Annotated in this window: 60 protein-coding genes (1 of these 60 cut by a window edge); 44 read left to right on the top strand and 16 right to left on the bottom strand. The window is 59.6% G+C overall.

Features of this window, described 5'->3' with window-relative positions:
• The first annotated feature begins 15 nt into the window (after positions 1-15).
• Positions 16-450 (top strand): hypothetical protein, encoded by a 435-nt coding sequence (locus tag ACR0AI_RS12685; protein ID WP_480674432.1) that lies wholly within the window; start codon positions 16-18, stop codon positions 448-450.
• Positions 451-551: 101 nt separating this feature from the next.
• Here ACR0AI_RS12685 and ACR0AI_RS12690 read toward each other — a convergent pair whose 3' ends face one another.
• The 4 genes from ACR0AI_RS12690 to glmU are packed head-to-tail and all read right to left on the bottom strand — an operon-like array spanning position 552 to position 4,959.
• On the bottom strand, positions 552-1,229 hold the full coding sequence (locus tag ACR0AI_RS12690) for a DNA alkylation repair protein (RefSeq protein WP_480674430.1): 678 nt from the start codon (positions 1,227-1,229) through the stop codon (positions 552-554).
• Between the two features lie 3 nt (positions 1,230-1,232).
• Positions 1,233-1,775, bottom strand: a complete 543-nt coding sequence (locus tag ACR0AI_RS12695) for a pyridoxamine 5'-phosphate oxidase family protein (protein ID WP_480674428.1) — start codon at positions 1,773-1,775, stop codon at positions 1,233-1,235.
• 3 nt (positions 1,776-1,778) lie between these two features.
• Positions 1,779-3,602: a glutamine--fructose-6-phosphate transaminase (isomerizing) gene (gene glmS / locus ACR0AI_RS12700; protein ID WP_480674426.1), complete on the bottom strand. Its 1,824-nt coding sequence runs from the start codon at positions 3,600-3,602 to the stop codon at positions 1,779-1,781.
• A gap of 4 nt (positions 3,603-3,606) precedes the next feature.
• Positions 3,607-4,959 (bottom strand): bifunctional UDP-N-acetylglucosamine diphosphorylase/glucosamine-1-phosphate N-acetyltransferase GlmU, encoded by a 1,353-nt coding sequence (glmU, locus tag ACR0AI_RS12705; RefSeq protein WP_480674424.1) that lies wholly within the window; start codon positions 4,957-4,959, stop codon positions 3,607-3,609.
• A 134-nt stretch (positions 4,960-5,093) separates the two neighbouring features.
• On the opposite strand from glmU, the gene ACR0AI_RS12710 reads away from it, so the two are divergent.
• From ACR0AI_RS12710 to ACR0AI_RS12720, 3 genes are all read left to right on the top strand, one after another.
• Positions 5,094-5,765 carry an HAD-IA family hydrolase gene (locus ACR0AI_RS12710; protein WP_480674422.1) on the top strand — a complete coding sequence of 224 codons (672 nt, stop codon included), beginning with the start codon at positions 5,094-5,096 and terminating at the stop codon, positions 5,763-5,765.
• Positions 5,766-5,804: 39 nt separating this feature from the next.
• Positions 5,805-6,995: a DegT/DnrJ/EryC1/StrS family aminotransferase gene (locus ACR0AI_RS12715; RefSeq protein WP_480674420.1), complete on the top strand. Its 1,191-nt coding sequence runs from the start codon at positions 5,805-5,807 to the stop codon at positions 6,993-6,995.
• A 169-nt stretch (positions 6,996-7,164) separates the two neighbouring features.
• On the top strand, positions 7,165-8,331 hold the full coding sequence (locus tag ACR0AI_RS12720; RefSeq protein WP_170375107.1) for an isovaleryl-CoA dehydrogenase: 1,167 nt from the start codon (positions 7,165-7,167) through the stop codon (positions 8,329-8,331).
• 48 nt (positions 8,332-8,379) lie between these two features.
• On the opposite strand, the gene ACR0AI_RS12725 is transcribed toward ACR0AI_RS12720, so the two are convergent.
• Positions 8,380-8,985: an OmpW/AlkL family protein gene (locus ACR0AI_RS12725; protein WP_170375109.1), complete on the bottom strand. Its 606-nt coding sequence runs from the start codon at positions 8,983-8,985 to the stop codon at positions 8,380-8,382.
• Between the two features lie 137 nt (positions 8,986-9,122).
• On the opposite strand from ACR0AI_RS12725, the gene ACR0AI_RS12730 reads away from it, so the two are divergent.
• The 31 genes from ACR0AI_RS12730 (at position 9,123) to ACR0AI_RS12880 (ending at position 37,718) form a co-directional block, all read left to right on the top strand.
• On the top strand, positions 9,123-10,730 hold the full coding sequence (locus ACR0AI_RS12730) for an AMP-binding protein (protein ID WP_480674418.1): 1,608 nt from the start codon (positions 9,123-9,125) through the stop codon (positions 10,728-10,730).
• Complete coding sequence (locus ACR0AI_RS12735; protein ID WP_480674416.1) at positions 10,727-11,254, top strand: lysozyme inhibitor LprI family protein; 528 nt, start codon at positions 10,727-10,729, stop codon at positions 11,252-11,254. The genes ACR0AI_RS12730 and ACR0AI_RS12735 overlap by 4 nt, the downstream gene beginning before the upstream one ends.
• 86 nt (positions 11,255-11,340) lie before the next feature.
• Complete coding sequence (locus ACR0AI_RS12740) at positions 11,341-12,945, top strand: carboxyl transferase domain-containing protein (protein WP_480674414.1); 1,605 nt, start codon at positions 11,341-11,343, stop codon at positions 12,943-12,945.
• 7 nt (positions 12,946-12,952) lie between these two features.
• Positions 12,953-13,411 carry a hypothetical protein gene (locus tag ACR0AI_RS12745; protein WP_480674412.1) on the top strand — a complete coding sequence of 153 codons (459 nt, stop codon included), beginning with the start codon at positions 12,953-12,955 and terminating at the stop codon, positions 13,409-13,411.
• Entirely contained in the window at positions 13,401-15,329 is a 1,929-nt protein-coding gene (locus ACR0AI_RS12750) for an acetyl/propionyl/methylcrotonyl-CoA carboxylase subunit alpha (RefSeq protein WP_480674410.1), read from the top strand. Before ACR0AI_RS12745 ends, ACR0AI_RS12750 begins: the two co-directional genes overlap by 11 nt.
• A gap of 79 nt (positions 15,330-15,408) precedes the next feature.
• Positions 15,409-16,260, top strand: coding sequence for a hydroxymethylglutaryl-CoA lyase (locus ACR0AI_RS12755; protein WP_480674408.1), 852 nt, complete (start codon positions 15,409-15,411; stop codon positions 16,258-16,260).
• Position 16,261: 1 nt separating this feature from the next.
• Entirely contained in the window at positions 16,262-17,050 is a 789-nt protein-coding gene (locus ACR0AI_RS12760) for a crotonase/enoyl-CoA hydratase family protein (protein ID WP_480674406.1), read from the top strand.
• A 186-nt stretch (positions 17,051-17,236) separates the two neighbouring features.
• Positions 17,237-17,602 (top strand): NADH-quinone oxidoreductase subunit A, encoded by a 366-nt coding sequence (locus tag ACR0AI_RS12765; protein ID WP_170375125.1) that lies wholly within the window; start codon positions 17,237-17,239, stop codon positions 17,600-17,602.
• Positions 17,593-18,126, top strand: coding sequence for a NuoB/complex I 20 kDa subunit family protein (locus ACR0AI_RS12770; protein ID WP_037307875.1), 534 nt, complete (start codon positions 17,593-17,595; stop codon positions 18,124-18,126). Before ACR0AI_RS12765 ends, ACR0AI_RS12770 begins: the two co-directional genes overlap by 10 nt.
• A 12-nt stretch (positions 18,127-18,138) precedes the next feature.
• Positions 18,139-18,741, top strand: coding sequence for an NADH-quinone oxidoreductase subunit C (locus tag ACR0AI_RS12775; RefSeq protein ID WP_170375126.1), 603 nt, complete (start codon positions 18,139-18,141; stop codon positions 18,739-18,741).
• 3 nt (positions 18,742-18,744) lie between these two features.
• A complete protein-coding gene (locus tag ACR0AI_RS12780; protein WP_170461080.1) occupies positions 18,745-18,918 on the top strand; it encodes a hypothetical protein in 174 nt (57 codons plus the stop codon).
• Between the two features lies 1 nt (position 18,919).
• On the top strand, positions 18,920-19,042 hold the full coding sequence (locus ACR0AI_RS12785) for a hypothetical protein (RefSeq protein WP_419738290.1): 123 nt from the start codon (positions 18,920-18,922) through the stop codon (positions 19,040-19,042).
• Positions 19,042-20,265, top strand: a complete 1,224-nt coding sequence (locus ACR0AI_RS12790) for an NADH-quinone oxidoreductase subunit D (protein WP_170375130.1) — start codon at positions 19,042-19,044, stop codon at positions 20,263-20,265. The genes ACR0AI_RS12785 and ACR0AI_RS12790 overlap by 1 nt, the downstream gene beginning before the upstream one ends.
• On the top strand, positions 20,265-21,371 hold the full coding sequence (gene nuoE, locus ACR0AI_RS12795) for an NADH-quinone oxidoreductase subunit NuoE (RefSeq protein ID WP_480674403.1): 1,107 nt from the start codon (positions 20,265-20,267) through the stop codon (positions 21,369-21,371). The genes ACR0AI_RS12790 and nuoE overlap by 1 nt, the downstream gene beginning before the upstream one ends.
• Before the next feature lie 27 nt (positions 21,372-21,398).
• Positions 21,399-21,620 (top strand): DUF5337 domain-containing protein, encoded by a 222-nt coding sequence (locus tag ACR0AI_RS12800; protein WP_170467891.1) that lies wholly within the window; start codon positions 21,399-21,401, stop codon positions 21,618-21,620.
• Between the two features lie 12 nt (positions 21,621-21,632).
• The gene (gene nuoF / locus ACR0AI_RS12805) at positions 21,633-22,931 is read left to right on the top strand and encodes an NADH-quinone oxidoreductase subunit NuoF (protein ID WP_480674401.1); all 1,299 of its coding nucleotides are present in this window, start codon (positions 21,633-21,635) and stop codon (positions 22,929-22,931) included.
• Positions 22,928-23,434 carry a DUF3291 domain-containing protein gene (locus ACR0AI_RS12810; protein ID WP_170467887.1) on the top strand — a complete coding sequence of 169 codons (507 nt, stop codon included), beginning with the start codon at positions 22,928-22,930 and terminating at the stop codon, positions 23,432-23,434. Before nuoF ends, ACR0AI_RS12810 begins: the two co-directional genes overlap by 4 nt.
• 80 nt (positions 23,435-23,514) lie before the next feature.
• Complete coding sequence (locus ACR0AI_RS12815; RefSeq protein ID WP_170719119.1) at positions 23,515-23,859, top strand: hypothetical protein; 345 nt, start codon at positions 23,515-23,517, stop codon at positions 23,857-23,859.
• Positions 23,860-23,957: 98 nt separating this feature from the next.
• Positions 23,958-24,362, top strand: coding sequence for a DUF5333 domain-containing protein (locus ACR0AI_RS12820; RefSeq protein WP_480674397.1), 405 nt, complete (start codon positions 23,958-23,960; stop codon positions 24,360-24,362).
• A 2-nt stretch (positions 24,363-24,364) separates the two neighbouring features.
• On the top strand, positions 24,365-26,380 hold the full coding sequence (gene nuoG, locus ACR0AI_RS12825) for an NADH-quinone oxidoreductase subunit NuoG (RefSeq protein WP_480674395.1): 2,016 nt from the start codon (positions 24,365-24,367) through the stop codon (positions 26,378-26,380).
• A 45-nt stretch (positions 26,381-26,425) separates the two neighbouring features.
• On the top strand, positions 26,426-27,463 hold the full coding sequence (gene nuoH, locus ACR0AI_RS12830) for an NADH-quinone oxidoreductase subunit NuoH (RefSeq protein WP_170467881.1): 1,038 nt from the start codon (positions 26,426-26,428) through the stop codon (positions 27,461-27,463).
• Between the two features lies 1 nt (position 27,464).
• A complete protein-coding gene (gene nuoI, locus ACR0AI_RS12835) occupies positions 27,465-27,959 on the top strand; it encodes an NADH-quinone oxidoreductase subunit NuoI (RefSeq protein ID WP_039524264.1) in 495 nt (164 codons plus the stop codon).
• The gene (locus ACR0AI_RS12840) at positions 27,956-28,366 is read left to right on the top strand and encodes a carboxymuconolactone decarboxylase family protein (protein WP_170642992.1); all 411 of its coding nucleotides are present in this window, start codon (positions 27,956-27,958) and stop codon (positions 28,364-28,366) included. The genes nuoI and ACR0AI_RS12840 overlap by 4 nt, the downstream gene beginning before the upstream one ends.
• Positions 28,363-28,965 carry an NADH-quinone oxidoreductase subunit J gene (locus ACR0AI_RS12845; protein WP_480674392.1) on the top strand — a complete coding sequence of 201 codons (603 nt, stop codon included), beginning with the start codon at positions 28,363-28,365 and terminating at the stop codon, positions 28,963-28,965. Before ACR0AI_RS12840 ends, ACR0AI_RS12845 begins: the two co-directional genes overlap by 4 nt.
• A 4-nt stretch (positions 28,966-28,969) precedes the next feature.
• Complete coding sequence (gene nuoK, locus ACR0AI_RS12850) at positions 28,970-29,275, top strand: NADH-quinone oxidoreductase subunit NuoK (protein WP_005984024.1); 306 nt, start codon at positions 28,970-28,972, stop codon at positions 29,273-29,275.
• 7 nt (positions 29,276-29,282) lie between these two features.
• Positions 29,283-31,457 carry an NADH-quinone oxidoreductase subunit L gene (gene nuoL / locus ACR0AI_RS12855; RefSeq protein WP_480674390.1) on the top strand — a complete coding sequence of 725 codons (2,175 nt, stop codon included), beginning with the start codon at positions 29,283-29,285 and terminating at the stop codon, positions 31,455-31,457.
• The gene (locus tag ACR0AI_RS12860; RefSeq protein WP_480674388.1) at positions 31,457-33,001 is read left to right on the top strand and encodes an NADH-quinone oxidoreductase subunit M; all 1,545 of its coding nucleotides are present in this window, start codon (positions 31,457-31,459) and stop codon (positions 32,999-33,001) included. The genes nuoL and ACR0AI_RS12860 overlap by 1 nt, the downstream gene beginning before the upstream one ends.
• Before the next feature lie 15 nt (positions 33,002-33,016).
• Complete coding sequence (gene nuoN / locus ACR0AI_RS12865) at positions 33,017-34,459, top strand: NADH-quinone oxidoreductase subunit NuoN (RefSeq protein WP_480674386.1); 1,443 nt, start codon at positions 33,017-33,019, stop codon at positions 34,457-34,459.
• A gap of 54 nt (positions 34,460-34,513) precedes the next feature.
• The gene (locus ACR0AI_RS12870; protein ID WP_480674384.1) at positions 34,514-35,263 is read left to right on the top strand and encodes a biotin--[acetyl-CoA-carboxylase] ligase; all 750 of its coding nucleotides are present in this window, start codon (positions 34,514-34,516) and stop codon (positions 35,261-35,263) included.
• Positions 35,264-35,274: 11 nt separating this feature from the next.
• The gene (locus ACR0AI_RS12875; RefSeq protein ID WP_170691965.1) at positions 35,275-36,054 is read left to right on the top strand and encodes a type III pantothenate kinase; all 780 of its coding nucleotides are present in this window, start codon (positions 35,275-35,277) and stop codon (positions 36,052-36,054) included.
• A complete protein-coding gene (locus ACR0AI_RS12880) occupies positions 36,051-37,718 on the top strand; it encodes a ribonuclease J (protein ID WP_480674382.1) in 1,668 nt (555 codons plus the stop codon). The genes ACR0AI_RS12875 and ACR0AI_RS12880 overlap by 4 nt, the downstream gene beginning before the upstream one ends.
• Positions 37,719-37,726: 8 nt before the next feature.
• On the opposite strand, the gene ACR0AI_RS12885 is transcribed toward ACR0AI_RS12880, so the two are convergent.
• Positions 37,727-38,428, bottom strand: a complete 702-nt coding sequence (locus ACR0AI_RS12885) for an NUDIX hydrolase (protein WP_480674380.1) — start codon at positions 38,426-38,428, stop codon at positions 37,727-37,729.
• A 17-nt stretch (positions 38,429-38,445) separates the two neighbouring features.
• Positions 38,446-38,841, bottom strand: coding sequence for a DUF983 domain-containing protein (locus ACR0AI_RS12890; protein WP_170375165.1), 396 nt, complete (start codon positions 38,839-38,841; stop codon positions 38,446-38,448).
• Between the two features lie 213 nt (positions 38,842-39,054).
• Here ACR0AI_RS12890 and ACR0AI_RS12895 point away from each other — a divergent pair, with 213 nt between their 5' ends.
• Genes ACR0AI_RS12895 through ACR0AI_RS12910 form a run of 4 tightly spaced genes read left to right on the top strand, consistent with a single transcriptional unit; the run spans position 39,055 to position 40,959 of the window.
• Positions 39,055-39,522 carry an EF-hand domain-containing protein gene (locus ACR0AI_RS12895; RefSeq protein WP_480674377.1) on the top strand — a complete coding sequence of 156 codons (468 nt, stop codon included), beginning with the start codon at positions 39,055-39,057 and terminating at the stop codon, positions 39,520-39,522.
• A 6-nt stretch (positions 39,523-39,528) separates the two neighbouring features.
• A complete protein-coding gene (locus ACR0AI_RS12900) occupies positions 39,529-40,143 on the top strand; it encodes an RNA polymerase sigma factor (RefSeq protein ID WP_480674375.1) in 615 nt (204 codons plus the stop codon).
• Positions 40,136-40,489 carry a hypothetical protein gene (locus tag ACR0AI_RS12905; RefSeq protein WP_480674373.1) on the top strand — a complete coding sequence of 118 codons (354 nt, stop codon included), beginning with the start codon at positions 40,136-40,138 and terminating at the stop codon, positions 40,487-40,489. Before ACR0AI_RS12900 ends, ACR0AI_RS12905 begins: the two co-directional genes overlap by 8 nt.
• Positions 40,486-40,959 (top strand): periplasmic heavy metal sensor, encoded by a 474-nt coding sequence (locus ACR0AI_RS12910; protein ID WP_480674371.1) that lies wholly within the window; start codon positions 40,486-40,488, stop codon positions 40,957-40,959. Before ACR0AI_RS12905 ends, ACR0AI_RS12910 begins: the two co-directional genes overlap by 4 nt.
• 5 nt (positions 40,960-40,964) lie before the next feature.
• Here the strand turns inward: ACR0AI_RS12910 and ACR0AI_RS12915 are convergent, their stop codons facing one another.
• Positions 40,965-42,362: a diguanylate cyclase gene (locus ACR0AI_RS12915; protein WP_480674369.1), complete on the bottom strand. Its 1,398-nt coding sequence runs from the start codon at positions 42,360-42,362 to the stop codon at positions 40,965-40,967.
• A gap of 89 nt (positions 42,363-42,451) precedes the next feature.
• Here ACR0AI_RS12915 and ACR0AI_RS12920 point away from each other — a divergent pair, with 89 nt between their 5' ends.
• The 5 genes from ACR0AI_RS12920 to ACR0AI_RS12940 all read left to right on the top strand — a co-directional run bounded on the left by ACR0AI_RS12920 (position 42,452) and on the right by ACR0AI_RS12940 (position 46,811).
• Positions 42,452-42,736, top strand: a complete 285-nt coding sequence (locus ACR0AI_RS12920; protein ID WP_480674367.1) for a DUF3572 domain-containing protein — start codon at positions 42,452-42,454, stop codon at positions 42,734-42,736.
• A gap of 17 nt (positions 42,737-42,753) precedes the next feature.
• Positions 42,754-43,446, top strand: coding sequence for an HAD family hydrolase (locus ACR0AI_RS12925; RefSeq protein WP_480674365.1), 693 nt, complete (start codon positions 42,754-42,756; stop codon positions 43,444-43,446).
• 122 nt (positions 43,447-43,568) lie between these two features.
• On the top strand, positions 43,569-45,128 hold the full coding sequence (locus ACR0AI_RS12930) for a trimethylamine methyltransferase family protein (RefSeq protein WP_170691982.1): 1,560 nt from the start codon (positions 43,569-43,571) through the stop codon (positions 45,126-45,128).
• A 106-nt stretch (positions 45,129-45,234) separates the two neighbouring features.
• Positions 45,235-45,822 carry a heme NO-binding domain-containing protein gene (locus ACR0AI_RS12935; RefSeq protein WP_480674363.1) on the top strand — a complete coding sequence of 196 codons (588 nt, stop codon included), beginning with the start codon at positions 45,235-45,237 and terminating at the stop codon, positions 45,820-45,822.
• Positions 45,819-46,811, top strand: a complete 993-nt coding sequence (locus ACR0AI_RS12940; protein WP_480674361.1) for a diguanylate cyclase domain-containing protein — start codon at positions 45,819-45,821, stop codon at positions 46,809-46,811. The genes ACR0AI_RS12935 and ACR0AI_RS12940 overlap by 4 nt, the downstream gene beginning before the upstream one ends.
• A gap of 2 nt (positions 46,812-46,813) precedes the next feature.
• On the opposite strand, the gene ACR0AI_RS12945 is transcribed toward ACR0AI_RS12940, so the two are convergent.
• The 8 genes in view from ACR0AI_RS12945 to ACR0AI_RS12980 are tightly spaced (at most 59 nt apart) and all read right to left on the bottom strand, a layout consistent with a single transcriptional unit that may run on beyond the window.
• Positions 46,814-47,512 (bottom strand): CbiX/SirB N-terminal domain-containing protein, encoded by a 699-nt coding sequence (locus tag ACR0AI_RS12945; RefSeq protein WP_480674359.1) that lies wholly within the window; start codon positions 47,510-47,512, stop codon positions 46,814-46,816.
• A gap of 59 nt (positions 47,513-47,571) precedes the next feature.
• Positions 47,572-48,504, bottom strand: coding sequence for an AEC family transporter (locus ACR0AI_RS12950; protein ID WP_170467836.1), 933 nt, complete (start codon positions 48,502-48,504; stop codon positions 47,572-47,574).
• Positions 48,505-48,549: 45 nt separating this feature from the next.
• Complete coding sequence (locus ACR0AI_RS12955) at positions 48,550-49,347, bottom strand: MBL fold metallo-hydrolase (RefSeq protein WP_480674356.1); 798 nt, start codon at positions 49,345-49,347, stop codon at positions 48,550-48,552.
• A complete protein-coding gene (locus ACR0AI_RS12960) occupies positions 49,344-50,150 on the bottom strand; it encodes a TatD family hydrolase (protein WP_480674354.1) in 807 nt (268 codons plus the stop codon). Before ACR0AI_RS12960 ends, ACR0AI_RS12955 begins: the two co-directional genes overlap by 4 nt.
• A complete protein-coding gene (locus tag ACR0AI_RS12965) occupies positions 50,147-51,268 on the bottom strand; it encodes a DNA polymerase III subunit delta' (protein ID WP_480674352.1) in 1,122 nt (373 codons plus the stop codon). Before ACR0AI_RS12965 ends, ACR0AI_RS12960 begins: the two co-directional genes overlap by 4 nt.
• Before the next feature lie 3 nt (positions 51,269-51,271).
• Positions 51,272-51,898: a dTMP kinase gene (gene tmk, locus ACR0AI_RS12970; protein ID WP_480674350.1), complete on the bottom strand. Its 627-nt coding sequence runs from the start codon at positions 51,896-51,898 to the stop codon at positions 51,272-51,274.
• The gene (locus tag ACR0AI_RS12975; RefSeq protein WP_480674348.1) at positions 51,895-53,061 is read right to left on the bottom strand and encodes a D-alanyl-D-alanine carboxypeptidase family protein; all 1,167 of its coding nucleotides are present in this window, start codon (positions 53,059-53,061) and stop codon (positions 51,895-51,897) included. The genes tmk and ACR0AI_RS12975 overlap by 4 nt, the downstream gene beginning before the upstream one ends.
• A gap of 16 nt (positions 53,062-53,077) precedes the next feature.
• Positions 53,078-54,318 carry the 3' portion of an SPOR domain-containing protein gene (locus ACR0AI_RS12980; RefSeq protein WP_480674346.1) on the bottom strand. It continues 79 nt past the right edge of the window, so only the last 1,241 of its 1,320 coding nucleotides appear in the window; its start codon lies beyond the right edge, outside the window; the stop codon is at positions 53,078-53,080.

The raw sequence follows: 54,318 nt of genomic DNA on the forward strand, positions 1-54,318 counted from the left end.
TAGTAGGTTCGGAGTATGAGAGAACTGCTTGTGATATCCTGCGTTTTGCTGGTCGGGTGCGATACCGTGCGTTCGACGACGGATCGTTTGTTGGGGCGCGATGAAGCGGCGGCAGAGGTAACGCCTGCTGCAGTGGAGACCGCACCTGCGGAGGTGGAAAGCTCAGCCTATATCCAGCCTGCAACCGCGACAGCGAACTGGACGGGTGCCAAGACGACCATTGCCGGGTTGGGCGATCCATCGACTCCGGGTCGCTGGATGCAGACGCCCTTGGTCGATTCCGAGGTGACCGCGCGGGTGGTTGTGCCGAAAACCGGGGCGCAGGCCTATATCACGCTGGTTCCGGCCTCGGGGCCCGAGACGGGTGGCAGCCGTTTGTCACTGGATGCCATGCGGGCGTTGCTGGTGCCGTTCGATCAGTTGGTCGAAGTCGAGGTCTACGCGAACTAAGGCGTTCTCGGGTTTTACCTGGATGATCAAGTGACACGAATGTCCCGAGAACGCTGAAAGCGTGGCAGGGTATTTGTGTCACAAGGCTAACCCGAAACGCTCTAACTCTTCAGGTATTTTCCGGCCTCGCGCCGGGCAAAGGGTTTCATCGCGTCGCCATGTGCGTCCAGAAAAGCCACGACCCGTTCGGGATCATGTTTGGAGAGTTCCCGTAGCCACCAAGCGATGGACTTCTGGATGAACCAGTTCCGATCGGGCACATAGCCTGCGGCCCAACCGAGGATTCGATCGCGGCGCGCCAGATCTTCGGGTTTGGGGTGGTTCTGTTTGGTCCAGGGCAGGGTCGAAACCAGAGCAGCGCGGCGGGTCCACATGTGGTCTGATCCCGTCCATGTTTCGACCTGATCCAGCCGCGCGGGATCGGAACTCAGGCGTTTCTGGATGGCGGTACAGGCGTGATCGGCGATGGCCCATGCGTCGAAATCGGGCACCCAGCTTTGCAACAAGGTCCAGACATCCTCATCCGGGCGAATCCGCGCTTGTGTCAGCAGTTTGGAGGCCGCGACACGCGCCTCGTGGATGTTGGTCTGCCAGAGCGCATCCGCGAGGGTGCCGCGCTCAGCAACCGACAAGTCCTTGCGCCAGGCTTTGGTCAGATCGTTGAGAACGGGGACGGCGACACCCAGATAGGCACGCTCGGCCTTGTGATAGGCTGCGACCTGTTCGGCGCGCTCGGCATCGGCATGTGCCTTGATCTGATCCAGATAGGGGGCAAGCATGGTCTAGACCGGAACACCGGTGGGTTTGCCATCAATCGTTTGCTGGTTCTTCTCGACCCAATAGGCGCGGATATCATCTTCCGATTTGCCGTCGACCCATTTTTGCATCGTGTCGCGATCCGACTGGAACTCCATGAACGGAACCGCATAGCCGCAGGAGGTCTGCACCAGATCAATGCTGAGGTCATAGATCTGCCGCGCGCTGCGGTGGTTGGGGAAGTGGCCGGCCAGCTTGTCCCAGCCGTCATCCCCTGCATGTAGCGTCTTCGCGGCGCCATAGGTGCGCAGGATCAGCGGGCGGGTGGTGAAGGAACACCACATCAGGGTCATTCGGTTGACCTCAAGCAGATGCCCGGCGGTCTCATTCCCGCTGCCGGTCAGGTTCATCCAAGCAATCCGGTTTGGTCCCAGAATGCGCAGTGAATCCATGCCTTTGGGTGAGATATTGACCCGCCCCTCAACCCCAGCGCTGCCCACGAAAAACATGTGCTGGTCGGCGATGAATTTCTGATGCGCATCGTCCAGATGAGGGAATTGCTTGGCCATGTCTTACTCCACAGTCACAGATTTCGCGAGGTTGCGCGGCTGATCCACATCCGTCCCCTTTGCGACAGCCGTGTGATAGGCCAGCAACTGTGCCGGAACCGAGTAGAGGATTGGGGTCAGGTTCGTGTGGATGTGGGGCATGCGTATCGTGCTCCAGACATCATCGCCAGCCTCAACGATGCCATCATCGTCCGACACAAGGATGACCTTACCTTTGCGGGCCATGACCTCTTGCATGTTCGAAACGGTCTTGTCGAAAACGGCGTCGCGCGGGGCCATTACCACCACCGGCATATGCTTGTCGATCAACGCGATGGGGCCGTGTTTCAATTCACCCGACGCGTAACCTTCGGCATGGATATAGCTGATTTCCTTCAGTTTCAGCGCGCCTTCCATCGCCAGCGGATACATCAGGCCACGGCCCAGGAACAGCACGTCGCGCGCCTCGGACAGGCGCTGGGCGGATTTGCGTATGGCGCGGTTCTGATCCAAAGCAGCGTTCAGGACCGAGGGTAAGCCGCGCAGAGCGGCGGCGTGATCGGTCAGTTCCTCATCGCTCAGTGTGCCTCGATCAGCGGCGGCCTTGAGCGCAAGCATAAGCAAAACGCTCAGCTGGCAGGTGAAGGCCTTGGTCGAAGCAACGCCGATCTCGACGCCTGCGTAGATGGGCAGGGCTATGTCGCTTTCTCGTGCAATCGAGCTTTCGGGGACATTAACAACCGAAACGATCTTGTCGGCCTTACCCTCGCAATAGCGCAGCGCGGCCAGCGTATCGGCGGTTTCGCCCGACTGGCTAACAAACAAGGCCAGCGTGCGGTCAGTGATCGGAGGTTCGCGATAGCGGAATTCGCTGGCGATATCGACCTCGACCGGCATTTTCGCCAGCTGCTCGAACCAGTACTTCGCCGTCAGGCAGGCATAGAAGGCCGTGCCACAGGCGACCATGGTCAGGCGGTCCAGCTTGGTGAAATCCAGATCGGTCTCAGGCAGAACCACGCGGTCTCCGCCGGTGGGCAGGTAGGAGCGGATCGCCTCGGCCACGACCACCGGTTGCTCGGCGATTTCCTTGGCCATGAAGTGCTTGTGTTCACCCTTGTCGGCGCGGGCCGTATCCAGCTTGATCTTGCGGATCTCACGATTGGCGAGTTCACCGGCCTCGGTGCGAATTTCCAGCGAGGTGCGGGTCAAAACGGCGCGGTCGCCTTCTTCAAGATAGGTGATCTTGTTGGTCAGCGGCGCCAAGGCAATCGCGTCCGACCCCACATACATCTCTCCTTCTCCATGGCCGATCGCCAGAGGAGAGCCCTTGCGCGCGGCCACGATTAGGTCGTCCTGACCGTCGAACAGGAAGGCCAGCGCAAATGCGCCTTCAAGCTGGTCGATGGTCTTGTAGGCCGCTTCGACTGGGGACAGGCCGGTATCTAGGTAATGTGCGGCCATCAGGGCCACGGTTTCGGTGTCGGTCTCGGTCACGAAATCCACACCATGTTCGGCCAGTTCGGCGCGCAGCTCGCGGTAATTCTCGACAATGCCGTTATGGACGACAGCCACAGGCCCCGCTTTGTGCGGATGCGCGTTGGTGACCGAGGGCGCGCCGTGCGTGGCCCAGCGGGTGTGCCCGATCCCGGATTTGCCGGGCAGGGGATCGTGAACCAGAAGGTCGCTCAAGTTCACCAGCTTGCCGACGGCCCGTCGGCGCCCCAAAACGCCATCGTTGACGGTCGCAATCCCGGCGCTGTCATAGCCGCGATATTCCAGCCGTTTCAGGGCTTCGACCAAAATGGGGGCGGCTTCATGCTGTCCCAGAACACCAACAATTCCACACATAAAATCAGGCCTCTTTATCGCGGCGAGCCTTTTTCGCCTTCAACATATCAAACAATTTGCGCGCATAGCCGGGCTTGTTTTCCTGCTTGGCCCGCGCGACGGCCAGCGCCTCGGCTTCTACGTTTTTCGTCACGACCGTGCCGGTCGCCGTCATCGCGCCATCGGCTACGCTGACGGGGGCCACCAGCATCGTGTTGGAGCCGATGAAGACGTTCTCACCAATCGTGGTCTTGTGCTTCATCACGCCGTCATAGTTACAGGTGATCGTGCCCGCCCCGATATTCGAACCCGCCCCGACCGAGGCATCCCCGATATAGCTGAGGTGATTGACCTTTGCGCCCTCGGCGATCTCGGCATTCTTGATCTCGACGAAATTGCCAATGCGCGCGTTTTCCGCCAGTTCCGCGCCGGGGCGCAGGCGGGCATAGGGGCCGATGATGGCCCCTCGGCTGACATGGCAGCCTTCCAGATGGGAAAACGCCCGGATCGCTGCGCCGCTTTCGACGGTCACGCCGGGACCGAAGACCACATTTGGTTCGATCACCGTATCGCGCCCGATCACTGTATCGGCGGCAAGATAGACGGTTTCCGGGGCCATCAGCGTGACGCCCAAATCCAGCAGCTCGGCCCGCGCCTGCGCCTGAAACACCGCATCCGCCGCGGCCAGATCTGCGCGCGAGTTCACGCCCAGCGTCTGCGCCTCATCGCAGGCAACCGCTGTCACGCTCAGATCGCGGGAGCGGGCGATTTCGACCACATCCGTCAGGTAGTATTCGCCCGAAGCGTTGTCGTTGCCGACCGCGTCAATCAGGGACATCAGCGTCGCCGCGTTGCAGGCCAGCAGGCCGGAATTGCAGAATGTGATCGCGCGTTCTTTGTCCGAGGCGTCTTTGAACTCGACGATCCGCTCCAACGTGTCGCCGTTCATCACAAGGCGGCCATAACGGGCCGGGTCGGCGGCTTCAAAGCCAAGAATCACTAGATCATTCTGCGCGCGCGCTTCGATCATCCGCTCGAGTGTGTCTGGCTGAAGGAACGGCGTGTCACCGTAAAGGACCACGACATCGCCATCGAATCCCTCTAGCGCTTTACGGGCCTGCGCGACGGCATGGGCGGTGCCCAGTTGTTCCTCTTGCACGGCGATCTGCGTGGTTTCGTCCTCGGCCTGTGCGACCTTGGCGACGGCCTCGGCCCCGTGGCCCGTGACGATCACGGTGCGCTCGGGCGACAGCACCGATCCAGCGCGCATGGCGTGAACCAGCATCGGAACTTGAGCGATCGGGTGCAGGACTTTGGGGATATCCGAATTCATCCTGGTGCCTTTCCCGGCGGCAAGGATGACAAGGGCGGTGGTCATGAAATCGTTTTCTCTTTGTGTTTTGTTGCCGTCCGTTTTATCCGCTGCGGGCAAAGGCGCAAGCCGTTCGGCCATCAAACTAGATTGCCGATTGCAACAGGACATGGCGGAAACCTGCCGAGCAAGGAGGCGCAATGCGCACGGTCATCTTTGATCTGGACGGGACTTTGGCGGATACTTCGGGCGATTTGCTGGCCGCTGCAAACCATTGTTTTCGCGAGATGGGGCATGGGGATGTACTGGTTCACGGTCAGGATGCGGGCATCGCTGTACGTGGCGGTCGCATGATGCTGACGCACGGCTTGAAGCGTGTCGGGGCCTATCACGAAGACACGGTGGATGCATACTATCCCGTGCTGCTTGAGGCCTATTCCAAAGATATCGACAGCCACACGCAATTCTATCCCGGCGCGCTTGAGGCGGTCGAGGCCCTGAAAACCGCAGGCTATGGCGTTGGCATCTGCACCAACAAGCCGGAACGGCTTGCGCATCAATTGCTCAGTCAGATGGGGGTGCGGGAGCAGTTCGCCTCACTGGTCGGTGCGGATACTCTGCACGTGCGCAAACCCGATCCCGCACCCTTGCGCGAAGCGGCACGGCGGGCGGGGGGGCATCCTGACCTGTGCGTGCTGATCGGCGACTCTGACACCGACCGCAACACGGCCAGGGCCGCCGGGGTGCCCTCGGTGCTGGTCACGTTCGGCCCGTCGGGCGATGATATGGCGGCCTTGGAGCCCGAAGCCCTGCTGCATCACTTTGATGACTTGCCCGAGGTCGTCGAAGGCTTGATCGGTGCGGCGGCATGATCTCTTGACCCGAACAGGATAGAGCCCCAGAACAAAGCCATGACAGAGATATTCACCGGCAGCTTCACGCAGCAGGAACCGATCCCGGACGAGGCAATTGACGCGGCGATGGCCGTTTTGCGTCATGGGCGTTTGCATCGCTACAATGTAGTCCCCGGAGAGTTGGGCGAGACCGCCCTGCTGGAACAGGAATTTGCCGCTCAGATGGGGGCCAAATATTGCCTGGCCGTGTCGTCGGGCGGGTATGCGCTGGCCACGTCGCTCAGGGCCGTTGGGGTGCAGCCCGGCGATCGGGTTCTGACCAATGCGTTCACGCTGGCCCCTGTGCCGGGATCGATTGCCTCGGTCGGGGCCAAGCCGGTTTTTGTGGGCGTGACCGAAAACCTGACCATCGATCTGGACGATCTGGAGGCCAAGCTGGATCAGGCGCGGTTTCTGATGCTCAGCCATATGCGGGGTCATCTGTGCGACATGGATCGGCTGATGCAGATATGTGATGCCGCCGGTGTCATTGTGATCGAGGACTGCGCCCATACGATGGGGGCCGCGTGGCGCGGGCAGCTATCGGGCCGGCAGGGGGCGATCGGGTGCTATTCCTGCCAGACCTACAAGCATGTCAACTCGGGCGAGGGTGGTCTGCTGATCACCGATGATGAAGAGCTTGCGGCCAAGGCCACGATGCTCTCGGGGTCTTACATGCTGTACGAACGCCATCTGGCCGCGCCTGGGCCAGAGGTGTTCGAGCGGATCAAATACACTACGCCGAACGTTTCGGGCCGTATGGATAACTTGCGCGCTGCGATTTTACGCCCTCAGCTACGGGATCTGGATCGGCAGGTTGGCCGGTGGAACGAACGGTATCAGGCCATTGAAGACGGCCTGCGGGGAACGCCTGGCCTGACGATGGTCGAGCGTCCCGAAGCAGAGACCTATGTGGGATCGTCGATCCAGTTCCTGTTGCTCGACTGGCTGCCGGAACGGATCGCCGAGGTGATCAGCCGCTGCGCTAGCCGCGGCGTGGAGTTAAAATGGTTCGGCGGTGCCGAGCCCACCGGGTTTACTTCACGCTATGACAGTTGGCGCTATGCCGAGAGTGAGCGGATGCCTGCCTCGGACCGGGTTTTGGCGGGGATCATGGACATGCGCGTGCCCCTGACCTTTTCGCTGGAAGACTGCCAGCTGATCGCCCGCATCATCCGGGCCGAAATCGGAGCCGTCTACCAATCGTGATCCAATTGAGTGCGCCTGCAGCGCGCGCTTGATTTTTGGGAAACGCCGCCCCGGTTCGGGCGGCGTTTTGCGTGTTGGAACCGGGGCGCCCGGAATGATTGACCCGCCGCAGATTCGCTGGTATCCAGTTATTGAACACTTGTTCATTAATGCTGAGAGGAGAGCGTCAATGTTCATGGCGAGTATGCAATTCGATCTGGGCGAGGACGTGAACGCGCTGCGCGAGATGGTGCATCGCTGGGCGCAGGAGCGGGTCAAGCCGATGGCGGCCGAGGTCGATGCGTCGAACGCATTCCCCAATGAGCTTTGGACCGAGATGGGCGCGCTGGGCCTTCTGGGCGTGACCGTGCCTGAGGAATATGGTGGCGCTGGCATGTCCTATTTGGCGCACACGATCGCGATTGAGGAGATCGCGCGAGCCTCTGCCTCGGTTTCGCTGTCCTATGGCGCGCATTCGAACCTCTGCGTGAACCAAATCAAGCTGAACGGCACGGAAGAGCAAAAACAAAAATACCTCCCACGCCTGATCTCGGGCGAACATGTGGGCGCGCTTGCGATGTCCGAACCCTCGGCTGGATCGGATGTGGTTTCGATGAAGCTGCGCGCCGAGAAGCGCAATGATCATTACCGCCTGAACGGGAACAAGTATTGGATCACCAATGGGCCGGATGCGGATACTCTGGTCGTCTATGCCAAGACCGACCCGGATGCGGGATCCAAAGGGATCACCGCGTTTCTGATCGAGAAAGAGATGACGGGATTCTCGACCTCACCCCATTTCGACAAGCTTGGGATGCGTGGGTCCAACACCGCAGAACTGATCTTTGAAGACGTAGAAGTACCGTTTGAGAATGTTCTGGGCGAAGAGGGCAAGGGTGTTGCCGTTCTGATGTCCGGGCTCGACTATGAACGTGTTGTGCTGGCCGGGATCGGAACCGGCATCATGGCCGCCTGTCTGGATGAAATCATGCCCTATCTGGCCGAGCGCAAGCAGTTCGGCAAACCCATCGGCATGTTCCAACTGATGCAGGGCAAGATCGCGGATATGTACACCGCGATGAACTCGGCCCGTGCTTACGTTTATGAGGTCGCCAAGGCGTGCGACCGTGGGGATGTGACTCGTCAAGACGCTGCGGCGTGCTGCCTCTATGCCTCTGAGGCGGCGATGACGCAGGCGCATCAGGCCGTACAGGCGATGGGAGGGGCGGGGTTCTTGTCAGACGCTCCGGTCAGTCGGATCTTCCGAGATGCCAAGCTGATGGAGATCGGGGCCGGGACCAGCGAAATCCGCCGCATGCTGATTGGTCGCGAATTGATGGGCGAAATGTTGGGGTAAGAGGTCGCCCCGCAGCTGAGGGAACTGCGGGGCGTTTCGATCAAAGGATCAGAAGCGATGGACGTAGGATACGCCGACCAGCCAAGGATCGATTTCCGCGGTACCGATATCGGCACCGTTCAGTTTGACGTCCGAGTCGATATCGAACCAACGCACGTTCAAACGGACAGCGCCTTGTTCAGTGATCTGATAGTCCAAACCAGCCTGAAGCGACAAACCGAACGAGTTGTCCAGTTCCAGGTCGCCCAGAGGAGAGCTTTCTTCAAAGAAGATAGTGTAGTTGAGGCCTGCGCCGACATAGGGCTTCCACGCGCTGTTGGTCGGGAAGTGGTAGTTCAGCGACAAGGTGGGGGGCAGGTGCTTGGTGCTGCCGGCGTCGGTGCTGCCACCCAAGGTGATATCGTGTTCGAATGGCGTGGAGGCCAGCAATTCGATACCCAAGTTGTCCCGAATGAAGTATTCGACGGTAAAGATCGGACGGGTGTCGTCGTCGACCTCGGCGTCAAATCCGGCCAGCGTTCCATTGTCGGATTTCGGGTCCAGGTAGCCGACACCGAAACCAACGGTCCAGTCACCTTGCGATTGGGCGAGTGCGGGGCCAGCCAGCGCGACCAGCGCGGTGGAGAGTGTCAAAGCGGCGAGTTTATTGGTCATTGTTCTGCCTTTGGTTCAGTTGATGACCGCTGTTTTGCACGGGCGCTGCCTGCGCTCTCTGATCTGAGTCAAATTTGCGTGAGCGCACCCGGCAAGTGTGACATGTCTGCAGGCCCCGAAAATAAAGGAAAATTTTGATGTCAGGCGATCTGCGCATACCGGGTTTGCGCTCGGCGGGTGGCTGGGATGTCCCCGATCGGCTGAACATGGCGCGCCAGTGTCTGAACCATCCGCCCGAACAGGTCGCTTTGGTCGATCTGACCGAGGGCGAGGAGCGGCCGGTAACTTATGGTCAGCTGCACGAGATGGCCGATGGGCTTGCGCGGGCGCTCTTGCCCAAGGTTCAGGCCGGTGACCGGGTTGGTGTTTTGCTCAGCCAGTCTCCGTGGTGCGCCGCAGCGCATCTGGCGATTTGGAAGATCGGCGCGATCTCGGTGCCTCTGTTCAAGCTGTTCAAACAGGACGCGCTGCGCTCCCGCGTGGCGGATGCCGGGGCAGGGATCGTTCTGACGGATGCTGAGGGCGCAGGGCTGCTGGGTGATCTGGCCGAGCCGATGATCGCCGCTGAGGTTGCCCATCCCGGCCCAGAGCTGCCCTTTGCGGATACCGGCCCCGAAGACGCCGCCGTGCTGATCTATACGTCGGGCACAACCGGCAGACCCAAGGGGGCCTTGCACGGGCACCGCGTGCTGACCGGCCATCTCCCCGGCGTTTCGATCAGCCACAATCACCTGCGCGCGGGGGATTGCCTTTGGACCCCGGCGGATTGGGCCTGGATCGGAGGGCTGTTCGATGTTCTGATGCCGGGTCTTGCTCTGGGCATTCCCGTGGTGGCCTCGCGGCTGGACAAATTCACCCCCGAGGCCTGTGCCGATGTGATCGCGCGTGGCGGCGTACGCAACGTGTTCTTCCCTCCGACCGCGCTGCGGATGCTGAAGGCAGCGGATCAGAGCATCCCCGGCCTGCGTTCGGTCGCATCTGGGGGTGAGCCTCTGGGCGCCGAGATGCTGGCGTGGGGTCAACAGGCCTTTGGCCTGACGATCAACGAGTTCTACGGCCAGACCGAATGCAACATGGTCGTCTCGTCCTGTGCCGAGGATTTCCCGGTGCGTCCCGGCTGTATCGGCAAACCGGTTCCGGGCCACGAGGTTGCGGTGATTGATGAGGACGGCACACCCACGAGGGACGAGGGTGATGTGGCCATCCGGCGCGGCTCGGCCTCGATGTTGCTGGAATACTGGAACCGGCCTGATGCCACGGCTGAGAAGTTCCGGGGCGATTGGCTGATCACCGGAGACCGAGGCGTTTGGGAAGGTGACTATCTGCGCTTCGTCGGGCGCGATGATGACGTGATAACCTCTGCCGGATACCGCATCGGCCCGGCTGAGATCGAGGATTGCCTGCTGACCCACCCGGCGGTGGCAACGGTCGGCGTGGTCGGCAAGCCCGACCCGCTGCGGACCGAGATCGTGAAGGCCTATGTGGTTTTGAAACCGGGGGCCGAGGCCTCAGGGCCGGAGTTGCAGGACTGGGTCAAGGACCGTCTGGCGCAGTATTCCTATCCGCGCGAGGTGGCGTTTCTGGACGAGTTGCCGATGACGGTCACGGGGAAGCTGATCCGGCGTGAACTGAAGGCGAGGGCTGCGAGGGAAACTAGCATTTCAACTCAAGATAGAATTGATGCCTTCGGTCAAGCAACGTATCCCTCTGCTACGTACCATTCCAATAAGGATAGAAGAATATGAGATTCCTTATCTCGTCCATTGCGTTCAGTGTCTTCGGCCTCATTTCTGCTGCAGCTTTTGCTCAGCCGTTAGAAACGATTGATGATTTCGACTCTCCAACACATCTGAACATGGCTGAGTGTTTCGACTGGGAGTATTCGGACCAACTCACTTGTTTTGAGCAAGCCATGAGCCGCTGCTACCGATTTACTCAAAACCTAGGTACAGCTGGTGGTGCTTACTATTGTAGCTACATTGCTTTTGAGGAAATCGACGCAAGGCTCAATGAAGTCTATCCAGCCTATCTGGCCGCTGCGAGAAACAATGCCCACGGTGTCGAATGGCTTGAAGAGAGCAAAGAGATGCTGCGGGAAGCTCAAAGAGCGTGGGTCAAATATCGAGATTCGATGTGCGAGATTGAGGCGAGTTGGAACGCTATCAACTCTGGCTACGGTGCTGTAGTCGATGACTGCAGATCAAGACTTACGCTCATGCAAATGCAAACACTGCACTCTGAATTGGGCGGCTTTATCCACGAGCAATAAAGACATTGCCCACGGGCCGGATCGGGTTGATCCGGCCTGTGAACAAGGCCTTGAGCTTTTCGAAACGAGAATGGGATCGTATAAATATGAAACTTACATCCAAGGCCATCCCAAGCTCTGAGGGCTTCAAGGCCAACCGCGCAGCCCATCTCGACGCGCTGGCTCAAATCTCAAGCGCGGCCGAAGCAGCCCGTATGGGAGGTGGAGAAAAATCCCGTGCGCGGCACGTCTCTCGGGGCAAGATGCTTCCCAGACGTAGGGTTGCAAACCTGCTCGATCCGGGGTCTCCGTTTCTCGAAATTGGCGCAACTGCGGCTCATGGGATGTATGGCGATGCCGCGCCTTGTGCCGGGGTGATCGCTGGGATTGGCCGAGTACAGGGGCGCGAGGTCATGGTGGTGTGCAACGACGCCACCGTGAAGGGCGGCACATACTATCCGATGACCGTCAAAAAACACCTTCGCGCGCAGGAGATTGCCGAGGAGAACCATCTGCCCTGTATCTATCTGGTGGATAGCGGCGGCGCGAACCTGCCCAATCAGGATGAGGTTTTCCCCGACCGCGACCACTTTGGCCGTATCTTCTATAACCAAGCGCGGATGAGCGCGAAGGGGATTGCTCAGATTGCTGTGGTGATGGGGTCCTGTACGGCGGGTGGGGCCTATGTGCCCGCAATGTCGGACGTGACCATAATTGTGAAAGAACAGGGTACGATCTTTCTGGCCGGGCCGCCTCTGGTCAAGGCCGCGACTGGTGAGGTTGTGAGTTCCGAAGACTTGGGCGGCGGTGATGTCCATACCCGCCTGTCCGGCGTGGCGGATTATCTGGCCGAGGATGACGCCCACGCACTGGCTTTGGCGCGTCGGGCTGTCGGCTCGTTGAACCTGCGCAAACCGCAGACGGTCGATTGGGCAAGCCCGGAAGATCCTGCTTACGACCCTGAGGAAATCCTCGGCGTTGTTCCGGCTGACCTGCGCACGCCTTATGACATCCGCGAGGTGATTGCGCGTCTGGTTGATGGCTCTCGGTTCGATGAGTTCAAGCCGCGCTTTGGCGAGACACTGGTAACTGGCTTTGCCCATGTCAAAGGCTGCCCTGTGGGCATCATCGCCAACAATGGCGTGCTGTTTTCCGAGGCCGCGCAGAAGGGCGCGCATTTTGTTGAGCTATGTTCTCAGCGTCGCATCCCGCTGGTGTTCCTGCAGAATATCACCGGCTTTATGGTCGGACGCAAATACGAGAACGAAGGCATCGCGCGGCATGGGGCCAAGATGGTGACGGCGGTGGCGACAACCTCGGTGCCGAAAATCACGATGCTGGTCGGAGGGTCTTTTGGAGCTGGAAACTATGGCATGGCCGGTCGGGCCTATCAGCCGCGGTTCCTGTGGACCTGGCCGAACTCGCGGATTTCTGTAATGGGAGGCGAACAGGCCGCGGGCGTTCTGGCCACCGTCAAGCGCGATGGGATCGAGCGGCAGGGCGGGACGTGGTCGGTTGAGGAAGAGGCCGAATTTAAACGCCCGACCTTGGACATGTTCGAGGAGCAGTCTCATCCGCTCTATGCCTCGGCTCGGTTGTGGGATGACGGCATCATCGACCCGCGCAAATCGCGCGATGTGCTGGCCCTGTCGCTAAGCGCCGCTTTGAACGCTCCGATCGAGGAAACGCGTTTCGGCGTGTTCAGGATGTGATTGCCCAATGGACACACATTTCACGAAATTGAACAAGGATTGGAACGCGGATCCGAATGCGCCGATGCCGGTAGCTGCAAGAGCAGGTGGCGATCTCTGGTTGCGGTTTTGCCCAAATGAGTGGTTGAACCCATCGCATCTGGCGCGAGGGCATCTGTTTATCCGGTTTGCTGGTTGCCAGCGATTTCGTTTCACGTCGATTAATGATCACGGGTGGTTCGGTGGGCAGTGCAGATTCAGCAAAGTGGCGCCAGCTTGGGGAGAGTTTTACGAGGTGGATGGCGACTTTATAGAAAGTCTCGACGAAACACCTTGGACCATAATTTCGGCCAGGTCTGACCTTGCGAGAAACTTTCTGTTCTATTTCCGCGATGAAGCTTTCGAATGCACTGCATCCTCTTGGAGCCTAAGCACCGAATGCTCGTCTGGTTCTATCTTCGAAGAGGCGGTTTGTCATGTTCAGTAAAATCCTAATCGCAAACCGTGGCGAGATCGCCTGTCGCGTTATCGAAACCGCTCAGAAAATGGGTGTGTCCTGTGTGGCAGTTTATTCGCATGCGGATGCTTCGGCCAAACATGTGCAGATGGCGGATGAGGCGGTGCATATTGGCGGGGCGGCACCCGCCGAAAGCTATCTGAAGGGTGATGTGATTATTCAGGCGGCGCTTGATACGGGCGCGCAGGCGATCCATCCCGGCTATGGGTTTCTGTCCGAGAACCCGGATTTTGTGGATGCAGTTGACGCCGCAGGGCTGACCTTTATCGGACCATCGGCGGATGCGATCCGTAAGATGGGTCTCAAGGATGCGGCCAAGGCGTTGATGGAGGACGCAGGCGTTCCCGTTGTGCCCGGATATCATGGTGACAATCAGGACCCCGCTCATCTGGCCGAGGCAGCCGCGGCCATCGGCTACCCCGTTCTGATCAAGGCGGTTGCGGGCGGCGGCGGCAAAGGAATGCGGTTGGTCGAGACGCCCGAAGCTTTCTCAGACGCTCTGGACAGCGCGCGCGGTGAGGCAAAAACCGCCTTTGGCAATGATGCGGTTCTGGTCGAGAAATTCGTCTCCAAGCCTCGGCATATCGAAGTTCAGGTCTTTGGCGATGGTACCCATGCGGTGCATCTGTTTGAACGTGATTGCTCGCTTCAACGGCGACATCAGAAGGTGATCGAAGAGGCTCCGGCCCCCGGCATGACGCCCGAGATGCGCGAGGCGATGGGGCAGGCCGGTGTGCGTGCGGCAGAGGCAATTGGCTACAAAGGGGCCGGGACGGTTGAGTTCATTGTCGACGCGTCGGAAGGGCTGCGGCCGGATCGATTCTGGTTCATGGAGATGAACACGCGCCTGCAGGTTGAACATCCGGTGACTGAGGCGATCACGGGCGTTGATCTGGTCGAATGGCAGCTGCGCGTAGCAGCGGGTGAAACCCTGCCCAAGCAGCAGAACGACCTGTCGATCAACGGTCACGCGTTTGAGGCACGGCTTTATGCTGAGGATGTGCCCAAGGGATTTTTGCCAGCAACGGGAACTCTGACCCATCTGCGGTTTCCGCCTGAGTGCCGCGCGGATAGTGGCGTGCGGGCGGGGAATACGATCAGCCCCTGGTATGACCCGATGATCGCCAAGGTCGTCGTGCATGGCCCGACCCGCGCGGTCGCGCTTGAGGGCTTGCATCGCGCCCTGCGTCAAACCGAGGTCGCAGGGACGGTGACCAATCTGGCCTTCCTTGGCGCTCTGACTCGCCATGGTGGGTTTGCCTCGGGCGATGTGGATACGGGTCTGATCGGGCGTGACCTTGAGGATCTTGTGCAGACGGCGGAAGCGACCACTGCCTCGGTGGTGGCCGCAGCGATGACAGCGCTGGGGCTGACAGAGACGACCTCTGAGACTGGCTTCACCCTGTGGGGACCGTTGCACCGTGCCGTGCAGCTGATGCGCGACGGTGAGGTCCTTGATCTGGATGTTCAGGTCGAAGGCCCGCACCGGCAGGTCTGGACGGTGAATGGCGCGCCGGTGACTGCGCAGCGCAATGGTGGTTGGGTCGTTGATGGGCAGCGCATGCCCAATGTCGCCGTCGCTGGGCCTCAGATCACGGTGTTTGATGACTATGGTCAGGTGTTCGAAATAGTCGACCCCTTGGATCGCGATGCCAGCGCTGCAGGAGATACCAACGTGATCGAGGCGCCGATGCCGGGTCTAGTCAAGGCCGTCTTTGCCTCGGCAGGGCAAGCGGTGAAAGAGGGCGACCGGCTGGCGATTCTGGAAGCCATGAAGATGGAGCATTCACTGCTTGCGGCGCGCGACGGTGTGGTGGCCGAGGTGTTAGCGGACGCAGGCGCACAGGTAGAGGCTGGTGCGGCACTGGTTCGTTTGGCTGAGGATTGATCTGTTCGGTCCGTGCATTGCGTGGCACAGTCGGGCCATCCGTATTTAAAACGAGAAGAAGCCGGGGAGGGATGCGCTGATGAAAGAACGCGTCGAGATATTCGAGGTCGGGCCAAGGGATGGGCTTCAGAACGAAAAGCGCGAGATTCCGGTGGCCGAGAAAGTGGCGCTGGTCGATTGCCTGAGCCGCGCCGGGTTCAACCGGATTGAGGTGGCCAGTTTCGTGTCGCCCAAATGGGTGCCGCAGATGGCGGGAAGCGGCGCGGTTCTGGCTGGGATCAAACGGGCCGAGGGCGTGCGTTATGCGGCGTTGACGCCGAACATGCGCGGCTATGAAGACGCGTTGGCGGCCAAAGCGGACGAGATCGCAGTGTTTGCATCAGCCTCCGAGGGGTTCTCGAAAGCCAACATCAACGCGACCATCGCGGAATCCATTGAACGGTTCGTGCCGATCCTTGAGGCCGCGCGCCATATTGACCTGCCCGTCCGGGGTTATGTCTCATGCGTGACCGATTGCCCATATGATGGTCCGACCCCACCCGAAAAAGTGGCTGAGGTCGCGGACGCTCTGTTCGCGCATGGGTGTTATGAGATTTCGCTTGGCGACACGATCGGGCAGGGAACTCCGGACAAGATTGCGCATATGCTGCTGGCGGTGCGCGACAGGGTGCCCGTTACCCGGCTTGCGGGCCATTTCCACAACACCAACGGGCGGGCGATGGACAATATTGATGCCTCGTTGGCGCTGGGCGTGCGGGTGTTTGACGCTGCCGTCGGTGGCTTGGGGGGATGCCCTTATGCACCCGGCGCGGCTGGCAACGTCGCGACCGAAGCTGTCGCCGCCCATCTGGAGCGGCTGGGATATGAGACCGGTCTGGACGCAGCAGTTTTGGACGAAGCCGCGCAGATTGCGCAGGCCATGAGGGGCTAACATGTTTGAAACGATTACGGTCGTCACGGATGACCGGGGTGTTGCGACGCTAACCCTGTCGCGCGCCGAAAAGCACAACGCCATGTCGGCGCTGATGATCAGCGAATTGACGCAGGCCGCGGCGCAGCTGGGGCGAGACGAGGCGGTGCGCGTTGTTGTGCTGACTGGCTCTGGCAAGAGTTTCTGCGCCGGGGGCGATCTGGGGTGGATGCGCGATCAGATGGCTGCGGATGCCGAGACCCGATTTACCGAGGCGCGCAAGCTGGCGGAAATGCTGCAGGCGCTGAACGAGATGCCCAAACCTCTGATTGGTGCATTGCAAGGCAACGCGTTTGGCGGTGGTGTCGGGCTGGCCTCGGTCTGCGATGTGGCAGTGGGCGTTGACACCCTGAAAATGGGCCTGACCGAGACCCGGCTGGGCCTGATCCCAGCGACGATTGGGCCTTACGTAATCGCGCGGATGGGTGAGGCCCGCGCGCGGCGTGTTTTCATGTCGGCGCGTCTGTTTGATGCAGCCGAGGCGGTGGAGCTTGGCCTGTTGGCAAAAGCGGTGCCAGCCGATCAACTGATGCGCGCTGTCGAGGATGAAATCACCCCCTACCTGTCCTGTGCGCCGGGGGCTGTGGCGTCGGCTAAGGCCTTGGTTCAAAACCTCGGTCCGCGTCTTGACGACAGTGTGATTGACCATACCATCCAAGTGTTGGTCGCCCGATGGGAGACGCCTGAAGCACGTGAAGGCATCGAAGCTTTCTTTGAAAAACGTAACCCCAAGTGGAACAACAAAGTTTAACTTGGGGCGTCTATTGTCCGCTGAGGCGAAAACGGGGTGATTCCCGAAGGTCTGTCAAGGGGATGAATGACGTGGTGCGCGCTTGTGTTCGGTTGACCCTCTGACCGCGTGGGGCTAGAGAAAGTCGAGTCAACACGCCAATTGACGGCGCCCTCCGAAAGGGGACGCGCAGGAAAGGAGCTAGACGTGGAAGACCTGCTGCGGGAGTATCTCCCTATTCTGGTGTTTCTGGCCGTAGCCATCGGCCTGGGAATTGTCCTGATTCTGGCAGCTGTCGTTCTGGCAGTTCGCAACCCCGATCCCGAAAAAGTCAGCGCCTATGAATGCGGCTTCAACGCGTTTGATGACGCTCGGATGAAGTTCGATGTGCGCTTCTATCTGGTTTCGATCCTGTTCATCATTTTCGACCTCGAGATTGCGTTCCTGTTCCCTTGGGCCGTGGGCTTTAAAGACATCAGCGATGTAGGGTTCTGGTCGATGATGGTGTTCCTGGGCGTTTTGACCATCGGCTTTGCCTATGAATGGAAGAAGGGGGCCTTGGAATGGGAGTGATGACGGGTGCAAATACCGCCGGCGTCGACAAAGAAGTCGCCACCCAAGCCCTCAATGCCGAGCTGCAGGACAAAGGCTTCCTGCTGACCTCGACCGAAGACATTATCAATTGGGCGCGGACCGGGTCTTTGCATTGGATGACCTTTGGTCTGGCCTGCTGCGCAGTTGAGATGATGCACACTTCGATGCCGCGCTATGACGCGGAACGGTTTGGCATCGCGCCGCGTGCCTCGCCGCGCCAGTCCGATGTGATGATTGTGGCTGGTACACTGACCAATAAGATGGCTCCGGCGCTGCGCAAGGTCTATGACCAGATGCCCGAGCCGCGCTATGTGATCTCGATGGGGTCCTGCGCGAATGGCGGTGGCTACTACCACTACTCCTATTCCGTCGTACGTGGCTGTGACCGGATCGTTCCGGTAGACATTTACGTCCCCGGATGCCCTCCGACGGCTGAGGCGCTGCTGTACGGCTTGATGCAGCTGCAACGCAAAATTCGCCGTACCGGCACGATCGTGCGCTAAGGGAGAGGGCGGATGAGCGAAGCACTCAAAGAACTCGGTACGCATCTGGAGCTGAAACGGTCCGACTGTGTGTTGTCCTGGGATGTCACCCATGGCGAGTTGAACGTGGATGTGGCGCCGTCAAACCTTGTGGAGTTCATCGAATTCCTCAAAAGCGACCGCTCCTGCCAGTTCTCGACGCTGGTCGATATTACAGGCGTGGACTACCCCGAACGGGCCAAGCGGTTCGACGTGGTCTATCATTTCCTCTCGATGTACCAGAACCAGCGCATTCGTCTGCGCGTCTCCATCCGCGAAGAAGACATGGTGCCCTCGATCGTCGATACGCATCCCTCGGCGAACTGGTTCGAGCGTGAGGTTTTCGACATGTTCGGCATCTTGTTCTCGGGCCATCCGGACCTGCGGCGCATCCTGACCGATTACGGGTTCCGCGGCTATCCGTTGCGCAAGGATTTCCCGACCACCGGCTATACCGAGGTCCGCTATGACGAGGCGCAGAAACGCGTGGTCTATGAACCCGTCAGCCTCGTGCAGGAATACCGTCAGTTTGATTTCATGTCCCCATGGGAAGGTGCCAACTACATTCTTCCGGGGGATGAGAAACAGGAGTCGTAAGTCATGGAGTTCCTGATCTGGATCGCTTTCACGATCGCCACGATCATCCCGATGCTGAAACTGCTGCCGCATTTCGGGATCGAGAAGTTCTGGGCGTTTGCCTGTGTCATCCCGATTGGAACGCTGATCCTACTGTGGATCATGGCCATGAAGCTGCAAGAGATGGAGCGTCGCTGAGATGCTGGGGGAACTGATCATTTTGGGCGCTCTTGGGGTGCTGCTTGCCGGCGCCGCGGCCAAGGCGGCTGAGGCCGAGAAGGTCCGGGTGCGCGCGGACGCGAAGAAAAAGCGGGGGCGGTGATGGACGGCTCAAGATATGATGACGGCAGCACGGACGCGCTGAGCGGCGAACAGAAGATCCGCAATTTCAACATCAACTTCGGACCGCAACACCCTGCCGCGCATGGCGTTTTGCGTTTGGTGCTTGAGCTGGACGGAGAAATCGTAGAGCGCTGCGATCCGCATATCGGTCTGCTGCACCGTGGCACCGAAAAGCTGATGGAAAGCCGGACGTATCTGCAGAACCTGCCGTATTTCGACCGTCTGGATTACGTGGCGCCGATGAACCAGGAACATGCTTGGTGTCTGGCGATTGAGAAATTGACTGGCGTGGAAGTGCCGCGCCGTGGCTCGTTGATCCGGGTGCTGTATTCCGAGATCGGTCGCATCCTGAACCATCTGCTGAACGTGACCACGCAAGCGATGGATGTGGGCGCTCTGACCCCGCCGCTGTGGGGTTTTGAAGAACGCGAAAAGCTGATGGTGTTCTATGAGCGCGCCTGTGGTGCCCGCCTGCACGCCGCCTATTTCCGCCCCGGTGGTGTGCACCAAGACCTGCCGCCCGAGCTGCTGGACGATATCGAGGCGTGGAGCCACGAATTCCCCGCCGTCCTCGACGACATTGACGGGTTGTTGACCGAAAACCGCATCTTCAAACAGCGCAACGCCGATATTGGCGTTGTGACCGAGGATGACATTCAGAAATACGGTTTCTCGGGCGTGATGGTCCGTGGCTCGGGCCTTGCATGGGACCTGCGCCGCGCGCAGCCCTACGAATGCTATGACGAGTTCGAGTTCCAGATCCCCGTCGGCAAGAATGGCGACTGCTATGACCGTTACCTCTGCCGCATGGAAGAGATGCGCCAGTCACTGCTGATAATCCGTCAGGCCATCGCCAAAATCCGCGAATGCCCGGGCGACGTTCTGGCGCGTGGCAAGATCACCCCGCCGAAACGCTCGGACATGAAGACCTCGATGGAGAGCCTGATCCATCACTTCAAGCTTTACACCGAAGGCTTCCACGTCCCTGCGGGTGAGGTTTATGCCGCCGTCGAGGCCCCCAAGGGCGAGTTCGGCGTCTATCTTGTCGCCGACGGCACCAATAAACCCTACCGCGCCAAACTCCGCGCACCGGGATTCCTGCATCTGCAAGCCATGGATCACGTCGCCAAAGGCCACCAACTGGCTGACGTCGCCGCCATCATCGGCACCATGGACGTCGTATTTGGAGAGATTGACCGCTAATGCTCCGCCGTCTTCATCCCGAACAACCTGATAGCTTTGCCTTCACCGCTGCCAACCAGAAATGGGCCGAAGCGCAGATCACCAAATACCCTGAGGGCCGCCAAGCCAGTGCGGTGATCCCTCTGCTTTGGCGCGCGCAAGAGCAGGAGGGCTGGCTGTCCCGCCCGGCAATTGAATCCGTCGCCGACATGCTGGGCATGGCCTATATTCGCGTGCTCGAGGTCGCCTCGTTCTACTTCATGTTCCAACTGCAGCCGGTCGGCTCTGTGGCGCATATTCAGGTGTGTGGCACGACCTCATGCATGATTTGCGGTGCCGAGGATCTTATTGCGGTCTGCAAGGAAAAGATCGCAGCCAAGCCACACGTGCTATCCGCCGATGGCAAGCTGAGCTGGGAAGAGGTGGAATGCCTCGGGTCCTGTACGAATGCTCCGATGGCGCAGATTGGCAAGGATTACTACGAAGACCTGACCGCCGAGAGCTTTGGCAAGATCATTGACGATCTGGCGGCGGGGAAGGTGCCTACGCCCGGCCCTCAGAACGGGCGTTATGCGGCTGAGCCTTTGAAAGGCCTCAGCAGCCTGACGGAACATGAGGCCGGAAAGCCGGATCATAATGCCAGCGTGGCCTTGGCGGCCGAACTGGGCGATACGGTCAAGCGGATAGACGGGACTGAGGTTCCGATCCTCACGCCTTGGCTGGGGAAAGACGGCAAACAGGCTGGGGCATCTGCGGCGGCGAAACCGCCGAAAGCGCCTGAGCCACCTAAACCTGCCGTGAAACAGGCCGCTGAGACCAAAGCGAAAGAAGTCGAGGAAGATAAACCCCGAACGCTGACTGAGGCGCGTGGGGGACTGCCGGATGACCTCAAGATGCTCAAAGGCGTGGGGCCGAAGCTGGAAGAGACGCTGAATGATCTGGGCTTCTTCCACTATGATCAGATCGCGGCTTGGACGCCCGAGCATGTGGCCTGGGTGGATGCGCGTCTGAAGTTCAAAGGCCGGATCGAACGCGATGGCTGGATTGAACAAGCGGCCAAGCTGGCCGTTGGGGATGAGACCGAATTCGCCAAACGTGCCAAGGAAGACGGCACTTACGAAGACTAAACGCCCCTGCAAGGGCTCAAGGACGAGATGGATAAGGACAAAGAGCAAGCCATAGCCCGCAAGGGCCGACATATAGGCATCGTCATCGCCGTGACGATGGTGGTTTGGCTTGGCATGACTTTGTTCATCGGCCCCGCGATTGGAATGCCGGGGCGCTATGCGCTGCTATTCGATTTCGCTGCTTTGGCCGGCTTCATCTATGCAGGCGTCAACATATTTCAACTCTGGCGCATGCGTCAGGACAGCTGAGGGTAACACGCGATGCTGAAGGATCAGGACCGGATCTTTACCAACATCTACGGGATGCACGAGCGTACTCTGCGCGGCGCGCAGGCCCGAGGGCATTGGGATGGCACCGCTGGTCTGATCGAAAAGGGCCGGGATTGGATCATCCAGACGATGAAAGACTCGGGCCTGCGTGGGCGCGGTGGCGCGGGCTTCCCAACCGGTCTGAAATGGTCGTTCATGCCCAAGGAAAGCGATGGCCGCCCGTCTTATCTGGTGGTGAATGCGGATGAATCCGAACCGGGCACCTGCAAAGACCGTGAGATTATGCGCCACGATCCGCATACGCTGATCGAAGGCTGCCTGATTGCCTCTTTCGCGATGAATGCGCACACCTGCTATATCTACCTGCGCGGCGAATACATCCGCGAACGCGAGGCGCTACAGGCCGCAATTGATGAGGCCTATGACGCCGGGCTGTTGGGCAAGAACGCGGCCGGCTCGGGATGGGATTTCGACATCTTCCTGCATCACGGCGCGGGTGCCTATATCTGTGGCGAAGAAACTGCGCTGATCGAAAGCCTTGAGGGCAAAAAGGGTATGCCGCGCATGAAGCCGCCATTCCCGGCTGGCGCAGGCCTCTATGGCTGCCCAACCACGGTGAACAACGTGGAGTCCATCGCTGTTGTACCGACCATCCTGCGCCGGGGTGCGGATTGGTTTGCGGGTTTTGGTCGTCAGAACAACGCGGGAACCAAGCTGTTTGCGATCTCGGGCCATGTGAACAACCCTTGCGTCGTCGAAGAGGCGATGTCGATCCCGTTCGAGCAACTGATCGAAACCCATTGCGGTGGCATTCGCGGCGGCTGGGACAACCTGCTCGCGGTCATTCCGGGGGGATCGTCCGTTCCGTGCGTGCGCGGTGAAAACATGCGCGATGCGATCATGGATTTCGACTATCTGCGCGGTGAACTGGGCTCGGGTCTTGGCACGGCGGCGGTGATCGTGATGGATAAGTCCACCGACATCATAAAAGCGATCTGGCGGCTGTCGAAATTCTACAAGCATGAAAGCTGCGGCCAGTGTACGCCATGCCGAGAAGGCACTGGCTGGATGATGCGGGTAATGGACCGCCTTGTGCGCGGTGAGGCTGAGCTGGAAGAGATCGACATGCTGTTGGACGTGACCAAACAGGTCGAAGGCCACACGATCTGCGCCTTGGGCGATGCCGCGGCCTGGCCGATCCAGGGCCTGATCCGCAACTTCCGCGAAGAGATCGAGGACCGCATCAAGGCGCAGAAATCAGGCCGCATGGGGGCTATGGCAGCGGAATGATCAGGCAGCCCGACGGATATCATCTGGCCGAACTGAATATTGGCCGCCTGCTGGCCCCGACGGATGACCCTCGGGTGGCTGAGTTCATGGCCAATCTCGACAAGGTCAACGGCTTGGGCAAGCGGATGCCGGGCTTTGTATGGATGATGGAAGGCTCGGGCGAACCGGGAACCGGGAATACGGAAAACGCGATTGGGGGCGATCCTCAATTTGTCGCCAACCTGACGGTCTGGGAAGACGTCGCGAGCCTTGAGACATTTGTCTGGGGCACCATACACAAACAGTTTTACGACCGCCGTCAGGAGTGGTTTGAACTGCTGGGGGATCAGCATTTCGTCATGTGGTGGGTGCCCGCAGGGCACCAGCCGGATCTGGATGAAGCCATGGCGCGGCTAGAGCGTCTGCGCCATGAAGGTCCAAGTGAACACGCCTTTGGATGGGCGGATTTGAAACAAGCAAGCAAGTGGCGCGACAATCGTTGCGCTCAGGTCGCAGCGGAGTGAGCGGGATGACACACCATTCTGATCGCGCGCGCAGCCGCCCAGATGCCAGCCATCTGACAGGAATAAACAAAGTGAAGACAATGAAACTCTCAACCTTGGCTGGCCTTGCAGGGCTTGTGCTGGTCTCGGCCTGCACCGTCTCCTCGTCCAAGGACCGTGTGCTGTTTGACGGCCAGTTTTTCCGTGCCAAGGCCAAATCGGTCGACAAACGCAATACGCCGACCGAATTCACTGTTGTCGTGAACAACGTGTCAGCCTCGCTTGACGGCGCGCGAGAGGCAGGCCGGTTCGAAGGCACCAAATTCTGCATCCAGAACTTCGGCTCGTCGCGGATTGTCTGGAAGGTTGGCCCGGATACCGAACCGCAGAACCTGCGCATCAGCGACGACAAACTGACTTTTGCGGGAACCTGCCAGAGACCATGAGGCTGTTTTCCGCATATCACGGCAGGGCCAGCGGTCTGTTATTGCATAGCAGACAGGGCGACACCCATCTTGGTCGATCCAAGAAGGAAGGACCTGTCATGACTTATGCGAAAACACTTGCCATCGGTCTTGCGCTGATGATCCCAGCGATCGCCGAGGCCAAGCCGCCTCTGCGTGAGGTGAAACAGATCGACAATGAGCTGTACTACATCGCGGTCGCGAAAGAGATTTCGGACTATTGCCCCTCGATCAGCGGGCGGAAGCTGAAAGCGATCAACGTGATGTGGGGGCTGCGGTCCGAGGCGAACAGCCTTGGCTACTCGGACCAAGAGATCCGGGCCTATGTCGAATCCGATGCCGAAAAAGACCGGATGCGCGCCAAGGGCGAGGCCTATCTGGCCTCCAACGGGGTGACCTACGAGAACCCGAATTCCTTCTGCACTTTGGGTCGGAAGGAAATCGACAGAAACAGCGCCATCGGCGTTTATTTGAGGGCGAACTGACGATGTCTGACCTCCGCAAGATCAATATCGACGGGCAGGAAATCGAAGTCGATGGTGCTATGACCCTGATCCAGGCCTGTGAAGAGGCCGGGGTCGAGGTGCCGCGCTTCTGCTATCACGAACGTCTGTCGATTGCGGGGAACTGCCGGATGTGTCTGGTTGAGGTCGTGGGCGGCCCTCCGAAACCTGCGGCCTCTTGCGCGATGCAGGTGCGTGATCTGCGTCCAGGGCCGGAGGGGCAACCGCCACAGGTCAAGACGAACTCACCCATGGTCAAGAAGGCCCGCGAAGGGGTGATGGAGTTTTTGCTGATCAACCACCCTCTGGATTGCCCGATCTGCGATCAGGGGGGTGAGTGCGACCTGCAGGATCAGGCCATGGCCTATGGTGTTTCGGGCTCGCGCTTTAAGGAAGCCAAGCGCGCCGTAGATGATCTGGATCTGGGGCCGCTGGTCGGTACCGCGATGACCCGCTGCATCAGCTGCACCCGCTGTGTGCGCTTCACAACCGAGGTCGCCGGCATCACTCAGATGGGTCAGACAGGGCGAGGCGAGGATGCCGAGATCACCTCATACCTCAACCAGACGCTGCATTCGAACCTGCAGGGTAACATCATTGATTTGTGCCCCGTGGGGGCGCTGACCTCGAAACCCTATGCCTTCACCGCGCGTCCTTGGGAGCTGACCAAGACCGAGAGCATTGACGTAATGGATGCTTTGGGCTCGAACATCCGCGTGGATACCAAGGGGCGTGAAGTGATGCGGTTCCTCCCGCGCAACCATGACGGCGTGAACGAGGAATGGATCAGCGACAAAACCCGGTTCGTCTGGGACGGGTTGCGCCGTCAGCGTCTGGACCGTCCGTATGTGCGCGAAAACGGCAAGCTGCGCCCGGCCTCGTGGCCTGAGGCGTTGACCAAAGCTGCTGAAGCGCTGAAAGGGGCCGAAAAACCGGCGGGTCTCGTCGGTGATCTAGCGCCGGTTGAGGCGATCTTTGCGCTGAAACAGATGATCGAAGGGCAGGGCGGCGTTGTCGAATGCCGTACGGACGGGGCCAAGCTGCCTGCGGGCAACCGTGGAGCCTATGCCGGGACCGCCGCGATCGAAGATATCGACCTGGCCGAGCGTATTCTGCTGATCGGTACCAATCCGCGCGATGAGGCTCCGGTTCTAAATGCCCGCATCCGTAAGGCTTGGGCGCATGGGGCCGAGGTTGCTTTGGTCGGTCCGGCGGCCGATCTGACCTATGAATACCACCACATGGGCGACGACCGCGGAGCGTTGCAAAAGGTTGTCGACATGGGCGGCAATGATGAGATCAAAGCAAAACGCTCTTTGGTCATTGTTGGTCAGGGCGCGTTGCAAGAGGCCGATGGCGCCGCTGTTCTGGCGGCCGCGCAAGCCATTGCAAGCAATACCGAAAGTGGGCTGATCATCTTGCATACCGCAGCCGCGCGTGTGGGCGCGATGGATGTGGATGCCACCAACGCAGATGGTATGGACGCGATCAGCGCAGCTGATGTGATCTATAACCTCGGCGCGGATGAGGTCGAAATTGGAGACGGCGCATTCGTGATCTATCAGGGCAGCCATGGCGACCGTGGCGCACACCGCGCTGATGTGATCCTGCCCGCCGCCGCCTATACCGAGGAAAACGGGTTGTTCGTGAACACCGAAGGCCGCCCTCAGCTGGCCATGCGTGCGGGCTTTGCGCCGGGTGAGGCCAAAGAAAACTGGGCCATCTTGCGTGCGCTCTCGGCCGATTTGGGCGCGACGTTGCCCTTCGATTCCTTGGCGCAATTGCGGACCGCGTTGATCGAGGCGGTGCCGCATCTGGCGCATATCGACGAGGTGATCGAGAACGAGGTGCAGCCGCTTGAGGCTGGTGCACTGGGCAAGGCGAGTTTCCGCAACGCGGTCCAGGATTTCTACCTGACCAACCCGATCGCACGCGCCTCACAACTGATGGCCGAGCTGTCGGCGCAGGCGAAAAACACAGACAGGATGGCAGCTGAATGATCCGTCCCGCAGAGATATCCCCGACGACCCACGGTGTGAGGACCAATGGCTGATTTCTTTAACACACCGGGCGGCATCGCCCTGATCGTCCTGGCGCAGGTGCTTGCCGTTGTGGCCTTTGTGATGATCTCGCTGTTGTTCCTTGTCTATGGTGACCGCAAGATCTGGGCGGCTGTTCAGATGCGCCGGGGGCCCAATGTGGTGGGCGCTTACGGTCTGTTGCAAACAGTCGCTGACGCGTTGAAATATGTGGTCAAAGAGGTCGTCATCCCGGCAGGCGCGGACCGCACCGTGTTCATCCTTGCTCCGCTGACCTCTTTCGTACTGGCAATGATCGCCTGGGCCGTGATCCCGTTCAACGACGGCTGGGTGCTGTCAGATCTGAATGTGGCGATCCTCTATGTCTTCGCCGTATCCTCTTTGGAGGTTTATGGCGTGATTATGGGCGGTTGGGCGTCGAACTCAAAGTATCCTTTCCTTGGTTCGTTGCGCTCTGCAGCGCAGATGATTTCTTACGAGGTGTCCATCGGCCTGATTATCATCGGCGTGATTATCTCGACCGGCTCGATGAATTTCGGAGATATCGTTCGCGCGCAGGACGGCTCGTTCGGGTTCTTCAGCTGGTACTGGCTACCGCATTTCCCGATGGTCTTCCTGTTCTTCATCTCGGCGCTGGCGGAAACCAACCGACCCCCGTTCGACCTGCCCGAGGCGGAATCAGAACTGGTCGCAGGCTATCAGGTCGAATACTCGGCCACGCCATTCCTGCTGTTCATGGCAGGCGAATACATCGCCATCTTCCTGATGTGCGCCCTGACCACGCTGCTCTTTTTCGGTGGCTGGTTGTCGCCGATCCCGGGCCTGCCTGACGGTGTGCTATGGATGGTCGCGAAGATGGCGTTCTTCTTCTTCCTCTTCGCGATGGTAAAAGCGATCACGCCCCGCTACCGCTATGACCAGTTGATGCGTCTGGGTTGGAAAGTATTCCTTCCTTTCTCGTTGGCCTGGGTAGTGTTCGTGGCCTTCGCGGCAAAATTCGACTGGTTCTGGGGCGCATTCGCGCGTTGGAGCGTAGGAGGCTGATATGACCCAAATCGACTACACCCGCGCTGCCAAGTACTTTCTGCTGCAAGACTTCTGGGTCGGCATGAAGCTGGGGCTGAAATATTTCTTCGCGCCCAAAGCCACCGTGAACTATCCGCATGAAAAGGGCCCTCTGTCGCCTCGGTTCCGCGGCGAGCACGCCTTGCGCCGATATCCAAATGGCGAGGAACGCTGTATCGCCTGTAAGCTCTGCGAGGCGATTTGCCCGGCGCAAGCCATAACCATTGACGCCGAACCGCGCGAAGACGGCAGCCGTCGCACCACGCGCTACGACATCGATATGACCAAATGCATCTATTGCGGTTTCTGCCAAGAGGCCTGCCCGGTCGATGCCATTGTCGAAGGCCCGAACTTCGAATTCGCCACGGAAACCCGCGAAGAGCTGTTTTACGACAAGGAAAAGCTGCTCGACAACGGTGAACGCTGGGAAGCCGAAATTGCCCGCAATCTGGAAATGGATGCGCCGTACAGATGAGTGACACGCCGACAAATCCGTTTGAGCTGATGATGAAGCAGGCGCAGGACATGGCCAAGGCGATGAATCCGGCGATGGAGAATTTCTCGCCCAAGGGGTTTGAGAACCTATGGCCGACCATGCCCAAAGAGGTCATGGAGATGATGTTCGGCAACACCGTCAACAAGGACGGGCTGGATGCCAAGACGCGTCTGCTGCTGACGCTGGCCGGGCTGACCTGTCAGGGCGCTCAGGCGGACTCGGCCGTGCGTCAGACCGTGCGCCATGCGCTTGAGGCGGGCGCAAAGAAACAAGAGATCGTGGAAACGATCGGTCAGATGTCGGTCTTTGCTGGCATCCCGGCCATGACCCGCGCGCTGGATCTGGCGCAAGAGGTTCTGGGCGACAACGAGGATGAGGATCAATGACCGTCTTTGCCTTCTACCTGTTTGCCATCAGCACCATCACCGGCGGGCTTTTCACGGTGATCAGCCGCCAGCCGGTGCATTCGGTGCTTTGGCTGATCCTGTCTTTCCTGTCGTCGGCGGGGCTGTTCGTACTGCTGGGTGCCGAATTCGTGGCGATGCTGTTGATCATCGTCTACGTGGGCGCGGTCGCGGTGCTGTTCCTGTTCGTGGTGATGATGCTGGACGTGGACTTTGCCGAGTTGAAGGCCGAGATGGCGCGGTACATGCCGCTGGCTCTGTTGATTGGTCTGGTGATCCTGATGCAGTTCATCATTGCGTTCGGAGCGTGGGACAGCGCCCAAGGCATTGAGGCCAATCTGGCCCAACCGGTTCCTAGCGACCGCCACAACACCGAAGCGCTGGGTGTCATCCTTTACGATCAATACTTCCTTCTGTTCCAACTGGCGGGCTTGATCCTGCTGGTGGCGATGATCGGCGCCATCGTGCTGACTTTGCGCCACCGTCAGGATATCAAGCGTCAGGACATCGTCGGCCAGATGATGCGCGACCCAGCCAAGGCGATGGAGTTGAAGGACGTGAAACCGGGGCAGGGACTTTAAGAAGATGATCGGACTTGAACACTATCTTACGGTCGCCGCGACGCTGTTCGTCATCGGCATCTTCGGTCTCTTCCTGAACCGCAAGAATGTCATCATCCTACTGATGAGCATCGAGTTGATGCTGCTGGCGGTGAATATCAACCTTGTGGCGTTTTCCAGCTTCCTCGGTGATCTGGTCGGGCAGGTGTTCACGCTGTTCGTGCTGACCGTTGCGGCGGCGGAGGCGGCGATTGGTCTGGCCATTCTGGTCTGCTTCTTCCGCAACCGTGGCACCATCGCGGTTGAAGACGTCAATATGATGAAGGGCTAAGAGAACTATGGAAACCACCATCCTCTTTGCCCCGCTCGTGGGCGCTCTGATCTGCGGGTTCGGCTGGCGGTTCATCGGTGAGAAAGCCGCCATGTGGACCGCAACGGGTCTGCTGTTTCTGGCCTGTCTGCTGTCGTGGATCGTGTTCCTGGCTTTCGATGGTCAGACCCAACAGATCGAAATCCTGCGCTGGATCGAGAGCGGCTCGCTGTCGACAAGCTGGGCCATTCGTCTGGACCGTCTAACCGCGATCATGCTGATTGTGGTGACGACTGTCTCGGCGCTCGTGCACCTCTATTCCTTCGGCTACATGGATCACGACCCGCAATGGCGCGAGGGCGAAAGCTATAAGCCGCGCTTCTTTGCCTATCTCTCCTTCTTCACCTTCGCGATGCTGATGCTGGTGACAGCTGACAACCTTGTGCAGATGTTCTTCGGATGGGAGGGCGTGGGCGTCGCCTCATATCTGCTGATCGGTTTTTACTACCGTAAATCCAGTGCCAATGCGGCGGCCATGAAGGCGTTTATCGTCAACCGTGTCGGCGATTTTGGCTTTGCGCTGGGGATTTTCGCGATCTTCCTGCTGACGGACAGCATCAATTTCTCGGATATCTTTGCCTCGGCCCAAACCCTGTCGGAAACGCAGCTGCATTTCCTGTGGGGGGAGTGGAACGCGGTTGAGGTGATCTGCGTCCTTCTGTTCATCGGCGCGATGGGCAAATCGGCGCAGTTGATCCTGCACACATGGTTGCCCGACGCGATGGAAGGCCCGACACCCGTGTCGGCCCTGATCCACGCCGCGACGATGGTAACGGCGGGTGTCTTCCTCGTTTGCCGCATGTCGCCGCTGATGGAGTTCGCACCGGGGGCGACCGGGTTCATCACCTTCCTTGGGGCCTCGACCGCCTTCTTCGCGGCAACCGTGGGTCTGGTTCAAACCGACATCAAACGCGTCATCGCCTATTCGACCTGTTCGCAGCTGGGCTATATGTTCGTGGCCGCAGGCGTCGGCATGTACTCGGCGGCGATGTTCCACCTGCTGACTCACGCCTTCTTCAAGGCGCTGTTGTTCCTTGGCGCGGGATCGGTGATCCATGCGATGCACCATGAACAAGAGATGACCGAGTATGGTGGGTTGCGGAAGAAAATCCCCTATACGTTCTGGGCGATGATGATCGGTACGCTGGCCATTACCGGCGTGGGTATCCCGCTGACCACCTTCGGCTTTGCCGGGTTCCTGTCTAAGGACGCGATCATCGAAAGCGCCTTTGCTGGTGGTACAGGCTATGCCTTCTGGATGCTGGTGATCGCGGCTGTGTTCACCTCGTTCTACAGCTGGCGTCTGATTTTCCTGACCTTCTATGGCAAGCCGCGCGGTGACAAGCATACGCATGATCACGCCCATGAAAGCCCGAAGGTGATGCTGATCCCGCTGGGCGTTCTGTCGCTGGGCGCGGTTTTTGCCGGGATGATCTGGTACGGCAACTTCTTCGGTCACACCGACAAGGTTGGGAAGTTCTACGGGATTCCGGTGGCCGAGGCCCATGGTGAAACTCATGACGAGGCGACCCATGCCGAGCATGTCTCCGATGGCACCGCCGAAGAGCATCACGGTGACGATCATGCCGATGCCCACTCGGATGAGGCGCACGAGGATGACCATGGGGATGAGGCGCATGGCAAGAAGGACGGCCACGGAGATCATCACTACGTCTTCGCAGGCGAACCGGGTGAGGGCGCTTTGTATATCGCGCCGGACAATACCGTGCTGGATGACGCCCATGCCGTCCCGAAATGGGTTAAGGTCTCGCCTTTCGTGGCGATGCTGCTTGGGTTTGTCGTGGCCTACTGGTTCTACATCGTGAACACGTCGCTGCCCGCGCGTCTGGCGGCGAACCAGCGTCCGCTGTACCTGTTCCTGCTGAACAAATGGTACTTTGACGAGATTTATGACGCGATCTTCGTCAAACCCACTCTGGCCCTTGGCCGCCTCCTTTGGAAGCGCGGCGATGGCAACACAATTGATGGCTTCCTGAACGGAGTAGCAATGGGCGTTGTTCCCTTCTTCACCCGCCTCGCAGGCAAGGCGCAGACCGGGTACATCTTTACCTACGCCTTCTGGATGGTGCTGGGCATCGCGGCCCTTGTGACCTGGATGTCGATCGGCGGAGGGGCGCAGTAATGGACAATATCCTCTCGATCGTCACCTTCATCCCGGCCATTGCCGCGGGCATCTTGGCGCTGTTCCTGCACGGAAATGATGCGGCGGCGCAGCGGAATGCCAAATGGGTGGCGCTGTTGGCGACCACTGTGACCTTCCTTGTGTCGATTGGCATCTACACGGGCTTTGATCCTTCGAACACCGGCTTCCAGATGGTGGAAGAGGGCGAGTGGCTGATGGGTTTGAAATACAAGATGGGCGTAGACGGCATCAGCGTTCTGTTCGTATTGCTGACCACCTTCATCATGCCCCTGACCATTCTGGCCAGCTGGAACGTGACCGAACGGGTCAAGGAATACATGATCGCCTTCCTGCTGCTTGAAACGCTGATGCTGGGCGTGTTCATGGCGCTGGATCTGGTGCTGTTCTACCTGTTCTTCGAGGCAGGTCTAATCCCAATGTTCCTCATCATCGGCATTTGGGGCGGTAAGGACCGCATCTATGCCAGCTTCAAGTTCTTCCTCTATACCTTCCTCGGCTCAGTTCTGATGTTGGTGGCGATGGTCGCAATGTACGCAGACGCGGGTACCACAGATATTGAAGCGCTGATGAGCCATCAGTTCTCGTCCGAAAGCTTCAGTGTGATGGGCATTTATGTGGTCGGCGGGATGCAGACACTGATGTTTCTGGCTTTCTTTGCATCCTTCGCGGTGAAAATGCCGATGTGGCCAGTGCACACATGGCTTCCGGATGCGCACGTGCAGGCCCCGACGGCGGGCTCGGTTGTGCTGGCCGCGATCCTGTTGAAAATGGGTGGCTATGGCTTCCTGCGGTTCAGCCTACCGATGTTCCCGGTTGGCTCGGCGGTGATGACCGATCTGGTGCTGTGGATGTCAGCCATCGCCGTTGTCTACACCTCGCTGGTGGCACTGGTGCAGGAGGATATGAAGAAGTTGATCGCATACTCCTCGGTCGCGCATATGGGTTTCGTGACCATGGGCATCTTTGCGGCGAACCAGCAGGGTATTGATGGCGCGATCTTCCAGATGCTCAGCCACGGGTTTATCTCGGCGGCGTTGTTCCTGTGCGTCGGCGTGATCTACGACCGGATGCACACCCGCGATATCGACGCGTACGGAGGTCTGGTGATCCGGATGCCCGCCTATGCGCTGGTCTTCATGCTGTTCACCATGGCGAATGTCGGCCTGCCGGGTACCTCGGGCTTCATCGGCGAGTTCCTGACCCTGATGGGCGCATTCCAGGTCAACACCTGGGTAACCGCAGTGGCCGCGACCGGCGTGATATTCTCGGCAGGCTATGCGCTTTGGCTCTACCGTCGGGTCGTGTTCGGCGATCTGATCAAGGAAAGCCTCAAGGCGATGACCGACATGAGTTCGCGTGAGCGGCTGATCTTTGCGCCGCTCATCGTGATGACCATCCTGCTGGGCATCTATCCGTCGTTGGTGACCGATGTGATCGGGAATTCGACCGCCGCGCTGATTTCGAACTATGACACGGCTCTGGCCGCAGCTGAGGCTGCGACCCAGACGGCCGCTTCGCATTAAGGGAGCTTTGGAGACATGATCCAGGCTGATCTGACGATAATCCTGCCAGAGATCATTCTGGCCGTATATGCGATGGCTGCTCTGATCGGGGCCGTTTACACAAAGAAGGACGAGCTGGCTTCGGCATTGGTCTGGTCCACGGCAGGTCTAATGGCGCTTCTGGCGATTTGGATATCAAGCAACGGTGACGGGACCAACGTGGCGTTCAATGGAATGTTCGTGGATGACGGCTTTGCGCGGTTTTCCAAGGTTGCGATCTTACTTTCCGCCGCTACCGTTCTGGTCATGAGCCAGGACTACATGGCCCGCCGCAACCTGCTGCGGTTTGAATACCCTGTGCTGGTCGCATTGGCTGCGGTCGGGATGATGATGATGGTCAGTGCGGGCGATCTGATGTCGCTTTACATGGGGTTGGAGCTGCAGTCTCTGGCGCTCTATGTCGTGGCGGCGCTGCGGCGGGACAGTGCGAAATCTACTGAGGCCGGTCTGAAATACTTCGTTCTGGGTGCGCTTAGCTCGGGGCTGCTGCTCTATGGCGCGTCGTTGGTTTACGGGTTCACCGGCACCACGCTGTTCTCGGGCATCATCGCCACCGTTCAGGCCGGAGACGTCTCGATCGGTCTGCTCTTCGGTCTGATCTTCCTGATCTCGGGTCTGGCCTTCAAGGTTTCGGCCGTGCCCTTCCACATGTGGACCCCGGATGTGTACGAAGGGTCTCCGACCCCGATCACAGCCTTCTTTGCGACCGCTCCGAAAGTGGCTGCGATGGCGCTGTTCGCGCGCCTGCTGCATGACGCGTTTGGAGGCATCGTGAAGGATTGGCAGCAGGTGATCGTGTTGCTGTCGGTTCTGTCGATGCTGCTCGGCGCGGTTGCCGCCATTGGCCAGCGTGACATCAAACGTCTGATGGCGTTTTCCTCGATTGCCCATATGGGCTATGCGCTGATCGGTCTGGCTGCGGGAACCGAGCTGGGCGTGAAGGCCATGCTGATGTATCTGGCGATCTACGTGACGATGAACATCGGCACCTTCGCCTTCATCCTGATGATGGAGCGCGACGGCAAACCGGTCACCGACATCGACGCCTTGCGGCAGTATTCCAAGCGCGATCCGGGTAAGGCTCTGGCCGTTCTGATCCTGATGTTCAGCCTGGCGGGTGTGCCGCCCATGCTTGGGTTCTTTGCCAAGTTCGGCGTTTGGCAGGCGGGTGTCAGCGCGGGTCTGACCGGGTTGGTGATCGTGTCGGCAATCGCCTCGGTCATCGGTGCATTCTACTATCTGCGGATCGTCTTCTATATGTATTTCGGCGCCGAGAACGAAGAGCCCATCGAAACTCGCTCAAACCCTGTATTGTGGGTGGCCTTGATGGGATCGGCGGCTTTGATGCTGATCGGCGTGTTTTACCAGTTCGGTGTCGAGGGCGCAGCAGCAGCTGCCGCAGCCACGCTTGTCAATTGATGAAAGCCGCCAACACGATGCACCTGCTCAACCCCGCAAGCGGACCTTGTTGACATGAGCAACTGGCCCGACGGGTACGGCCTGCACATCTTGCAAGAGGTGGACAGCACGCTTAACGAAGCCGCGCGTCTTGCACCCACGGCGCAAGGCCCCGTGTGGATCATGGCGCATCACCAGACGGCAGCGCGCGGCAGGCGAGGGCGGGCTTGGGCCAATCCCAAGGGCAATTTGGCCTCGACCCTTCTGATGCGCCCTCAGGGCGATCCGGAGAGCGCGGCTCTGCGCAGCTTCGTAGCGGCCTTGGCCTTGTTCGATGCCTGCGTCGCCGTGACGGGCAGAGCGTCAGGTTTGTCGCTAAAATGGCCCAATGATGTGTTGCTGAACGGCGGCAAGCTCGCGGGGATATTGCTGGAAAGCACCGGGCAGGGGCGCGGAGTGTCACATCTGTCGATCGGGATCGGCGTCAATCTGACCGAAGCCCCCGGTGCAGACGCTGTTGAGCCGGGCGCGGTTCGCCCAGTCTCCTTGCTGTCGGAAACCGGCGCGCATGTCACGCCCGAGGATTTTCTGACTGAACTCGCCATCGCCTATGCCGGCTATGAAATCCAATTTGTCACTTACGGGTTTGAACCCATCCGCACAGCGTGGCTGGCCCGCGCAGCGCGGTTGGGTGAGGTCATTACCGCCCGTACCGCCACGTCGGAAACGGTTGGTACCTTCGAAACGGTAGACGCGGGGGGCAACCTTGTCCTAAACACCGCCAAAGGCCGTGTGAGCATTCCTGCGGCGGACGTGTTTTTCTGAAGGGGGCTCAGATGCTTCTGGCCATCGACTGCGGCAATACAAATACCGTTTTCTCGATCTGGGATGGTGAGACATTTCTGTGTACCCTGCGCACCTCGACCCATCATTCGCGCACGGCGGATGCCTATTTCACCTGGTATTCCACACTGGTGAAACACTACGGGATCGAGGCTGACATTACCGATGTTGTCATCGCCTCGACCGTGCCGCGCGTGGTTTTCAATCTGCGCATCTTTGCGGATCGGTTCTTTGGTTGCCGTCCGCTAGTTGTGGGTAAACCGGATTGCCTTTTGCCTGTCGCCCCACGCATTGACGAAGGCACGGTGCCGGGGCCTGATCGCCTCGCCAATGCAGTGGGGGCCTTTGACCGTCATGGCGGAGACGTTGTGGTTGTCGATTTCGGAACCGCGACCAACTTTGACGTCGTCGCCTCTGATGGGGCCTATGTCGGAGGCATCATCGCGCCGGGCGTGAACCTGAGCCTTGAGGCCCTGCACCAAGGGGCCGCTGCTCTGCCACATATCGACATAACCCGCCCGGACAAGGTGATTGGTACGAATACGGTTGGCTGTATCCAATCGGGCGTGTATTGGGGCTATTCCGGTCTGATTGAGGGGCTGATCGCCCGCATCAAGACCGAATACGGAATGCCGATGAAAGTCGTTGGAACCGGAGGGCTCGCACCCTTGTTCGATCAGGCCGACGTGGGGTTCGACGCAATCGAAGATGATCTGACGATGCACGGGCTGACCGTGATCCATCGCTATAACAAGGAAAATGGCTCGACATGAGCAGCGAAAGACTGATCTACCTGCCGCTGGGCGGGGCCGGTGAAATCGGCATGAATGCCTATGTGTATGGCTACGGCGCGCCGGGCAAGGAACGTCTGATCCTCGTTGATCTGGGTGTGACCTTCCCTGACATGGACACCACGCCGGGTGTGGACCTGATCCATGCCGATATCTCATGGCTACAGGAACGCGCCGACCGGCTAGAAGCGGTTTTTGTTACCCACGCGCACGAGGATCACGTGGGCGCCGTGGCGCAGTGTTATGAGGCGCTGGGGGCTCCGATCTATGCGCGCGCCTTCACCGCCAATATTGCCCGTCGGAAGATGGAAGAACACGGCCACCCTGAAGACGCCGTCCGCACTGTCTCCGCTTGGCCCGAGCAGGTCTCAGCCGGGCCCTTCACCGTTGGCTTCCTGCCGGTTTCGCACTCGATCCCCGAAAGCGCCGCGCTGGTGATCGACACGCCTGAAGGGCGGATTGTGCATTCGGGGGACTTCAAGCTGGACACAAACCCGGTGGTGGGCGAACCGTTTGATCCCGATCTCTGGGCCGATGTCGCCAAATCCGGTGTGAAGGCCCTGGTCTGTGACAGCACCAATGTGTTCTCAGGCCACCCCGGACGTTCGGAATCCGAGGTCGGCCCAGAGATCACCAAGCTTGTCGAAAGCGCCGAGGGTATGGTTGTGGCGACTACATTCGCCTCGAACGTCGCGCGGGTGAAGACCTTGGCTGAGGCTGGCCAAAGGGCCGGGCGCTCGGTCGTGTTGTTGGGTAGGGCCATGCGCCGGATGATCGAAGCTGCAACGGAAACCGGCATCCTGTCGGATTTCCCCAAAGTGATCAGCGCCGAAGAGGCCGTAGAGCTTCCGCGTCAGAACCTGATGCTGATTGTAACCGGTAGTCAGGGCGAGCGTCGCGCCGCCAGTGCGCAGTTGGCTCGTGGTAAATACCGCGGCATTGAGCTGAAAGAGGGCGACCTGTTCCTGTTCTCTTCGAAAACCATCCCTGGCAACGAGCGCGGGGTGATTTTCATCATCAACCAGCTCAGCGAAAAGGGTGTGGATGTGGTGGATGACAGCTCGGGCCTTTATCACGTTTCGGGCCATGCCAACCGGCCTGATCTTGAGAAAGTCCATGGGTTGATCGATCCCCAGATGGTGATCCCGATGCATGGCGAACATCGCCACCTGCGCGAACATGCCAAACTGGCTGAGGCCGGCGGACGCACGGGTATTCTGGCCGTCAACGGCACCATGCTGGACCTGACCGGCAATGCGCCTAAGGTTGTCGACTACGTTGAGACCGGGCGGACCTATCTGGATGGCACGGTCAAGGTCGGAGCGTTGGACGGAGTTGTGCGCGACCGTATCCGCATGGCGCTGAACGGCCATGTGACCGTGACCGTCATTCTGGATGAAGAGGACGAGGCTCTGGGTGAGCCATGGTGCGATACGATGGGCCTGCCGGAGATCGGAACCTCTCGCGCGGCGCTTGTTGAGGTGCTTGAGGAAGACCTGAACCAGTTTCTGATGCGGGCCGAGGTCAAGACCTTGCGCGACGATGACAAGCTTGAAGAGGCCATGCGCCGGATCGTGCGTCAGACGGCCAAAGCTGAGATCGGCAAAAAGCCTGAAGTCACGGTTGTGATCAGCCGCATGAAATAAGGTTGGGGTCAATCAACCTCGGGCATGGGATACCCCCTGAGCCTTTGGAACAGGCTGGCCTCATCATTGTTCAGAAAGAACGGGACAGAAGATGGCGGTGTCGGGTCGGTGACCCGAGCTGTGATTTCGGCCAGCACGACCTCGGTGATGAAGGGAAGGTCGAAGTCTCGAACCTCGTCCAGTTTGACCCATTGCAGGTGCGACAGCTCATCCGAGGCGCGGCTGAAATCGTCCAGATCGCCGTGAATCGCCTGTGCATCGACCAGAAAGAACCGCGCATCAAACCGTCTGGGCCGACCCGGAGGGGTAACGGCGCGGAACACGAACTGCAGCGCCTCGGCCGAGGGTTTGAAGCCCAAAGCCGCAAAGCTGGTCCAATCGGTCGGAGCATCGCCCTCCCATTCACCGGGTTGGCCAAGGACCATCCCGGTTTCCTCCCACAACTCTCGAATGGCTGCGACAGCAAGCGCCTGCTGTAGGTCAGCTTCGGCTTGCTCGGCCAAGCGATCATAGCAGAGTTGAGGCAGCGGGGCGGCTAGTGGGATGCTCGCATCCTCAGGGTCGACTGCGCCGCCGGGAAACACGAATTTGTTGGGCATGAACGCCGCTTTGGCCCCGCGTTGCCCCATTAGGATCGAAGGCGCGGTAAAACGGTCCCGCAATACGATGACGGTTGCTGCGTTGCGTATGGCGGTTTTGTCGACGCTCATGCTGGTGCCTGATGCGGTCACGCGGCTTTCTCGAACCCATGCATGCGCCGCGCCCATTGATAGGCTACGACCGCCCCTTTCAGGCGAGGCAGCAGGAACAGCGACAGCGCTATGCAGCCGACGGAAAACCCGATGGCCATGGTCCACGGGTCCGGTCGCCAATGCACGTATGACACGTGAAGCGCAGGGGCAAGCAGGTGTCCTACCAGCAGAATCGTCAGATAGGCGGGGCCGTCATCTGCGCGGTGGTGAAACAGCTCTTGCCCGCAATTTGCGCAGCTGTCGTTGACCTTCAGATAGCTGTGCAACAGCTTGCCTTCGCCACATTTCGGGCATTTGCAACGAAAGCCTTTGACCAAAGCAGGCCATGTTTCGCGCTCTTCTTCCACTGCGGGGGTGATCGTTTGATCCATGATAATGTAACTCGCGCATCTATCTTTGGCGGATAATGGGCCTGTTTGCCGGAATAGAAAAGGGGGGTGCGTCGCTTTGCATCGTTCGGTCCGGGCAAGCGTTCGTGACCCGCTGATCCTTCGGTAAACTTTTTTCGACGGAAACCCCCTGGTGCCGCGTTTGAATGGATATGAGCAGCGGCAATCAGGTCGCGCCAATATGGGGAAACCGATATGAAGAACACAAAATTCATCCCGGCCATCGTTCTGACTGCAGTGGCGATCACAGGTACATCGGCACTGGCAGCAGGCCCAAAGGATCGTGAGCCTGTTTCGTTTCAGGAACTGGACGCCAATGCGGACGGTCAGATCACGAAGGAAGAGATGCAGGCCCATCGCGCACAGCGCTTCACAAAGGCTGATACTAACGGCGATGGACAGTTGAGCGTCGAGGAGATGCAGGCTGCGGCCCAACAGAAGACCAATGATCGCGTGACCAAAATGTTCGAAAAGCATGACGCGAATGGCGATGGGGTTCTCAGCACCGATGAGTTGCCCAAACCGCGCCGGGCTGACAAGATGTTTGATCGGATCGACGCGGATAGCAGCGGCGGCATCTCGGAACAGGAATTTGCCGATGCAAAAGACAAGATGGGCAAGCATCAAAAAAAGCGCCAGAAATCGGACGCCGACGATAGCTGATGCGGGATGGAGGATCTGACCTCCCACCCTCAAGACGTTCGCGGTGCGAGTTGCACCGCGGACGACCTTGGTGACGATAAGTTGCTGAGGATGTTTGCCGATGGCGATGCCGGGGCGGCGCGGATCCTGACGGACCGGCTGGGCCCGCGTTGCTACTCGGTCTCTCTGCGCATGCTGGGGAATCGGGCCGAGGCCGAGGATGTGACACAGGATGCCATGATGCGGCTGTGGCAGATGGCTCCTAAGTGGGTGCCGGGCACGGCCAAAGTGTCAACCTGGCTCTATCGGGTGACGCTGAACCTGTGTCTGGACCGCAAGCGCAAAAAGACACCCGAGCAGTTGCCCGAAGAGGCTGAGCCGCCCGACAACGCGGCCAGCGTAGTTGAGAAAATGCAGGATACGGCGCGCCATGACGCGTTGCAGGTTGCGCTTATGCAATTGCCCGACCGACAGCGACAGGCCGTCGTGTTGAGGCATATTGAGGAACTGTCCAACCCCGAGATTGCCGGGGTCATGGGCCTATCGGTAGAAGCGGTCGAGAGCTTGACCGCACGTGGAAAGCGGGCTTTGTCGGCCATATTGGCCGGACGGCGGGAAGAACTGGGGTATGACGATGGCTGATGACGACATGGAACTGGAAAACCTGTTTGCTCAGGCGCGCAATGACCGACCCGAGTTGCCGGATGATCTTGCCGTGCGTATCCAGACAGACGCTGAGACCACTCGGCTAACGAGGTTGGCGAAACACACGCGCCCTGAACGGTCCCTGTGGTCACGCCTTCTGGACAATATCGGTGGATGGCAGGGCTTTAGCGGCTTGGCCGCTGCGAGCGTCACAGGGATTTTCATTGGGTTTTTTGCGCCTGCCGTTCTGCCGGATACGGTTGGCCTGTTCGGTGCAACGGATGGCAGCGTTCTGGCAACTGACCTTGGATTTGACACCAGTTTTCTGGAGAGTACGGAATGAGCACTGATCCAAAACCGAAACGTCGTTGGATGCCGATCGTTCTGACCCTCTCTCTGGCGTTCAACCTGTTGATTATCGGGGTAGCGGTCGGCAGCGTATTGCGGCTGAAGAACAGCGATCACGCCAAGGCACCGCCGGGCTTTGGGCCCGCATTGTACCGAGCCTTGCCGAAAGAGGATCGCAAAGCCTTGAGGGGAGAGCTATCCGGCCTGCACGGCAAAGGGGCCAAGGGGCGCTCGCAGGACTTCATGGTCGTGACTGAAGCGTTGCGGGCTGTTCCTTTTGATCCCGAAACCGTCACGCTCTTGCTGCAGCAGCAGGCGCAAGCGACGGCGGATTTGCAGGCCGCGCTGCAAGAGAAATGGTTGGTTCTGGTCACACAGATGAGCGACGAAGAGCGTCAGACCTATGCGACCCGTCTGGAAGAGGTGGTCAAACGCGGCCCGCGCGGTCATAAGAAAAAGCACTGAGGCGATCAGGCAGCGCTTTGCCTGATCTGCACTTGGTTGCGTCCGGCCTGTTTGGCAGCGTAGAGCGCTTTGTCTGCGGATTTGATCAACTGCTCGACAGGTTCGGCCTCGTCTTGTGAAAGGTAGGCCGGAGCAGACATTTTCAGACCCACACTTATGGTTACGGAAATCGGCGTGCGCTGATCGGGCAGCCGGAAAGGTACTGCACAGATCGCCTCGCACAGGGTGCTTGCCATCGTCAGCGCCTTGGCGCGTGAGATGTTGGGAACGGCGATCATGAATTCCTCTCCGCCGATGCGCGCGACGAATCCTGCCTTATCGACGACCTGTTGCATCCGTGCCGCCGCTTGAGTCAGCACGCAATCACCACTGGCGTGACCGTATTCGTCATTGATCGCCTTGAAATGATCCAGATCGGCCAGCATCAGGGCAAAACCCCGCCCGGTCTGTGCCGATTGTTGTGCAATCTGCTGGATGGCGCGCATGGCATAGCGGCGGTTCTGCAACCCGGTCAGAGGGTCGATCCAGGATTCGGCGATCCCTTTCTTCAGAGAATCCCGCATCCTGTCCATCCGGCTTTTGCGGGCAATCTGGTTGTCCAGCCGCAACACGATTTCTTCTGCACAGAACCCGCCGAGACAGACGGCATCTGCCCCCCGGTCCAGCGCTTCGGACGCGCGGGTGGCGTTGTTGTCATTCAGCACGCCGATCAGGACCGTATGACGCGTGGCGCCGCGCGATCTGAGGTCGGCTAGGATGTTCAGCGCGGATCGGTCTGCATCCAGCTCGACCACGATTGCGTCCGGGACAGGGCCAGAGAGCAAGGCCTGAAGATCCGATTGGTGGTGCGAGGACAGGGCGTAACGGGATTGCCCGGAAAGCGCCTTTTGCCAAAGCGCGCCGTTGCGCGGCGTTTGCGCCAATACCGCAACGCGGGCCCGTTTGGGGGCTGCAATGAGTGGGGTATCCGGCTCGGCCAAGCCCAGAGACTGAGGGTCCTCGCGCAATTGCAGGTCCTGCGTGTCGGCGCGCGCGCGCAAAAGGCTGCGGATACGGGCCAGCAGCAGTGTATCCTTGAACGGGTGGGTCAGAACATCATCCAGACCATCGGCCAAAGCCCGCAATCGAGCTTGCTTGTCATTCTGGGCGGTCAGCGCCACGACGGGCACGTCACCCAAGGCCGGATTTTTCGCAATCAGGCTTTTGACATCCGCCGCTGTGCCGTCGGGCAGCGTTTGCGCGGTTAGCACAAGATCTGGCCGCACACGCCGCAAGAGCGCGGCGAGGCCTGCCAATTTCTCACCTTGTACCACATGGTACCACGCCGCTGTCAGCTGGACCTTCAGCATGATGCGGTTTGTAGATACCCCATCTAAAACAAGGATGGTTCCCTGCACGGACATAGTTGCTCACCATTGATTGCATGCGTGAACAAAGTGTTTATGAGTCTGGTTAACAAACCCTTTCCAAGACAGGGGACTAAGGCCAGTTTATGTCGATTTCCGAAGATTCCGCCCAAACTCTTGCTCTGAATGCCCTCGGATGGTTGGTCGGGAATGAGGAGCTTTTGCCCATTTTCCTCGGCTCGACCGGTGCCGCAGCGAATGATCTGCGTAACAGGGCAGGTGAGCCGGTGTTTTTGGCCTCAGTTCTGGATTTCCTGATGCTTGACGATTCGTGGATCATGGCATTTTGTGACGCGGCGGCGGTGCCGTATGACCAACCCGCTCAGGCGCAAGCGGTGTTGTCGGGTGGTTCCGACGTTCACTGGACCTGACTCAGCAGGAGCTTTTCATGCCAATAGATGCGATCGTGTTCGACAAGGACGGCACGCTGTTTGACTTCGCAAACACCTGGGGCACGTTCGGACGGACCATGTTGTTGCGTCTGGCCGAGTATGACTCGGACCGTGCGGCGGAGCTGGGTCGGATCATCGGCTTCGACCTTGAGACCGAGACCTATTCTCCTGATAGCGTCGTGATTGCGGGAACCGTTGAGGAAATCGCAGAAGCCCTGTTGCCGCATGTCGATGGCATGCCGCGTGACGCCTTGATCGAGTTGATGAATGCTGAGGCCGCAGCCGCGCCGCAAGCTCAGGCGGTGCCTTTGGGGCCGTTCCTGGATGCGTTGAAACAGGCCGGCCTCAAGCTGGGGGTCGCCACAAATGACAGCGAGCACCCGGCGCTTCAGCACTTGGAGTCGGTGGGTGTCAAAGACCATTTCGACTTTATTGCCGGTTATGACAGTGGTCATGGGTTCAAACCCGGCCCAGGCCAATTGCTGGCCTTCGCCGCGCATATCGGCGTTGAGCCGGATCGCATCGCTATGGTTGGCGACAGCCTGCACGACCTGCAGGCCGGGCGGGCGGCAGGGATGACTACGATCGGAGTCCTCACCGGTCTCGCCAAAGCCGACGTTCTGGCGCCGATGGCGGATGTTGTCTTGCCCGACATAGGTCATATCCCGGCTTGGTTGGCGGACAACTAGAGCTGCAGAATCCGTTTCCGGCGGTTCAAAGCTTGTAAACGACAAAATCTGTCGCAGATGGAACGGCGTGCTACCGCTTTCCTAGGCTTGCTTGAAATCAGGCAACTGGCAGGGAGTCTAACATGGCCGGAACCAAATCGCGCAGACGTCGCAGCGGAGGGCGCGCTGGCGCTGCCGAGCGCAGAGGCAGTGCGGCTATTGATCAGATGCCGTGGAACCCACCGGTCAATATTGATGCACCGACCGAGCCTCTGGATCAGGGCGGGATCGAGGCAATCCACGACGGCGCCATGCGAATTCTCGAAGAGATCGGGGTCGAGTTCTATAACGAAGAAGCCATCGGCATCCTGCGTGAGGCGGGCTGTACGATAGACGGTGATAACGTGCGGATGGGCCGCGATTTCGTGATGGAGATGGTGGCAAAAGCCCCGAGCCGTTTCACGATCACGCCGCGCAATCCCGACCGGACGATCGAGATTGGTGGGCGGAACATCCTGTTCGGCAACGTCTCCTCCCCTCCGAACTACTGGGATATGGAGATCGGAACCAAAGTTCCCGGCAACCGCGAGATGTGCCGTAACCTGCTGAAGCTGACACAGTACTTTAACTGCATCCATTTTGCCGGCGGCTACCCGGTTGAGCCGGTCGATATTCACGCCAGCATCCGCCATCTGGATGTGCTCTATGACAAGCTGACCCTGACGGATAAGGCGATGCACGCCTATTCGCTGGGTAAAGAGCGGGTGGAAGACGTGATGGAGATGGTCCGCATCGCGGGCGGGTTGAGCCACGAAGAGTTCGAGGCCACGCCGCGGATGTATACCAACATCAACTCGACCTCGCCGCTGAAGCACGACCACCCGATGATCGACGGCTGCCTGCGTCTGGCGCGGCGCGGGCAAGCTATCGTTGTCACGCCATTTACCTTGGCCGGAGCGATGGCCCCTGTCACAATCGCTGGCGCGGTGGCGCAATCTCTGGCCGAAGCGCTCTGTGCTATCGCTCTGTTCCAATATGTGCGCCCGGGGATTCCCTGCGTGATTGGAACCTTTACCTCGAACGTGGATATGAAATCCGGGGCCCCGGCTTTCGGGACGCCAGAGTATATGCGGGCCACTCAGATGACGGGCCAGATGGCGCGCTTCTATGGTCTGCCGATGCGATCGTCAGGCGTCTGTGCGGCGAATGTGCCGGATGGGCAGTCGGTGTGGGAGACGTCAAACTCGCTCTGGGCGTCGGTGCAGTCGGGGACTAACATGGTCTATCACGCAGCGGGATGGCTTGAGGGCGGGCTGATTGCAAGCCCTGAAAAGTTCATCATGGATTGCGAAATCCTTCAGCAAATTCAAAGGTATATGAATCCTGATCTCACCGCGACCGGCCCGGATGAGATCGCCCTAGACGCGATCCGTGCGGTCGGGAATGACGGGCATTTCTTTGGCATTCAGCACACTCAGGACCGCTACACGACCGCCTTCTATCAACCGTTTCTGAGCGACTGGAAGAATTACGAAGGCTGGGAGATCGCAGGAGGTATTTGGACCGCGGAACGCGCGCATCACATGTTCAAAGAGATCATCGGAAGCTTTGAGGCCCCGGCTCTGGACGAGGGTATTCGCGAGGAGTTGGCCGAGTTCGTCACCCGCCGTAAAGCCGAAGGCGGGGCACCGACGGATTTTTGATATCGCTATGATACTAAGAGGTCTTTCCGCTGATCAGCAGCGGTTCTTGGCTATTTGTTAAGGATTGTCAGGCCACAGTACGGGTGCAACCAATCTGAGGCATCTGATGCATGGTCTGATCAATCGGGCGATACAGTCGTTTGTATGCGCAACCTACGGGCGGCCGTGTTGGCAGCGCATAACAGAGTCGGCCGGATTGGGATTTTCCGAGTTTGAGGCCATGTTGACCTACGATGACGCGATCACGGCCCCTCTGCTGGATGCGCTCAGTACCGTGCTCGCCCGACCGCGACCCGAGATTCTGGAAGACGTAGGAACCTATCTGGTTTCGCATCCCAATACCGAAGGACTGCGCCGCCTTTTGCGGTTTGGCGGCGTGACCTATGTAGAATTCCTCCATTCCCTTGATGATCTGGCGGATCGGGTGCGGCTGGCTGTGTCCGACCTGTCTCTTCCGGCCCTCGAATTGCAAGAGCTTTCGCAGACCGAATTTCAGCTCATCTGTGGGCCCGGGCTGCCCGGTTATGCTAGCGCAATGGTTGGTGTTTTGCGTGCGATGGCAGATGATTACGGTGCTTTAGTGATGCTTTCGCATGAAGGTCAGCAGGGCGAGGCTGAGGTGATCTCGATCCTGCTTGTCGAAAGCGCATTTGCGGAGGGACGGCAATTCGATCTGGGGGCGCGGGGCGCATGACGCGGATGGATGATCTGGCAGAACTGCTGAAAACCCTGTGCCCAATGTTTCTGCTGGTCGACCAGGACGGTCACATCCTGCGTGTCGGTCCGACATTGCAGAAGTTACGCCCGGACTGCGTCATGGAGGGGCGGTGTTTTCTGGATATTTTTGAGATGGTTCGCCCTCGCACGGTGAAAACTCTACCGGCGCTTATGGCTATGGCCGGGGCGAACCTGAATCTGCGATTTCATGATGAGCCGCGCACGGCCCTTAAGGGTCTGGTCGCACCGCTTCCGGGCGGGGAAGGGGCGGTTGTCAACCTGTCCTTCGGTATCTCGATCCTCGACGCGGTACGCGACTACGCCCTGACAAGCGCTGATTTTTCCGGCACTGATCTGGCGATCGAACTTCTCTATCTGGTTGAGGCGAAATCGGCCGCGATGGATGCGTCGCGGTCGCTGAACCTCAGGCTACAGGGCGCAATGCTCGCAGCCGAAGAGCAAGCTTATACCGACACCCTGACCGGAGTGAAAAACCGTCGCGCGATGGACAGCCTTCTAGGACAGATGATCGCGTCTAATGCGCCATTTGCGGTGATGCATATAGATTTGGATTTCTTCAAATCCGTGAATGACCGGCTGGGGCACGCTGCGGGTGATTTCGTCCTGCAACAGGCCGCCGGGATCATGATCGAAGAGACCCGAGACGACGACACGGTGGCACGAATCGGTGGGGATGAGTTCGTCATCGTTTTCCAAGGCCTGTCCAACACGGACAGGCTTTCGGCGATCGCAGACCGGTTGATCGAAAGACTGAACCAACCGATGAGGTTTCAGGACAAGGATTGCCGTATCTCCGCAAGTATCGGCACCGCCTTGTCAACGCATTTTGACAATCCGAGGGCCGAAGATGTTCTGCAGGCCTCGGACCTCGCGCTGTATCAAGCCAAGCGAGAGGGGAGATCGTGTCACCGCCTGTATTCTACGCTGCTCAAGGCGCAATCCTGAAATTAGGCCGTGGAAAACGCCGCTTGCAGAGCGCTCGCGATTTGGCGTTGTATCGGGGGCAATTCGCCTATCACCGGCAGAACAGTGCCTCGGAAATGCGCCTTGTCCAGCTCTTCTGGGACATCTTCCAGCACGTGACCTCCGCGACAGGCGAAGAACGGCAGGCAGATTGACTGCTCTGATGCACCATTGGCGGCATCGGAAATCGACGGAGGTTCCTCGACAAATCCGACGCGGATCGAGCGGAACGTCGTTTTCCGCGACAGTTGCTCGGCAAATTCATTTGCTACAGCCGAGGGGTTTCTACTGCGGCCTGAGCCGTGCGCGGCGATGATCAGATCGGAAGCAGCCGCGCTCCAGTCGTTTTCCTTCAGGGCCGATTTTAACACGTCGCTGACAAGATCGGGAAGCATGGGGTCGGTGCCCAACGGGTCCAGAATTCGCAAGTTGCGATCCCCGATACGTTTGGGTAAGGCGCTGGTAACAAACCAGCCCTTGGCCATGAACAGGGGGTAAATCACCGCGTCGTGTGGCAGGCTGTCCATCACCTCTTCAAGCGCGCCGGGATTTGCAAGTGTTGCAGAATGGACCGACACTTCGGCCGCGAGGGCGTTCACGTCTGCGGCGAACGTGGCCAGCGATGCCTCAGCTGGTTCCGGATCTGAGGGCTGACCATGGGCAACGATGATGGCGTGCGGCATTCCGTACTCCTGTTCCTGAGCGGTAAGTGTGTCGCCGGTTCTCTATGTCAAGGCGCGTGTTAGCCCAAAAGTGTCAGCCAAAGCCAGACGGTTAGGATTGAGGTGGCGGTTCCGATCAGCACAGAAGAGGCCGCGACCCGTTTGGCGCGCCCGTACATGTTGGCGAAAATATAGGCGTTGAAACCTGGGGCCATCGCTGCGTTCAGCACTCCGGAGCGGAACAGGTCTTGCGGCAGCCCTGTGGATGTTCCGAACAGCCACACGAGGCTTGGGTGCAACATCAGAGAAATCCCGCAAACATAGGCGATCGTGCGCAGATCCCCTTCGGGTTTGTATTTCACAAGCACGCCACCCAGCGCGAACAACGCGCCGGGCAAGGCGGCACGAGTCACGAGTTCCAGCGCCTCATCCACCACTTGTGGAATGACCAGCCCGGACAGATTGACGACAAAGCCAAGCGCGATACCAAGGATCAACGCGTTCTTGAACATCGCAGAGAGAACCGAGCGCACCATTTTTGTGCCACCATGGCCGCGATTGCGCACGATCTCCATCACAGTGATCCCGACACCGTAGCAGAACGGTGAGTGGAAGGCGATGATGGCGTAATTGCCCGTCAGGCTTTCTGGGCCATAGGCGCGTTCGGTAATAGGCAGGCCCAGAAGGACCGAGTTCGAAAACAGGCAGCAAAAGCCGATGGCGACGCAGTCTTCCCAATCACGACCAAAGATCAGCCGTGCCCCGAACAGTCCCGCAGTAAAACAAAGTCCGGCTGCGGAATAGAAACTGGCCAGAAGCCGAGGGTCGAAACTGGCGCTCAGATCCAGATGGGCGATAGCCAGAAACAGAAGGCAGGGAATGGCAAAGCCCTGCGTGAAGCGCATCAACCCGTCGACATGCGCCTCTTTGAAATAGCCTGATCGTGTCGCCGCATAGCCTGCGCCAATCACCAGAAAGACCGGTAGGATGACGTCAATCAGACTTTGAAGCATATCGCCCCCGGTTTTGGCGATATGTGTGCCGCAATAGGCAGGGCCTTACAGCGCTTGCTCGATCACCATCCCGTCATAGGCGGGGGTGATGTGGTCGGCGGTTTCGGCCTCGACCGTCGCATAGTCCAGGTCGATATGCATATTGGTCAGGACGGCGCATTTGGGCTGAAGTTTCTCAATCCACCCTAGCGTTTTTTCCAGATGCGCATGGGTAGGGTGCGGCGCGCGACGCAGGGCGTCGATGACCAGACAATCCAGGCCTTCCATCTCGGCCCAGGCATCGTCATAAATTTCAGCGACGTCGGGCAGATAGGCGAGCTTGCCCATCCGAAACCCCAGCGAGTCGATGGACCCGTGGTTCACGCGGAACGGGCGCAGGGGGATCGGACCTCCGGGGCCGTCGATCTCGAATGGGCCGTCGATGGATTTCAGATCCAGAATCGGTGGGTATGGAGAGCCCTCGGGTTGGATAAACGCATATCCGAAGCGTCCCAGCAGGGCATTCTGGGTGTCGCCATCCGCCCAGACCGGCACGCGGGTTTTCATGTTGAAGACGATCATTCTCAGATCATCAAGGCCGTGCACATGATCGGCGTGAGAATGCGTATAGACCACCCCGTCGAGCCGCCCGGTTCCGGTATCCAGAAGCTGGCTGCGCATGTCCGGCGAGGTATCGATCAGGACCGAGGTCGTGCCCTCTGGCCCATCCCGCTCGACCAGCATCGAGCAGCGGCGGCGGATATTTCTTGGGTTCTGAGGGTCGCAATCGCCCCAATGGCCACCAAGGCGCGGCACGCCGCCCGAAGACCCGCAGCCCAGAATGGTGCATCGCAGCTGTGTCATGCGGCGGCCTTGTACTGTGCCGCTTTTGAGAACAGGCGGTCGAAGTTCACCTGTGTCTGGGCGGCGAAATCTGCGTAGTCCATGTCGAACACCTCGGCCCCTTTGCGGGCTGTGTGAGCGGTATAGGCGGGTTCATTGCGTTTGCCCCGGTATGGGGGCGGGGCAAGATAGGGGGCGTCGGTTTCGACCAGAATGCGATCTACCGGAGCGATTGCGAAGATATCGCGCAGCTCCTGACTTTTGGGGAATGCAGCGATCCCGGACATCGACAGGTAGAACCCCAGGTCAAGGGCAGCCTTTGCCAGCTCGACCGAGGATGAGAAACAGTGCATCACGCAGGAATAGGGCGCGTTGTGGTATTCCTCGGCCAGAATGCGCGCCATATCGTCATCGGCTGCGCGGGCGTGAATGATCAGAGGCAGGCCGGTGCGTTGGGCCGCCTCGATATGAACGCGCAGAGATTGCTTTTGCACCTCGGCGCTGTCGGCGGTGTAGTGATAGTCCAGCCCGGTCTCGCCGATGCCCACGAATTTCGGATGCTGTGCCAGTGCAACCAGCTCATCAACACTCGCCATCGGTTCGTCCGCCGCGCTCATCGGGTGGGTCCCGGCGGCATAGAAGACCGGTGCGTGAGCCTCGGCAATGGCGCGCACGCTGGGTTCATTGCGCAGACGGGTGCAGATGGTGACCATGCGGGTCACACCGGCCTCGGCCGCATTGGCGATGATCTGGTCCAGCTGCCCTTCGAAATCGGGGAAGTCCAGATGGCAATGGCTATCGGTGATTTGGGGGGTGTTGCTCATCTGCTCTGACCGGAGGTTTCTTGTATCTTGAACATCGTATCTAGGACCAAAGCGGCAGGGTCAAGGTTCACCGCCTGACCATGACGTGCGCGGGCAGTGATCGTTGCCGCCACCTCGGCCCAGTTGCGGGCCTGATGGGGGGAGGCTGAAAGCCGTGTCAGAATTTCCGCCTCGTTGGGGGCGGCTTCTGGTATGGGGGCTGCGCCTGTCGCGCCGGTCATTGCCAGACGCGAGAGTGCCACGTCGATCAGGGTCAGCAACAGCTCGAAACGCTCGGCTGCGCCGCGCTGGGCGGCGGCTTCGGCCAGCTTAAGGGCGCGCTGACGGTCCATTCGGGGCAGGGTGCCCAGAATAGCGATCAACTCGGCATAGATCTCAAGCCCGCCCAGATTGATAAGACGGACCGCGTCGCCCACCGACCCAGCGGCAAGAGCGGCAAGGTGATCGGTTTGGCTGGGAACCTCCGCCCCGGTCTGTACCAAAGCGGTCTGCATATCCTCAGGACCCAGCGGTGAGAGACGCAAGGTGCGGCAACGGGACCGGATGGTCGGCAACAGGCGCGAGGGTTGGTGCGAGATCAGCAGCAACGTGGTGCGCGCCGGTGGCTCCTCCAGCATTTTCAGAAGGGCATTCGCGGCGCTGACGTTCATCTCATCAGCCGCGTCCACAATGACCACTCGCCGCCCGCCATCTGCCGAGGACAGGCCGAAGAACTTGCCCAGCTTGCGGATGTCATCCACCACGATCTCATTCCGGAGACGCCCTTGATCATTCAGCGACCTGGTGATCGCCGCCAGCCCCGGTTCTGCGCCAGCAGATATACGATGCGTCACCGGATGGTCCGGGTCGATCTCCAGCGTTTGCGGGGGCGGAGGCGCGCCAAACAGCCCTCCGTCATCCGCCGGAGGGGTGGCGAGCAGAAACCGCGCGATCCGCCATGCCAGCGTGGCTTTGCCGACGCCGCGCGGGCCGGTCAGAAGCCAACCATGGTGAAGCCGGTCCGAGTTGTAGGCGCTCAGAAACGCTTGCTCGGCCGTGTCCTGCCCGAACAGCTGCGCGGTCTCACGCGGATGCGGCGCTCCGGGTGCTTGATCTGGGGTTGGGGTGTCGTCGCTCATCGTCTATCGCAAGGCTGCCTCGACGATATCTCTCACATCCTGCGCGACACTGTCCATGTCGCGATTGCCATCGATGACGCGAAACCGGTCGGAAAACTCATCAGCCAGCGCTAGAAACCCGGCGCGCATCTGTTTTTGCAGGGCAGGGCCGAAATCTTCGAACCGCTCCTCGGTGCCCTGTCGCCCTTTGGCACGAGACAGGCCAGTGTCCGGGTCCATGTCGATCAGCAGGGTCATGTCCGGCTCGCGCCCGATCATAAGGTCATGGAGCTGATCGACCACCGCCCGCAGGTTCCCACGGGACAGGCCCTGATACATCCTTGTGCTGTCGGCGAAGCGGTCGCAGATCACCACTTTTCTCGCATCCAAGGCCGGTTCGATTGTTCGTTCCAGATGATCGCGACGGGCGGCGGTGAACAGCAACAGCTCGGTTTCCGCCGACCAACGGTCAGGGTCGCCTTCCAGCACGAGGCGGCGGATTTCTTCTGCCCCCGGCGACCCGCCGGGTTCGCGCGTCAGAACGACCTGATGGCCCGCATTGCGGAGGGACTCGGCCAGCATCCGGGCCTGAGTTGATTTGCCTGATCCGTCTATGCCTTCAAAGGTCAGGAATAACCCGCGTTGCGTCACATCGACTCCAGCGGGTTATTGATTACGTCTTTCAGGACAATGCCGCCGACCGTCATCATGCGCACCATGAAACCGCCCGGCGGGACATCCTCGGCCGCGAACAGAGGGCGTCGGATTTCGGGCAGTCCTTCGGGCTTGATCACCAGCTCGGCCAGTTGCTGGCCTTTGGCAACAGGTGCGTTGATGGGGCCGTCATAGACGACCTCGGCTTCGATATTCTGGGTGCCCAGAACCGGGAACAAAACATTCAGGTCGCCGTCGGGCACCAGACCCACGGTCTTTTTCTCACCCATCCACAGCTTGGCTTCGGCTATCGGCGCTTCTTCGGTGGCAACTGTCCTCTCGACAAAATTTCGAAACGACCAGTTAACCACGGACTCAGCCTCCTCTGCCCGCTGAGCGGTACTGTCTAGGCCAGTGAGAACGAAGATCACCCGGCGGTCGCCTTGTTTGGCCGATCCGACAAGGCCGTAGCCGGCCTCTTGCGTGTGGCCTGTTTTCAGACCGTCAGCCCCGATGTTCAGACGTAGCAGCGGGTTGCGGTTGCGCTTGTTCGAAGGCGCGCGCCCGTCAAACTCGAATTCTTCTTCAGCGAACAGCGGGTAATATTCTGGGAAATCCGTGATCAGCCGATCTGCGAGGACGGCGAGATCATGCACGGACATCATATGCCCGGCAGCAGGCCAGCCGTTGGAGTTGGCAAAGTTTGAGTTGTTCATCCCCATCTGTTGCGCGCGCTGGGTCATATAGCGGGCAAATCCGGCCTCGGTCCCATCGGGGCTAAGCGCCTCGGCGATCACCACGCAAGCGTCATTGCCAGACAGTACGATAATGCCCCGTATCAGATCCTCGACAGACACACGGTCCTGCGTGTTCAGGAACATGGTTGAGCCGCCATAGCTCATGGCATGTTCCGAGACAGGCAATGTCTCCTGCAGCGTCAAACGCCCATCACGTAGGGCTTCGAACGCGACATAAAGTGTCATGAGCTTGGACATGGATGCGGGCGGAAGCGGCTGATCAGCGTCTTTGGAAAGAAGCACGGTACCTGTGGTCTGATCCATTACATATGCCGCGCGCGCCGAGGTGTCGAACGCGTGGGCGGGCAGGGCCAGAACAGCCATCCCGAGGGTGAAAACGGATGTTCGCAATGCGGATAGCATAAGGTGCCTCCTGTTCTCAGTTGGCCACGGTGAACGCGTCGCCAAAGCCCAGATCTTTCACGTCGTTCTGGATGGCCTTGCGCTCGGCGCGGGTGGCGGCGGGTCCGACCAGCACGCGCCAGACGGTGTTGTCTTCGGTCTTTAACTCTCGCACCTCGGCCGACATGCCGTTTCTGCGGATCTTGGCGGCGGCGCTGTTTGCATTGGACTGAACACCAAACGTACCAACCTGAACAAAGGGTTTCGAAAGAGAAGATGTCGTGGCGGCCGTCGCGGCGACAGGCGTCGGCTCTGCGGCGTCGATAGCGGCTGCGGCCCCTTCGATCGGGTCAAGCGTAGTTTCGGTGATCGCGTTGGGATCTTTTTTCTGCCACCACTTGCGCTTGGTCGGTTTTTCCGCAGGCGCAACCACCGGTGCATCGGTCAAAGCCGGAGACGTGCTGGCCGCCGATATCTCTGCGGTGGCCTCGACGGCGGCCTCGGCGCCATCCACGGCTGCGTCCGAGGCAACAGCGGCTGCACCTACAGCGCCTGCGGTCGCCGCGGCGGTGGGTTCTTTCTTCTGCCACCATTTGCGCTTGGCCGGTTTTTCCGTCTCGGAGGTAGCTTCGGGCGCATCAACTTCGGCCACGTCACTAGTTATGGCGGCCACGGCCCCATCTTCGGCTGCGTCTGAGGCAACAGCGGCTGCGCCCACAACGCCTGCAGTCGCCGCTGCGGCAGGGGCTTTTTTCTGCCACCACTTGCGCTTGGCCGGTTTTTCCGTCTCAGAGGTAGCCTCGGACGCATCAACCTCGGCCACGTCACTGGCGGCGGCGGTCTCGGTGCTTGCTTCCGGGGCGGTCTCGACCTCAGCGACCTCGGGCTCGGGTGGCGCAACCTCAACGGTTTCTCGCCGCAAAGCCACCACGTTGATTTTAGTCGGCGCGCCAGCAAGAATACCCAGCTGCTCCGCCGCCGCAGATGATACCTGCAAGGCGGGGCCGGGCAGATTGCGTTCGCGCCGGAACAAAGCGCCGGTTACGGATTTGTTGTTCGAGGCATTCTTGATGATCACCCGCTCGGGCTGAGTCACATCCGGGTGGGCCACCCAGATCCCGCCCAGCGATGGGCGACCGTCCCACAATCCGGCCTCGGTCAATTGGAACACATCCGGTGCTTCGACATCGCGCTGTGTGTCGCCGGAGGATTGCGGGAAAAGTTCGTTCTTGCTGGTGTTTTCGTCGGTTTTTTCTGCGGTTGCCAGCGTTTCCTCGC

This window comes from Ruegeria sp. BG3 (assembly GCF_056538485.1).

What these genes read in the sequence shown, in the direction of transcription:
- ACR0AI_RS12685 (WP_480674432.1), top strand. Translation starts at nt 16, where the DNA reads ATGAGAGAACTGCTTGTGATATCCTGCGTTTTGCTGGTCGGGTGCGAT.
- ACR0AI_RS12690 (WP_480674430.1), bottom strand. Translation starts at nt 1,229, where the DNA reads ATGCTTGCCCCCTATCTGGATCAGATCAAGGCACATGCCGATGCCGAG.
- ACR0AI_RS12695 (WP_480674428.1), bottom strand. Translation starts at nt 1,775, where the DNA reads ATGGCCAAGCAATTCCCTCATCTGGACGATGCGCATCAGAAATTCATC.
- glmS (WP_480674426.1), bottom strand. Translation starts at nt 3,602, where the DNA reads ATGTGTGGAATTGTTGGTGTTCTGGGACAGCATGAAGCCGCCCCCATT.
- glmU (WP_480674424.1), bottom strand. Translation starts at nt 4,959, where the DNA reads ATGACCACCGCCCTTGTCATCCTTGCCGCCGGGAAAGGCACCAGGATG.
- ACR0AI_RS12710 (WP_480674422.1), top strand. Translation starts at nt 5,094, where the DNA reads ATGCGCACGGTCATCTTTGATCTGGACGGGACTTTGGCGGATACTTCG.
- ACR0AI_RS12715 (WP_480674420.1), top strand. Translation starts at nt 5,805, where the DNA reads ATGACAGAGATATTCACCGGCAGCTTCACGCAGCAGGAACCGATCCCG.
- ACR0AI_RS12720 (WP_170375107.1), top strand. Translation starts at nt 7,165, where the DNA reads ATGTTCATGGCGAGTATGCAATTCGATCTGGGCGAGGACGTGAACGCG.
- ACR0AI_RS12725 (WP_170375109.1), bottom strand. Translation starts at nt 8,985, where the DNA reads ATGACCAATAAACTCGCCGCTTTGACACTCTCCACCGCGCTGGTCGCG.
- ACR0AI_RS12730 (WP_480674418.1), top strand. Translation starts at nt 9,123, where the DNA reads ATGTCAGGCGATCTGCGCATACCGGGTTTGCGCTCGGCGGGTGGCTGG.
- ACR0AI_RS12735 (WP_480674416.1), top strand. Translation starts at nt 10,727, where the DNA reads ATGAGATTCCTTATCTCGTCCATTGCGTTCAGTGTCTTCGGCCTCATT.
- ACR0AI_RS12740 (WP_480674414.1), top strand. Translation starts at nt 11,341, where the DNA reads ATGAAACTTACATCCAAGGCCATCCCAAGCTCTGAGGGCTTCAAGGCC.
- ACR0AI_RS12745 (WP_480674412.1), top strand. Translation starts at nt 12,953, where the DNA reads ATGGACACACATTTCACGAAATTGAACAAGGATTGGAACGCGGATCCG.
- ACR0AI_RS12750 (WP_480674410.1), top strand. Translation starts at nt 13,401, where the DNA reads ATGTTCAGTAAAATCCTAATCGCAAACCGTGGCGAGATCGCCTGTCGC.
- ACR0AI_RS12755 (WP_480674408.1), top strand. Translation starts at nt 15,409, where the DNA reads ATGAAAGAACGCGTCGAGATATTCGAGGTCGGGCCAAGGGATGGGCTT.
- ACR0AI_RS12760 (WP_480674406.1), top strand. Translation starts at nt 16,262, where the DNA reads ATGTTTGAAACGATTACGGTCGTCACGGATGACCGGGGTGTTGCGACG.
- ACR0AI_RS12770 (WP_037307875.1), top strand. Translation starts at nt 17,593, where the DNA reads ATGGGAGTGATGACGGGTGCAAATACCGCCGGCGTCGACAAAGAAGTC.
- ACR0AI_RS12775 (WP_170375126.1), top strand. Translation starts at nt 18,139, where the DNA reads ATGAGCGAAGCACTCAAAGAACTCGGTACGCATCTGGAGCTGAAACGG.
- ACR0AI_RS12780 (WP_170461080.1), top strand. Translation starts at nt 18,745, where the DNA reads ATGGAGTTCCTGATCTGGATCGCTTTCACGATCGCCACGATCATCCCG.
- ACR0AI_RS12785 (WP_419738290.1), top strand. Translation starts at nt 18,920, where the DNA reads ATGCTGGGGGAACTGATCATTTTGGGCGCTCTTGGGGTGCTGCTTGCC.
- ACR0AI_RS12790 (WP_170375130.1), top strand. Translation starts at nt 19,042, where the DNA reads ATGGACGGCTCAAGATATGATGACGGCAGCACGGACGCGCTGAGCGGC.
- nuoE (WP_480674403.1), top strand. Translation starts at nt 20,265, where the DNA reads ATGCTCCGCCGTCTTCATCCCGAACAACCTGATAGCTTTGCCTTCACC.
- ACR0AI_RS12800 (WP_170467891.1), top strand. Translation starts at nt 21,399, where the DNA reads ATGGATAAGGACAAAGAGCAAGCCATAGCCCGCAAGGGCCGACATATA.
- nuoF (WP_480674401.1), top strand. Translation starts at nt 21,633, where the DNA reads ATGCTGAAGGATCAGGACCGGATCTTTACCAACATCTACGGGATGCAC.
- ACR0AI_RS12810 (WP_170467887.1), top strand. Translation starts at nt 22,928, where the DNA reads ATGATCAGGCAGCCCGACGGATATCATCTGGCCGAACTGAATATTGGC.
- ACR0AI_RS12815 (WP_170719119.1), top strand. Translation starts at nt 23,515, where the DNA reads ATGAAACTCTCAACCTTGGCTGGCCTTGCAGGGCTTGTGCTGGTCTCG.
- ACR0AI_RS12820 (WP_480674397.1), top strand. Translation starts at nt 23,958, where the DNA reads ATGACTTATGCGAAAACACTTGCCATCGGTCTTGCGCTGATGATCCCA.
- nuoG (WP_480674395.1), top strand. Translation starts at nt 24,365, where the DNA reads ATGTCTGACCTCCGCAAGATCAATATCGACGGGCAGGAAATCGAAGTC.
- nuoH (WP_170467881.1), top strand. Translation starts at nt 26,426, where the DNA reads ATGGCTGATTTCTTTAACACACCGGGCGGCATCGCCCTGATCGTCCTG.
- nuoI (WP_039524264.1), top strand. Translation starts at nt 27,465, where the DNA reads ATGACCCAAATCGACTACACCCGCGCTGCCAAGTACTTTCTGCTGCAA.
- ACR0AI_RS12840 (WP_170642992.1), top strand. Translation starts at nt 27,956, where the DNA reads ATGAGTGACACGCCGACAAATCCGTTTGAGCTGATGATGAAGCAGGCG.
- ACR0AI_RS12845 (WP_480674392.1), top strand. Translation starts at nt 28,363, where the DNA reads ATGACCGTCTTTGCCTTCTACCTGTTTGCCATCAGCACCATCACCGGC.
- nuoK (WP_005984024.1), top strand. Translation starts at nt 28,970, where the DNA reads ATGATCGGACTTGAACACTATCTTACGGTCGCCGCGACGCTGTTCGTC.
- nuoL (WP_480674390.1), top strand. Translation starts at nt 29,283, where the DNA reads ATGGAAACCACCATCCTCTTTGCCCCGCTCGTGGGCGCTCTGATCTGC.
- ACR0AI_RS12860 (WP_480674388.1), top strand. Translation starts at nt 31,457, where the DNA reads ATGGACAATATCCTCTCGATCGTCACCTTCATCCCGGCCATTGCCGCG.
- nuoN (WP_480674386.1), top strand. Translation starts at nt 33,017, where the DNA reads ATGATCCAGGCTGATCTGACGATAATCCTGCCAGAGATCATTCTGGCC.
- ACR0AI_RS12870 (WP_480674384.1), top strand. Translation starts at nt 34,514, where the DNA reads ATGAGCAACTGGCCCGACGGGTACGGCCTGCACATCTTGCAAGAGGTG.
- ACR0AI_RS12875 (WP_170691965.1), top strand. Translation starts at nt 35,275, where the DNA reads ATGCTTCTGGCCATCGACTGCGGCAATACAAATACCGTTTTCTCGATC.
- ACR0AI_RS12880 (WP_480674382.1), top strand. Translation starts at nt 36,051, where the DNA reads ATGAGCAGCGAAAGACTGATCTACCTGCCGCTGGGCGGGGCCGGTGAA.
- ACR0AI_RS12885 (WP_480674380.1), bottom strand. Translation starts at nt 38,428, where the DNA reads ATGAGCGTCGACAAAACCGCCATACGCAACGCAGCAACCGTCATCGTA.
- ACR0AI_RS12890 (WP_170375165.1), bottom strand. Translation starts at nt 38,841, where the DNA reads ATGGATCAAACGATCACCCCCGCAGTGGAAGAAGAGCGCGAAACATGG.
- ACR0AI_RS12895 (WP_480674377.1), top strand. Translation starts at nt 39,055, where the DNA reads ATGAAGAACACAAAATTCATCCCGGCCATCGTTCTGACTGCAGTGGCG.
- ACR0AI_RS12900 (WP_480674375.1), top strand. Translation starts at nt 39,529, where the DNA reads ATGGAGGATCTGACCTCCCACCCTCAAGACGTTCGCGGTGCGAGTTGC.
- ACR0AI_RS12905 (WP_480674373.1), top strand. Translation starts at nt 40,136, where the DNA reads ATGGCTGATGACGACATGGAACTGGAAAACCTGTTTGCTCAGGCGCGC.
- ACR0AI_RS12910 (WP_480674371.1), top strand. Translation starts at nt 40,486, where the DNA reads ATGAGCACTGATCCAAAACCGAAACGTCGTTGGATGCCGATCGTTCTG.
- ACR0AI_RS12915 (WP_480674369.1), bottom strand. Translation starts at nt 42,362, where the DNA reads ATGTCCGTGCAGGGAACCATCCTTGTTTTAGATGGGGTATCTACAAAC.
- ACR0AI_RS12920 (WP_480674367.1), top strand. Translation starts at nt 42,452, where the DNA reads ATGTCGATTTCCGAAGATTCCGCCCAAACTCTTGCTCTGAATGCCCTC.
- ACR0AI_RS12925 (WP_480674365.1), top strand. Translation starts at nt 42,754, where the DNA reads ATGCCAATAGATGCGATCGTGTTCGACAAGGACGGCACGCTGTTTGAC.
- ACR0AI_RS12930 (WP_170691982.1), top strand. Translation starts at nt 43,569, where the DNA reads ATGGCCGGAACCAAATCGCGCAGACGTCGCAGCGGAGGGCGCGCTGGC.
- ACR0AI_RS12935 (WP_480674363.1), top strand. Translation starts at nt 45,235, where the DNA reads ATGCATGGTCTGATCAATCGGGCGATACAGTCGTTTGTATGCGCAACC.
- ACR0AI_RS12940 (WP_480674361.1), top strand. Translation starts at nt 45,819, where the DNA reads ATGACGCGGATGGATGATCTGGCAGAACTGCTGAAAACCCTGTGCCCA.
- ACR0AI_RS12945 (WP_480674359.1), bottom strand. Translation starts at nt 47,512, where the DNA reads ATGCCGCACGCCATCATCGTTGCCCATGGTCAGCCCTCAGATCCGGAA.
- ACR0AI_RS12950 (WP_170467836.1), bottom strand. Translation starts at nt 48,504, where the DNA reads ATGCTTCAAAGTCTGATTGACGTCATCCTACCGGTCTTTCTGGTGATT.
- ACR0AI_RS12955 (WP_480674356.1), bottom strand. Translation starts at nt 49,347, where the DNA reads ATGACACAGCTGCGATGCACCATTCTGGGCTGCGGGTCTTCGGGCGGC.
- ACR0AI_RS12960 (WP_480674354.1), bottom strand. Translation starts at nt 50,150, where the DNA reads ATGAGCAACACCCCCCAAATCACCGATAGCCATTGCCATCTGGACTTC.
- ACR0AI_RS12965 (WP_480674352.1), bottom strand. Translation starts at nt 51,268, where the DNA reads ATGAGCGACGACACCCCAACCCCAGATCAAGCACCCGGAGCGCCGCAT.
- ACR0AI_RS12975 (WP_480674348.1), bottom strand. Translation starts at nt 53,061, where the DNA reads ATGCTATCCGCATTGCGAACATCCGTTTTCACCCTCGGGATGGCTGTT.